At 65.2% G+C, this 57,671-nt stretch carries 29 protein-coding genes (1 of these 29 running past the window's edge); 9 read left to right on the top strand and 20 right to left on the bottom strand.

What is annotated here, in order from left to right:
- The 7 genes from ACIBI6_RS33710 to mftA form a co-directional block, all read right to left on the bottom strand.
- Positions 1 to 10,956: the 5' end (the start) of a non-ribosomal peptide synthase/polyketide synthase gene (locus tag ACIBI6_RS33710; RefSeq protein ID WP_396958901.1), read on the bottom strand. Its footprint begins 14,262 nt before the window's first position; the window shows 10,956 of its 25,218 coding nt (coding positions 1-10,956); the start codon lies at positions 10,954 to 10,956; its stop codon lies beyond the left edge, outside the window.
- Positions 10,956 to 28,649 (bottom strand): non-ribosomal peptide synthase/polyketide synthase, encoded by a 17,694-nt coding sequence (locus tag ACIBI6_RS33705; RefSeq protein ID WP_396958900.1) that lies wholly within the window; start codon positions 28,647 to 28,649, stop codon positions 10,956 to 10,958. The genes ACIBI6_RS33710 and ACIBI6_RS33705 overlap by 1 nt, the downstream gene beginning before the upstream one ends.
- 431 nt (positions 28,650 to 29,080) lie before the next feature.
- The gene (locus ACIBI6_RS33700; RefSeq protein ID WP_364340752.1) at positions 29,081 to 30,436 is read right to left on the bottom strand and encodes a GAF domain-containing protein; all 1,356 of its coding nucleotides are present in this window, start codon (positions 30,434 to 30,436) and stop codon (positions 29,081 to 29,083) included.
- A 126-nt stretch (positions 30,437 to 30,562) separates the two neighbouring features.
- Positions 30,563 to 31,993, bottom strand: a complete 1,431-nt coding sequence (gene mftG / locus ACIBI6_RS33695) for a mycofactocin system GMC family oxidoreductase MftG (protein WP_396958899.1) — start codon at positions 31,991 to 31,993, stop codon at positions 30,563 to 30,565.
- Between the two features lie 42 nt (positions 31,994 to 32,035).
- On the bottom strand, positions 32,036 to 33,436 hold the full coding sequence (mftF, locus tag ACIBI6_RS33690) for a mycofactocin biosynthesis glycosyltransferase MftF (RefSeq protein WP_364340748.1): 1,401 nt from the start codon (positions 33,434 to 33,436) through the stop codon (positions 32,036 to 32,038).
- A 231-nt stretch (positions 33,437 to 33,667) separates the two neighbouring features.
- Positions 33,668 to 35,215: a mycofactocin radical SAM maturase gene (gene mftC, locus ACIBI6_RS33685; protein WP_364341341.1), complete on the bottom strand. Its 1,548-nt coding sequence runs from the start codon at positions 35,213 to 35,215 to the stop codon at positions 33,668 to 33,670.
- A 14-nt stretch (positions 35,216 to 35,229) separates the two neighbouring features.
- On the bottom strand, positions 35,230 to 35,304 hold the full coding sequence (gene mftA / locus ACIBI6_RS33680; protein ID WP_245720762.1) for a mycofactocin precursor MftA: 75 nt from the start codon (positions 35,302 to 35,304) through the stop codon (positions 35,230 to 35,232).
- A 450-nt stretch (positions 35,305 to 35,754) separates the two neighbouring features.
- Between mftA and mftR2 the strand changes: the two genes are divergently transcribed.
- Together mftR2 and ACIBI6_RS33670 are read left to right on the top strand one after the other, a co-directional pair.
- Entirely contained in the window at positions 35,755 to 36,393 is a 639-nt protein-coding gene (mftR2, locus tag ACIBI6_RS33675) for a mycofactocin system transcriptional regulator MftR2 (protein ID WP_364358200.1), read from the top strand.
- Between the two features lie 43 nt (positions 36,394 to 36,436).
- Complete coding sequence (locus tag ACIBI6_RS33670; protein WP_364358197.1) at positions 36,437 to 37,492, top strand: ferredoxin--NADP reductase; 1,056 nt, start codon at positions 36,437 to 36,439, stop codon at positions 37,490 to 37,492.
- Between the two features lie 14 nt (positions 37,493 to 37,506).
- On the opposite strand, the gene ACIBI6_RS33665 is transcribed toward ACIBI6_RS33670, so the two are convergent.
- From ACIBI6_RS33665 to ACIBI6_RS33655, 3 genes are read right to left on the bottom strand one after another with little or no spacing between them, the layout of a single operon-like run.
- On the bottom strand, positions 37,507 to 38,253 hold the full coding sequence (locus ACIBI6_RS33665; RefSeq protein ID WP_364358194.1) for a DNA alkylation repair protein: 747 nt from the start codon (positions 38,251 to 38,253) through the stop codon (positions 37,507 to 37,509).
- Positions 38,243 to 39,001: an aspartate/glutamate racemase family protein gene (locus tag ACIBI6_RS33660; protein ID WP_364358191.1), complete on the bottom strand. Its 759-nt coding sequence runs from the start codon at positions 38,999 to 39,001 to the stop codon at positions 38,243 to 38,245. The genes ACIBI6_RS33665 and ACIBI6_RS33660 overlap by 11 nt, the downstream gene beginning before the upstream one ends.
- 29 nt (positions 39,002 to 39,030) lie before the next feature.
- Positions 39,031 to 40,230, bottom strand: a complete 1,200-nt coding sequence (locus ACIBI6_RS33655; protein ID WP_364358188.1) for an FAD/NAD(P)-binding oxidoreductase — start codon at positions 40,228 to 40,230, stop codon at positions 39,031 to 39,033.
- A 311-nt stretch (positions 40,231 to 40,541) separates the two neighbouring features.
- Between ACIBI6_RS33655 and ACIBI6_RS33650 the strand changes: the two genes are divergently transcribed.
- The 3 genes from ACIBI6_RS33650 to ACIBI6_RS33640 all read left to right on the top strand — a co-directional run bounded on the left by ACIBI6_RS33650 (position 40,542) and on the right by ACIBI6_RS33640 (position 42,831).
- Positions 40,542 to 40,898, top strand: a complete 357-nt coding sequence (locus tag ACIBI6_RS33650; RefSeq protein WP_364358185.1) for an SPW repeat protein — start codon at positions 40,542 to 40,544, stop codon at positions 40,896 to 40,898.
- A 5-nt stretch (positions 40,899 to 40,903) separates the two neighbouring features.
- Positions 40,904 to 41,527 (top strand): helix-turn-helix domain-containing protein, encoded by a 624-nt coding sequence (locus ACIBI6_RS33645; protein ID WP_364358182.1) that lies wholly within the window; start codon positions 40,904 to 40,906, stop codon positions 41,525 to 41,527.
- 119 nt (positions 41,528 to 41,646) lie between these two features.
- Positions 41,647 to 42,831 (top strand): lipase family protein, encoded by a 1,185-nt coding sequence (locus tag ACIBI6_RS33640; RefSeq protein ID WP_396958953.1) that lies wholly within the window; start codon positions 41,647 to 41,649, stop codon positions 42,829 to 42,831.
- Here the strand turns inward: ACIBI6_RS33640 and ACIBI6_RS33635 are convergent.
- The 8 genes from ACIBI6_RS33635 to hppD form a co-directional block, all read right to left on the bottom strand.
- Positions 42,828 to 43,637 (bottom strand): alpha/beta hydrolase, encoded by an 810-nt coding sequence (locus tag ACIBI6_RS33635; protein WP_364358179.1) that lies wholly within the window; start codon positions 43,635 to 43,637, stop codon positions 42,828 to 42,830. The two genes, ACIBI6_RS33640 and ACIBI6_RS33635, sit on opposite strands and share 4 nt — an antisense overlap.
- Before the next feature lie 146 nt (positions 43,638 to 43,783).
- Entirely contained in the window at positions 43,784 to 44,974 is a 1,191-nt protein-coding gene (tuf, locus tag ACIBI6_RS33630; RefSeq protein WP_364358176.1) for an elongation factor Tu, read from the bottom strand.
- A gap of 116 nt (positions 44,975 to 45,090) precedes the next feature.
- Complete coding sequence (gene fusA / locus ACIBI6_RS33625; protein ID WP_327093961.1) at positions 45,091 to 47,193, bottom strand: elongation factor G; 2,103 nt, start codon at positions 47,191 to 47,193, stop codon at positions 45,091 to 45,093.
- Positions 47,194 to 47,333: 140 nt separating this feature from the next.
- Complete coding sequence (rpsG, locus tag ACIBI6_RS33620; RefSeq protein ID WP_040739280.1) at positions 47,334 to 47,804, bottom strand: 30S ribosomal protein S7; 471 nt, start codon at positions 47,802 to 47,804, stop codon at positions 47,334 to 47,336.
- A gap of 1 nt (position 47,805) precedes the next feature.
- The gene (gene rpsL / locus ACIBI6_RS33615) at positions 47,806 to 48,180 is read right to left on the bottom strand and encodes a 30S ribosomal protein S12 (RefSeq protein ID WP_019049359.1); all 375 of its coding nucleotides are present in this window, start codon (positions 48,178 to 48,180) and stop codon (positions 47,806 to 47,808) included.
- Between the two features lie 447 nt (positions 48,181 to 48,627).
- On the bottom strand, positions 48,628 to 49,185 hold the full coding sequence (locus tag ACIBI6_RS33610; RefSeq protein WP_364358171.1) for a DUF3558 domain-containing protein: 558 nt from the start codon (positions 49,183 to 49,185) through the stop codon (positions 48,628 to 48,630).
- Between the two features lie 11 nt (positions 49,186 to 49,196).
- The gene (locus tag ACIBI6_RS33605; RefSeq protein ID WP_364358168.1) at positions 49,197 to 49,724 is read right to left on the bottom strand and encodes a DUF3558 domain-containing protein; all 528 of its coding nucleotides are present in this window, start codon (positions 49,722 to 49,724) and stop codon (positions 49,197 to 49,199) included.
- 610 nt (positions 49,725 to 50,334) lie between these two features.
- Positions 50,335 to 51,543, bottom strand: a complete 1,209-nt coding sequence (gene hppD / locus ACIBI6_RS33600) for a 4-hydroxyphenylpyruvate dioxygenase (protein WP_364358165.1) — start codon at positions 51,541 to 51,543, stop codon at positions 50,335 to 50,337.
- Between the two features lie 159 nt (positions 51,544 to 51,702).
- Here hppD and ACIBI6_RS33595 point away from each other — a divergent pair, with 159 nt between their 5' ends.
- Together ACIBI6_RS33595 and ACIBI6_RS33590 are read left to right on the top strand one after the other, a co-directional pair.
- On the top strand, positions 51,703 to 52,227 hold the full coding sequence (locus ACIBI6_RS33595; protein ID WP_364358162.1) for an Lrp/AsnC ligand binding domain-containing protein: 525 nt from the start codon (positions 51,703 to 51,705) through the stop codon (positions 52,225 to 52,227).
- A gap of 85 nt (positions 52,228 to 52,312) precedes the next feature.
- Entirely contained in the window at positions 52,313 to 53,479 is a 1,167-nt protein-coding gene (locus tag ACIBI6_RS33590; RefSeq protein WP_396958898.1) for a low temperature requirement protein A, read from the top strand.
- A gap of 88 nt (positions 53,480 to 53,567) precedes the next feature.
- On the opposite strand, the gene ACIBI6_RS33585 is transcribed toward ACIBI6_RS33590, so the two are convergent.
- On the bottom strand, positions 53,568 to 54,677 hold the full coding sequence (locus ACIBI6_RS33585) for a winged helix DNA-binding domain-containing protein (RefSeq protein WP_396958897.1): 1,110 nt from the start codon (positions 54,675 to 54,677) through the stop codon (positions 53,568 to 53,570).
- A 149-nt stretch (positions 54,678 to 54,826) separates the two neighbouring features.
- A complete protein-coding gene (locus ACIBI6_RS33580) occupies positions 54,827 to 55,801 on the bottom strand; it encodes an NADPH:quinone oxidoreductase family protein (protein ID WP_364358153.1) in 975 nt (324 codons plus the stop codon).
- Positions 55,802 to 55,946: 145 nt separating this feature from the next.
- Between ACIBI6_RS33580 and ACIBI6_RS33575 the strand changes: the two genes are divergently transcribed.
- Together ACIBI6_RS33575 and ACIBI6_RS33570 are read left to right on the top strand one after the other, a co-directional pair.
- On the top strand, positions 55,947 to 56,270 hold the full coding sequence (locus ACIBI6_RS33575) for an ESX-1 secretion-associated protein (RefSeq protein ID WP_396958896.1): 324 nt from the start codon (positions 55,947 to 55,949) through the stop codon (positions 56,268 to 56,270).
- Positions 56,267 to 57,418, top strand: coding sequence for a transglycosylase SLT domain-containing protein (locus tag ACIBI6_RS33570; protein WP_396958895.1), 1,152 nt, complete (start codon positions 56,267 to 56,269; stop codon positions 57,416 to 57,418). Before ACIBI6_RS33575 ends, ACIBI6_RS33570 begins: the two co-directional genes overlap by 4 nt.
- Positions 57,419 to 57,671: the final 253 nt, after the last annotated feature.

Here is a 57,671-nt window from a genome sequence, read left to right as displayed (position 1 = left end):
ATCACCGCCGTCGGCGTCGGTGAATTCGTGATAGATCGCCGATATCGCCGCCTCGGTCGGGCCGTAAGCGTTGTGCACCGCGCCACCGACATGTGCGCGGATTGCCGCGAGCAGGTCCGGGGTGAGCGCCTCACCACCGCAGTGCAGATGGCGAAAGGAGCGCAGCGCATCACCCATCCCCTCACCGATGAGTGCCGCGAGTACCGACGGCACGTATTCGGCGATGGTGATGCCGTGTTCGCGTAGCAGCCCGGCAAAATACGCGAGGTCGAGATGGCCACTCGGGCGGGCGATTACCAGCGGCGCACCGACGGCGATCGGCAGGAAGCACTCCCACACCGAGACATCGAAGGTCAGCGGGGCACGCTGCAGGATGCGGTCGGCCGCGGTGACGCCGTAGCGGAATTCGAGCCAGCGCAGCTGATTCATGATGGCGCGGTGGGTCACCGCGACGCCCTTCGGCCGCCCGGTCGAGCCGGAGGTGAACAGCACATACGCCGTGTTCTCGCGGTGTAGCGGTGCTCTAGCGATCGGCGGGGCGTCGAAACCGCTGAGGTCGGTGAGATCGACCACGCGGACGTCACCGACGTCGGGCAGTTCCGCGCCGCCTACGGTCAACACCAGAGCCGGTGCGGCACTGTCGATCACCTGCGCGATCCGGTCGGCCGGGTGGGTCGGATCCAATGGCAGGTAGGCTCCGCCCGCGCGCACGATCGCGAATATGGCCACGAGCATGTCGATCGATCGCAGCGCGGCGAGACCGACGATGGCTTCCGCGCCGACGCCCACCGAAATGAGCCAGCGCGCAATGTGGTTCACCCTGGCTTCGAGTTCCGCGTAGGTCACCGAGTTGCCTTCGAAGATCACCGCAACCGCATCGGGTGTCGCAGCCACGCGGGCCGACAGCAGATCGTCGAGGGTCTCGGAAGGCAGTAGCCGGGCGGTGGCATTGCGATCCGACAGCAGCAGTCCGCGTTCGGCCACCGACATCAGCTCGACATTGCCGACGAGAGTGCGCACGTCATGGACCATGGCGCGCAATACCCGCTCGAACCCCGCCAGGAACCCGTCAACGGTTGCCTTGTCGAAAAGGTCCAGCGCGTAGTGCAAATGCACATCAATGCCGTCAGCCGCACCGTCGCCGTCGTAGCGGTCGGTCAGGGTCCAGTCCAGATCCAGCTGGATCGGCGCGGGGCCGATATCGAGCGCGGCAATATTCAAACGGTGCAGTTGGAAATCCGGCTTGGACTGGTTCTGCAAGGTCATCGCCACCTGATACAGCGGCGCATGTGCCTGCGAGCGAACGGGATTCACCACATCGACGAGCTGTTCGAAGGGCACGGCGGCGTGCTCGAAGGCGGCCAGATCCGCTGTGCGGACCGTGGCCAAGAGCTCACCGAGCGTAGCGTCGGCGCGAACCTCGGTCCGCAGCACCAAGGTATTGACGAACATGCCGACGAGTTCGTCCAGGGCTTCGTCGCCGCGACCGGCGACCGGCGTACCGACGACGATATCGTCGCTCGCGCTCAGGCGACTCAGCAGTACCGCGAGCGCGGCGTGCAGCACCATGAACGAGGTCACACGATGCGCGGCCGCCAACTGCTGGATGCCCTGGTGCAATACCCGATCCAGATGCCCGGTAATGGCACCACCTCGGTTGGAGGCGATCGCGGGCCGCGACCGGTCCGCGGGCAGCGTCAACACCTCGGGAACGCCCGCGAGCCGACCGGTCCAGTACCGCAGCTGATGGGCCAGCAGCGAACTCTTGTCGTCGGCGCGGCCCAATGCATTGCGCTGCCAGATCGCGAAGTCCGCGTACTGCACGGTCAGCGGACTCCACGAAGGCGCGACATCCGCGCAGCGGGCGACGTAGGCAGTAGCCAGATCCCTGGTCAGCGGCGCGAACGACCAGCCGTCGGCGGCGATGTGGTGCACCACGAACAGCAGTACGTACACCTGCTGACGGGACCTGATGCCGGAGTCACCGTCGTCGAGCCGCAGAAGTCGGACGCGCAGCGGAACTTCGGTCGTGACATCGAATCCGGTCTGGGCCGCCGTGGCGATGAGTTCGGGCAACTCCGCTGTCGACACCGCACGAGCGACGAGTTCCACCAACCTGGTCCGTGCGGGCAGTACGACCTGTGTTGCGGCCCCGTCGTGTTCGGGATAGATGGTGCGCAGTGTCTCGTGCTTGGCTATTACATCGGCGATCGCACGTTCCAGCGCGGGCACATTCAGCACCCCGGTGAGGCGCAGCGCGAACGGAATATTGTATCCACCGCTCGTGGCGTCGAATCGGTTCAGGAACCACATGCGCTGCTGGGCGATCGACAGCGGAATCGGCTCGGTGCGATCCTGAACCGTCAATGGCGGCAAGGCCGGAGGTGTCGACTCCTGTTCGACCGTGATTCGACGCGCCAACTCGCGCACGGTCGAGGCGTCGAAGATGGTGCGCACGGGTACGTCCGCGCCGGTCGCTTTGGCCAGCCGGGCCGCGAGTTGCGTGGCGATGAGGGAATTGCCGCCGAGGGCGAAGAAGTCGTCATCCGTGCCGACCGGGTCGACGCCGAGCAGCACGGTGAATGTCTCGGCGACAAGGGTTTCCGCGAGATCGCTCGGCGCACGGTATTCGATATCGGTAAAAGCCGGTGCGGGCAAGGCTTTTCGGTCCAGCTTGCCGGAGGCAGTGATCGGGAATTCATCCAACACGACAAATACCGACGGAACCATATAGGCGGGCAGTCGACGCGCGAGCACGGCTCGAACGCCGTCGGTATCGAGTTCACCGTCCGCCATCAGGTAGGCGACCAGTCGGCCACCGTGATCGTCTCGAACCAGGACGACGGCCTGAGCGATTCCGGCAACCGACAGCAATGCCGATTCGATCTCACCGAGTTCGATCCGCAGGCCGCGGACCTTCACCTGGAAGTCGGTGCGGCCGAGGAATTCCAGCACACCCCGCTCCCGCCAGACGACCAGGTCGCCGGTGCGATACATCCGGGTACCAGCCGGACCGAATGGATCGGCCACGAATCGCTCACCGGTCAGATCGGCCCGACCGAGGTAGCCGCGAGCCAACTGCGCTCCGGCCAGATACAGCTCCCCGGGCACACCGACAGGCACCTGACGCAACCGCGCATCCAGCACATACGCACGGGTATTCCAGATCGGCCCGCCCATCGGCAGCGCACCGCTATCGGCATCCGTCACCTCGTATGCGCTGACCTCGACTGCCGTCTCCGTGGGCCCATACATGTTGTGCACACACGCGCCGGTGACAGCCCGCGCTCGCTGCGCGATTGTCACGGGCAGCGCCTCACCCGAGCAGAACACGTGCCGCAGGGTGGGCACGTCGATATCCTCCGCGACGAAGACCGCCAGCATGGACGGCACGAAGTGCGCGATCGTAATCGACTCGCGCCGAATCAGCTCCGCCAGATACACCGGATCCTGATGACCATCCGCACGAGCCAGCACCAGCCGGGCACCGACCTGCAACGGCCAGAAGAATTCCGGCACCGAAACATCGAAGGTCACCGGCGTCTTCTGCAGCAGCGCATCGGTGCCGTCGAGCGCGACATGCGCCGACTGCATCCACAACAACCGGTTCACAATGCCGCGGTGGCTCATCGCGACCCCCTTGGGCCGACCGGTGGAGCCCGAGGTGAAGATGACATAGGCGGTATTGGCTGCCCGCAGCGGCGCGCGCCGATCGGCGTCGGTAATCGGCGCGGCCGAATACTGGGAAAGGTCGAGCCGATCGATACGGACCTGCGTGGCCGCGATATCCAAATCCATGCCTGCGGTCAGCACGCAGAGCACAGCAGCGGTATCGAGGATGTGGCCGGTGCGTTGGGCCGGATGATCCGGATCCAGTGGTACATAGCCACCGCCCGCCACGGTAATCGCATACGTGCCGACCACCAGATCGACGGAACGGCGCATACCCAGTGCGACAAGGGAATCCGGTCCGACGCCCTGTTCGATGAGCCATCGCGCCAGCCGGTTCACCCGTCCGGCGAATTCGGCATAGGACAGCGTTGTGCCCTCGAAGGTAAGCGCCGGTGCTTGTGGGGTACGAGTGACCTGCGCGTCGAATAACGAAGCAAGCGTCGCGGTTTCGTCAATTGCGTGTCCGGTTTCATTCCAGCGGTCCAACAGAGACCGCTCGTCGGCGGCCAATAGCTCGATATCGCCGATCCGGATCTGTGGCGCGCCCGACACGGTGGCGAGTAGGCGCCGGAAGCGGGTGACGAACGCGGCCACGGTCGACGCATCGAATAGATCGGTGGCATAGCGCAGACTCCCGGTGAGCCCGTGATCACCAGCACGTTCGTTCACAACCATGTGCAGATCGAATTTCGCCGTGGGATCAGGTGATTCGAGTGGTTCCACCGCCAGCCACGGCACCTCGAGTGCCCGACTGCCCGCGACGATCCGCGGTGCCGTACCGAAGCTGAACATCACCTGAAACAGCGGGTGCGCGCCGGTGCTCCGGTCCCCCGCCATGGCGTCGACAAGCCGCTCGAACGGCAGATCGGCATTGGCGAAGGCCGCGAGATCGCGAGCACGCACGCCCGCAAGGAGTTCGGCGAAGGTGGCCGCGGCATCGATCGGGGTCCGCAGTACCACGGTGTTCACGAACATGCCGATGAGCGCGTCGAGTTGACGTTCGCCGCGACCGCCGACGGGTGAGCCGATCGCCACGTCACCGGTGCCGCTCAGCCTGGCGATCGTCGCCGCGAAGGCCGCGTGCAGCACCATGAAAAGAGTTGCGTCGCTGCGATGTGCGAGTACCCGAAGGGCGGCGGCCAACTCCGGCTCGATCTCGAAATCCACTGCGGCACCGCGATTGGAGGGCAGCGCTGGACGGGGCCGGTCGGTCGGTAGTGCGAGCTGGGTCGGCATGCCGTCGAGGGCGGCGCGCCAGAATCGCAACTGCTGATATGCCGGATCGCCCGGCTGCTCCTCGGAGCCGAGCAGTTCGCGATGCCAGAGACTGTAATCCGCGTATTGCACCGGCAGCTCGCGCCAATCCGGCCTCCGGCTCGTCAATCTGGCGAGATAGGCGTGCACCAGATCGGTGATCAGCGGCGTCATCGATAGCGCGTCGGCGGCGATATGGTGGACGACGAAGACCAGCACGTATTCGTCACCGGAGATGCCGCGCCGGTCGTCGACCCGATCGACGCTCAATAACGCTATGCGCGACGGGAGTTCGGTTGTCACATCGAATCCGGCGGTCGTGATCGCGGTAATGGCAGCGGTCAGATCGGCACGTTCGACTGGTACCGGATTGAGGGTCAGGCCGATATCTGCTGGGCGAAGAATCGACTGGCATGGACCGGATTCGCTGTCCGGGTAGATGGTGCGCAGAGATTCGTGTCTGGACAGCACATCGAGTACCGCACGCTCGAGCGCGCTGACATCGAGTCGGCCGGTGAGCCGGAGCACGACCGGGAGGTTGTAAACGCTCGCGCCGCCGTCCTGGGTTTCGATCCGGTTGAGAAACCACAGCCGCTGCTGGGCGGGCGAGAGCGGAATGCGCGCAGGACGCTCGCGGCGCACCAGCGGCCGTGCGGGCGCACCCGCCCTGCTGCGTGCGTCGACGGCGGCGGCGAATCCCTCGACCGTGGAGGCATCGAATAGCGCGCGTACCGGGATGCGCGTGCCGATGGCCTCCCCTGTCCGCGCGGTGACCTGGGTGGCGTCCAGCGAACTGCCGCCGAGCGCGAAGAAGTCGTCGTCGAGGCCGATGCGTTCCACCCGCAGTACCTCGGCGAATACCGCGGCGACCAGCCGTTGTGCCGCATTGGTCGGTGCACGGAAACTCTGCTGCCGCAGCACCGGCACCGGCAGCGCCGTGCGGTCCAGCTTGCCGCTGGTGTTGAGCGGGAATTCGGTCAGCTCGACCAGCGTGGTCGGCACCATATATCCGGGCAGACGCCGGGCAAGCCCGGCCTTGACGGCATCCAGATCCAAAGCACTGCCTGGCGTACGAATCACGTATCCCGCGAGATAGTCGCCATCGATCAGCCGCACCGCGGCCTGACTCACCTCCGGCACCGCGAGTAGCGCGGACTCGATCTCGGCGAGCTCGATGCGTTGGCCACGGAACTTCACCTGGAAGTCCATCCGGCCCAGGTAGACGAGTTCCCCATCGGCGCTCCAGCGCACCAGATCCCCGGTGCGATACATCCGCGCACCCGCTCTGCCGAAAGGGTTGGCCACGAAACGATCCGCGGTCAGGTCGACCCGGCCGTGATAGCCGCGAGCCAGCTGGTCACCGGCCAAATACAATTCGCCGGATACCCCGATCGGCACCGGATGCAGTCGCGCATCCAGCACATAGACCTGGGAATTCCACTCCGGCTCGCCGATCGGCACCAGCTCGTCGTCGACCGTGACCTCGCGATAGGTGATGGATACCGCCGCCTCGGTCGGGCCGTACAAGTTGTGCAGCGCGGCATCGCTCACCGCATGGAATGCCGCGACGGTCTCCGGCGGCAACGCCTCCCCGATGACGAAAACATCGCGCAGCGAATCGAGTTCGCTCGCATCGGCATGGGCGGCGAATACCGCGAGCATCGATGGCACGAAGTCGGTCAGTGTGACGCCATGGCTGGCAATGGTTTCCGCGAGGTAGCGCGGATCGCGGTGGCCATCGGGGGCGGCGAGTAGCAGGGTCGCGCCCGCGCGCAGCGGCAGGAAGTAGCCCCACAGCGAAACGTCGAAGGTGGTCGCGGTCTTCTGCAGATAGACATCGCCGACGCGCGGCCGATATTCGGCGTGCATCCAGGCGAGTTGGTTGGCAATGGCGCGGTGCTCGACCGATACGCCCTTCGGTCGGCCCGTCGATCCGGAGGTGAAGATTACATAGGCGGGGTGCTCGGGCCGCAGCAACGCACGGCGCTCGCGATCGGCGATCTTCGCCGCCGAGTACTCGGATAGGTCCAGTTCGTCGATATGGTGCAGGTGCACGCTCGGGGGCACGGTCGCGGGGAGAATGAAACCGGTACCGCGGGTGCTGAGGACCGAATGCGGCCGAGCGGTATCGAGGATGTGCCAGATGCGTTCGGCCGGATGCTCGGGATCCACCGGCACGTAGGCGCCACCGGCGCGCAGCACCGCGTACATCGCGACCACCAACTCGATCGAGCGCGGCATCGCGAGCACCACCAGCGATTCCGGGCCGACGCCGGTGCTGATCAGCAGGCGCGCGAGGCGATTGGCTTGCTCGGACAGTTCGGTGTAGGTGAGTTCGGTGGTCTCGGAAACCAGGGCAACGACATTCGGTGTGCGGCGCACTTGGCTGTCGAGGCCTTCGTGCAGAAACCGATCGGCGACCTTGTGCCCGCTGGCATTCCAGCTGGCCGTGACGTAATCGAGTTCGCCCGCGTCGAGGAGTTCGATATCGCCGACCGCGATATCCGGATCGGCGGTCGCCGCGCGCAGCACCCGGAGAAACTTGACACCGAACTCACGCACGGTCGCGGTGTCGAACAAGTCAGTGGCGTAGGTGAATTCGGCGCGGCAGCCACAGTCGGTATCGGAAAGTGTCAGCTGCAGATCGAATTTGGCGAAGCCGGGATCGAAATCGACCAGCTCCGCGTCCAGGCTGGGCATCGTCAATGCGACCGGCCCGATGTTCTGCATGAACAGCGCGACCTGAAACAGCGGATGCCTGCCCTGGGAACGCGCCGGATTCACCACCTCGACCAGCCGCTCGAAAGGAATATCGCTGTGCGCGAAGGCATTCAGATCGCGCTCACGCGCATAGGCGATGAGGTCGGCGAAACTCAGCTCGCACCGCACCTCGGTACGCAGCACAAGCGTATTGACGAACATGCCGACGAGATCGTCCAGGGCACGATCGCCACGGCCGGCGACCGGTGTGCCGATGGCGATATCGCAGATGCCCGACAGCCGCGCGAGCAGGACCGCGAGTGCGGCATGGAGCACCATGAAGGGCGTGGCGCGGCTGCGGGCGGCAACCCGGTCGATCGCTTCACGTAGCTCGGCGTCGATGGCGAACTCATGAGTCGCCCCGCGGTAGGACGCGACCGCGGGCCGGGGCCGATCGGTGGGCAGATCCAGCTGTGCGGGCAGATCGGCCAATTCAGCGGCCCAGAACCCGAGCTGGCGGGCGGCCACCGATTCCGGATCGGCCTCGTCGCCGAGCACCTGCCGCTGCCACAGCGCGTAGTCCGCGTACTGCACCGGCAGTGGCGGCCAGTCCGGTCGGCGTCCGGCGCGACGGGCCGCATAGGCGGTGACGAGATCACGCATCAGCGGGCCCATCGAGACACCGTCGGCGGCGATATGGTGCACCACCAGGACCAACGTGTGGTCCTCGGGTCCGCTGCGCAGCAACCGCACCCGGACCGGGATCTCCTCGGCGACATCGAATCCCTGTACCGCGCTGGCCAATACAGCGGCGGCGAGTTCGGTCTCGGGCATATCGCTCGGCGACAGGTCGAACACGGCATGCACCGGACGCACCACCTGAGCCGGACCGTCGGCGGTCTGCGGGTACACCGTGCGCAGAATCTCGTGCCTGACAACGAGATCGGTGATCGCCGCGGACAGCGCGGTGACTTCGAGTGCACCGCGTAGCCGAAGTGCGACCGGGATATTGTCCACAGCGGCGGTATCGAAGACGTACGCGGATTCGGTGTGCGTGCCGAACCGGTTGAGAAACCACATGCGCCGCTGCGCCGGAGACAGCGGAATGTGCCGCGGTCGTGCGGCTGCCGTGAGGGCCGGTCGTGCGGCTCCGGTCCGTGCCAGCCCGGCCAGTGCCGCTACCGTCGGGCGGTCGAAAAAATCGCGGACGTCGACGGTAATGCCGAGCGCGGCCCCGATTCGGGCAATGGCGCGGGTGGCAATGAGCGAGTTGCCGCCGAGCGCGAAGAAATCGTCGTCGGCGCCCACCCGATCCGTCTGCAGCAGTTCGCCGAAGATCTCGGCGACGGCCACCTCCGTCTCGGTCGATGGTTCCCGGTATGCGGCCGATCCGAATACCGGTTGCGGCAGTGCGCGCCGATCGAGCTTCCCATTGGCATTGATCGGCATTTCGTCGAGGACGACCACCAGTGACGGCACCATGTAGTCCGGTAGGTGCCGGCGCGTGGATTCCAGCACGCTGGCCGGATCGACGGTGACGCCGCGGTCGGCCACCACGTATCCGACCAGGTGATCGCCGCCCGCATGCCGATGCAGCAGCACCGCGGCCTGCGCGACGTGCTCATTGCGCAGCAGCGCCGCCTCGACCTCGCCGAGTTCGATCCGCAGCCCACGCAGCTTGACCTGGAAGTCGATGCGACCCAGATATTCCAGTTCGTCCGGGCCGCCGTCACCATCGGTGCGCCAGCGGACCAGGTCACCGGTGCGATACATGCGGTCACCAGGTGCGCCCTCGGGATTGGCCACGAAGCGGTCGGCAGTCAGGCCCGGACGGGCCACATAGCCGCGGGCCAACTGCACACCGGCGAGATACAGCTCACCGACGACGCCACTGGCCACCGGCCGCAGATTGTCGTCCAATACCAGCAATTCGGTGTCATCGGCGGGCGCGCCGATGGGCACGGTCGTGCTGTCGGCGGCGGTGACTTCGTGCGCGGTGACATCGACGGCGGCCTCGGTGGGGCCGTACAGGTTGTGCAGTGTCGCGCCACTGATATCGCGGAAGGCGGCCGCGGTAGCCGCGGGTAGCGCCTCGCCGGAGGCGAATACCCGACGTAGCGTCCGTGCCGCACTTTCGATCTCCGGTTCGGCCACGAATACCGCGAGCATCGAGGGCACGAAATGCGCGACGGTGACACCACGTTCGGCGATCGTGCGCGCCAGATATGCCGGATCACGATGACCATCCGGTGCCGCGATCACCAGCCGCGCACCGACCTGCAACGGCCAGAAGAACTCCCACACCGAGACGTCGAAGGTGAACGGCGTCTTCTGCAGCACCACATCATTGCCGCGTAGTCGATACAGCCGCTGTCGCCACCGCAGGTTGGCCATGATCGAACGATGTGATACCGCAACACCTTTCGGGCGGCCGGTCGATCCGGAGGTGAATATGACGTAGGCAGTATTGTCCGCCGACAGCCGCGCCCGGTCATCGATCGACGCTTCTTCCGCTACAGTGTCGAACTCGTCGATTCGCAGTACCGGGATATTCGGTCCGAGTTCCGGCTGATCGTGGGTCGTGGTGAGAACCAGGACCGGTGCGGCGACCTCGAGCACGTAACCGATGCGTTCGGCTGGATGCTCCGGATCGATCGGCACATACGCACCGCCCGCCTTGAGGATCGCGTACATGCCGACCAGCAGGTCGAACGAGCGCCGCACGGCAAGCCCCACCAGGCTGTCCGGGCCGACACCCAGGTCGACCAGCCGCCGGGCAAGGGCGTTCACCCGGCCGTCGAACTCCGCATACGTCAGCGTCGCGTAGCGACTCGATGAGGGGTGGTGGTCGGGCGACGGGTGGGCCGGCGTCGCACCCGCGTATTCGAGGGCAATCGCGTCCGGCGTCCGGCGCACTTGCTCCTCGAATTCGCTGACCAGGGTCTCGATCGGTGCGAATATCGACGGCAGCACATGGGCCGCCGCCGCCAACGCATCATCGAGCAGTTGCTCCAGCACAGTGCCGAGTGCACCGTCTCCGGACTCCAGCAGGGCGGGCAGTTGACTCGAGACGACGACCGATACCAGTGCGTCAGCACCGAGACCGCCACCCATCGCCTCGTCCAGCACCATGATCTCGGTGGCCAGCACACCGTAGGTGATGGTGGTCCGGTCGTACCGCAAGGCGACCCGCTCCGGGTCCAATTCGGCGACCTTATCGATCAGAATGGGTAAATCGTCGAGTCCGTACGCTCGGCGCAGTGCCGAATGATCGTAGGCGGCAATACGATTGCCGAGTTTGCTGGATGCGACCGATTCTGCCTGGGACATCAGCTGATTCCTTCCGAATCGATTTCCGAACCAGAGTTGGCGAGTACGGCCCGCGCCTCGGTGCGCAGGGTCCGCAGGACTGTGGCGAGACCACTGCCGCCGAGGGCGACCAAAAGGCCGGGTACCAGCCCGGCGAGGGCAACATTGATGAGCGCTTCCGGTTTCGCGGTCGCGCCCATGGCCTTGGCGACCGTCGCGAGTTTGGCGGCCAATTCGCCGAAGGTCACCGTATGTACGTCGTGAGTGAAAGCGACGGCACCGGAACTGATTTCGGCGGCGGCGGTGATCAGCGTGGGCAGGGACGCCTGTTCGTCACGTGGCTGTTCACCGCGAATGTCTATGGCGCGGATGATGGTGGCGGGGTCTTGCGCGATTACCTCGAATATGCAAAGTAGCCGCTCGGCGAACAGTCGGACCGTCGCGGCATCGAAAATGTCGGTCGCGTAACCGAATCGCATATCCAATCCGGCCAGGTCGCCGGCGGCATCGAACAACTCGATGCCGGTGAGCTGCAGATCGTATTTGGCCTCGACCAGCGCCAGATCGAGCACCTCGACCCCGAGCCCGGGCAGCGCCACTCGGCCGGACGGCATGTTCTGGAAGGTGAACATCACCTGGAACAGCGGCGTATAGGAACTGGACCTGGTCCGGCCCACAGCATCGACAACCCGCTCGAACGGCACGTCGGCATGTGACAGCGCCGCGATATCGCGATCCCTGGCCTGCCGAAGCAGATCCGCGAAGCGGGCGCGCGCATCGATCTCGGTGCGCAGCACAACGGTATTGACGAACATGCCGATCAGATCGTCGAGCGCGCGTTCGCCGCGTCCCGCGACCGGTGCGCCGATGGCGATATCGGGTGTGCCCGACAGCTTGGCGAGCAGGACCGCGAACGCACTGTGGATCAGGGTGAACAACGTAGTGCCGTGCGCGCGGGCGACCGCTTCCATCCGCCCGGCAAGTACTGCGTCGACCTCGAAACCAACGGTGGCACCACGCATATCCCGGCGCGCCGGACGCGGTCTATCGGTCGGCAATGGAAGTACCTCGGGCAGGCCCGCCAATTCCGTCGTCCAATAGCCGAGTTGCCGTGACAGCAGACTGCTCGGATCGTGGTCGGAGCCGAGCACCGCGCGTTGCCACACGCTGTAATCGGCGTACTGGATCGACAACGGCTCCCAGTCGGGCGCATTGCCCGCGGTCCGGCTGACGTAGGCACGCATGAGATCCCGCGTCATCGGTGCGACCGAATAGCCGTCGGCGCTGATGTGGTGCAGCACCACGACAAGCACGTGCTCATCGTGGTCGGTGCGGAACAATACGGCGCGGACCGGTGGTGCTGCGGTGATATCGAAACCGGCGGCGACGAATTCAGCGATGCGTGCGTCGATTTCATCCTGTGCCAACAGGATCGGTTGCAGGTCGACATCGGCAACGTCCAGCACTTGCTGCACCGGCTCGGGTTCGGCATCCGGGTACCGGGTACGCAGGGTTTCGTGGCGTTCGATCACGTCCTGGATGGCCGCGCGCAGGACAGCGATATCCAGTGCACCGGTCAGACGCAGCGCTGCGGGGATGTTGTAGGCCGAGGAATCGGGAGCCAGCCGATTGACCACCCACATCCGCTGCTGTGCCAGCGATAGCGGGGCGGGTGTGGTACCGCGACGTCGGGTAAGCGCGGGCCTGGCGTCGCCGAGTTCGGCCAGTCGCGCGGCGAGCAACCCGACAGTCGGCGCGTCGAAGACCGCGGCCACCGGGGCCCGCACTCCGAGTGCGGAACCCAGCTGCGCCGCAAGCCGGGTCGCCAGCAGCGAATTGCCCCCGAGCGCGAAGAAATCGGTATCCAGCCCGACCGATTTCTCGGCCGCCCCGATTACCTCGACAAAGGTGGCCGCGACCAATCGCTCCAACTCACTGGTCGGCGCGCGGAAAGCAGCCGTGGCGAATACCGGCTCGGGCAATGCGGCCCGATCGACCTTGCCATTGGCATTGAGCGGCAACGACTCCAGCACCACAATCGCGGCGGGCAGCATGTAGGTGGGCAGCTCGGTAGCCACCGCAGTACGCAACGCACCGGCCAAATCCGCCGTCGAGTCCGGCACCGCGACATAGGCGACGAGCCGAGCTCCGGCGTGATCGTCATCGCGCGCCACCGCGACCGCGGCCCGCACCTCGGGCAGCCGCAGCAGCGCGGCCTCCACCTCGCCGAGCTCGATCCGGAAGCCGCCGATCTTGACCTGGAAGTCCGCCCGCTCCAGGTATTCCAGCACGCCCTCCGAACGCCAGCGGACGATGTCGCCGGTCCGGTACATCGTGGCACCCATGGCGAAGGGATTCGCGACGAAACGGTCGGCGGTCAGCGCGGGCCTGCGTTGATAGCCGCGCGCCAATTGCGCACCGGCCAGATACAACTCGCCGGGCACACCCACCGGCACCGGCTGCAACCGTGCATCGAGCACGTAGACCCGACTGTTCCAGACGGGTGCGCCGATCGGGACGAGATGGATCGGGTCCGCGTCGACTTCGAAGGCCGTGATCGATACGGCCGCCTCGGTCGGGCCGTACAGGTTGAACAGTCGCACGCCGGCCCGACGGCGGAATTCGATCGCGGTGGCCAAAGGCAGCGCCTCACCGATGGCGAGCACCTGCCGCAGTGAATTCGGCAGCGGCGCATCCGATACCGCGAGCAGCATGCCGACCAGTGACGGTACGGCGTGCAGCACCGTCACCCCATATCGTTCGATCAGGTCCAGCAGTCGGTCGGGGTCGCGCTCAGTGCCGGGCTCGGTCACCACCAGGCGACCGCCGGTCGTCAGGACCGACCAGAACTCCCACACCGACAGGTCGAAGGTCGCCGGAGTCTCGAGCAGCGCGCACTCGCTCGGCCCGAGCGCGAATCGGTCACGCAGCCAGGCCAATTGGTTGACGATCGCCGCATGCGAAACGGTGACGCCCTTGGGTAGTCCGGTCGACCCGGATGTGAAGATCACATATGCCGGATGCTCGGGCCGCAACGGTCGGGCACGTTCGTCGTCCGCGATCGGAGTTGCGGCGTAGTTCGTCAGGTCGAGGTGATCCACTTCCATCGCGGAAAGCGGTGTTTCGATTGGCAAGCCATCGCGTGAGGTAGTGAGCACACACACGGGCGCGGCAGTCTCGAAGACATACGCGATCCGGTCAGCCGGATGGTCCGGGGCGATGGGCACATAGGCGCCCCCGGCACGTACCACCGCGTACATGGCGACGACCAACTCGACCGAGCGCCGCATGGCGAGCACGACGGTCGCCTCCGGCCCGACCCCGTCCGCGATCAACTTGCGCGCCAACCTGTTGACCGCAGCGTCGAATTCGGCATAGGTGAGCACTGATTCGGTGGCCGCATCGATCAACGCAACGCCCTCAGGGGACAGCGCCACCTGGGCGTCGATGAGATCCGCCAACGTCGCCGAAGCAACCGAATGCGCGGTCCGATTCCACTCTTCGAGCAACCGCGCACGCTCCGCGCCCAGCAGATCCAACGCACCGACAGCCGTATCCGACTGAGCGACAACAATTTCCAGCAGCCGCAAAAGCTGCTCACTGAACCGCTGGGCACTGGTGCGCTCGAACAGGTCCGTTGCGTAGCCGAGCGCGATATCGATACCCTCAGGCGCGCCATCCGCACCATAGTGATCGACAGCGAACAAGTGCAGATCGAATTGCGCTACCCCACTGTCGAATTCGAGCTCACTCACTTCGAGCCCCGGCAGCTTCAGTTCACCGCGCTCGTGATTCTGGAACGAAAGTCCGACCTGGAACAGCGGATGCCGCGCTGTCGATCGTTCCGGGTTCAGCACCTCGACCAGGCGCTCGAACGGCACATCCGCATGCGAGAATGCGGCAATATCGGCCGCCCTGGCCCGCCCGAGCAGCGCATCGAAACTGTCTGCGCCATCGACCCGAGTCCGCAACACCAGCGTGTTCACGAACATGCCGATCACATGGTCGAGTTCCGCATCGCCGCGACCCGCGATCGGCGTCCCGACCGCGATATCCGAACTGCCGGACAGCCGAGCGAGCAGCGCGGCGAATGCGGCATGCGCAACCATGAACAGCGTTGCGCCACTGCGTCGTCCGAGCGCGACGAGCGCGCTGTGCAATCGCGCGTCGATTGCGAACTCCACCTTCGCGCCACGCAAACTCTGCCGGGCGGGCCGCGGGTAATCGGTCGGCAGGGACAGCTGATCAGGCAGTCCATCAAGCGTCCGGGTCCAGTACGCGATCTGCTGTGCCGACAGCGATTCGGGATCGTCCTCGCTGCCGAGCAGTTCACGCTGCCACAGTGCGTAATCCGCGTACTGCATGGTGGGCGGCGTCCAACCGGGTGCGCTGTCATCCAAGCGTGCGCGGTAAGCCAACATCAGATCACGGACAAACGGCGCGAGCGAGGATCCGTCGGCGGCAATGTGATGCAGCACCGCCGCCAATACGAACTCCGCGCGCCCCCCGATCCGGAACAGCCGCATCCGGACCGGGATATCGACGGTCACGTCGAAGGTAGTGGCGGCCAGCTCCCGAACGCGTTCCGACAGGGTGTCTTCGGCAATATCGATCGGATACAGCGACGGAATCGCCTGCGCGACGGGCACGATCAGCTGAGTCGCCGCACCGTCGATCTCCGGGTATCGAGTCCGCAGCGACTCGTGGCGACCGATCAGATCCGCGACCGCGGCTTGTAGCGCCGCGATATCCAATGCGCCGGTGAGCCGCAGCGCCACCGGAATGTTGTAGGCAATCGAGTGCTGATCGAACCGGTTGAGCAACCACATCCGCTGCTGTGCCGGGGAAAGCGGAATCCGGCCCGGACGTGCCCCCGCCACCAGTGCGGGCCTGGGCGCAGCCGGATCGCTCGTGCCGACCGCTGCGGCGAGGTCGGCGACCCGCGGCGATTCGAACAGCGCACGCACCCCAACGGTGCGCCCGAGCGCCGCGCCGATGCGGGCCGCGGCCTTGGCGGCCAGCAGGGAAGAACCGCCGAGGGCGAAGAAGTCGTCATCCGCACCGACCAGACCGCCCTCGGCCATCCCGAGCACATCCGCGAAGACGCCCGCGACAATCTCCTCGACGACCGTCCCCGGCTTGCGGTAGGTCGACGCCTCGAACTCCGGTGCGGGCAGCGCGGCCCGATCCAGCTTCCCGTTGACGGTCAAGGGAATTCGTTGCACCCCCACGATCGCGGCTGGCACCATATGCTCGGGTAACCGCCGCGCGAGTTGTTGTCGCAGGTCAGCGGCATCGATCCCAGCGAAGCCGACCACATAGGCGACAATGCGCGGCTCATCCACCAGATCGCTGCGCACGACCACCGCCACCTCGCGCACCGTTGCGCTCGCGTCCAGTAGCGCTGCCTCGATCTCTCCCAACTCGATGCGGAACCCGCGCAGGTTCACCTGCTGGTCGGCCCGGCCCAGATACTCCAACTCACCGTCGACGGTCCACCGTGCGAGGTCACCGGTCCGATACGCCAGGGCACCGTCCCCGGCGTACGGATCGGCAACGAACCGGCTCGCGGTGAGCGCGGGCCGTCCGAGATAGCCGCGGGCCAACTGACCACCCGAAACGTAGATCTCGCCGGGCACGCCGACCGGCACCGGCCGCAGCCGCGCATCGAGCACCCGCACGACCAATCCGGGTATGGCCCCACCGATCACACTCGCCGAACCGGTACCGACCTCGATCGGCCGGTAGGACACATGCACGGTGGTCTCGGTGATGCCGTACATATTCACCAGTCGCGGCGAGCGCGGATACCTGGCGAACCAGGCGCCGAGCCGCTGCGGTTCCAGCGCCTCGCCGCCGAAAATCACATAGCGCAAGCTGAGTTCGGCGGGCGGCGGGGCAATCAGTTGATAGAAGGCCGACGGTGTCTGGTTCAACACCGTCACCCGTTCCTCGGCAAGCAGTTCCAGGAACTGCTCCGGTGAGCGCGAGGTGTAGTAGTCGACCACCACGAGCGTGCCACCATGCAGCAGTGCACCCCATAGCTCCCAGACCGAGAAGTCGAAGGCGTAGGAGTGGAACAGCGTCCAGACATCCGAGGGTCCGAACTCGAAGTGGCACTGGGTGTTATCCAGCAGGCGCAACACATTGCGGTGCGGGACGACCACGCCCTTCGGTTGCCCGGTGGATCCGGAGGTATAGATGACGTAAGCCGTATGCGCCGGATTCAGCGGCCTACGTCGCTCCGCCTGGCTGATAGCGGTCGAACGCTGATTCCCGGCCGCGATATCGATTACCGGCCCGCCGAACCAGCCGGGTGCCAATCCGGTTCCGGCGCTGGTTATCGCACAGATCGGGCGGGCATCATCGAGTACGTATTCGATCCGATCGGCCGGATAATTCGGATCGATCGGCAGATATCCGCCACCCGCCTTGATCACCGCGACCAATGCGACGACGAGTTCCACCGACCGCGGCAGCGCCACCGCCACCAGCGCGTCGGGTCCGACCCCGGCCGCGATGAGCCGCCGCGCCAGCCGATTCGACCAGGCGTCGAGTTCGGCATAGGTCAACGATCGGGCGTCTGCGCGGACCGCGACGGCCGTCGGATCGATCGCGACGGCCAGCGCGAACCTCTCGGCGAGCGTGACCGTCGCGGTGACATAAGCCCTTGTCGGAGTGGACCATTCGTGCAGCGCGCGGTGCTGTTCCTCAGCGCTGAGCAGTTGAATATCCCCGACCACCACCGTGGCATCCGCGGCGATGGCGGCCAGCACCTGCGTGAACCGACGACCCAAAATCGCGATTGTGCCCGCATCGAAAAGGTCGGTCGCATAGGTGATCTCGATGTCCATGCCATCGGCACGGCCACCGGCGTCATCGGATTCGACCACCGTGAACTGCAGATCGAATTTGGCTGCCGCCGCATCGAATTCGACCGGGCGCACCACGAGATCGGGTAGTTCGAGCGACGCAAGCTTGAAGTTCTGAAAGGTCAACGCCACCTGGAACAGCGGATTCCGATTCTGCGCCCGCGCCGGCGCAATGACCTCGACCAGCCGCTCGAACGGCACATCCGCATGCGACAGCGCCTCGATATCCTGTGCGCGAACGGTATCCAGCACCGTCTCGAAGCGCGCCCTGGTGTCGATGTGAGTGCGCAGTACCAGGGTGTTGACGAACATCCCGACCAGCCCATCGAGCGCTGCGTCACCGCGACCGGCGACCGGCGTGCCGATTGCGATGTCCGCACTGACCGACAATCGGGACAACAACACCGCGAGCGCCGCATGCACTGTGCTGAACAGCGTCGTTTCCCGCTTGCGGGCCAGTTCGCGCAGTTCACTGTGCAGATCGGAGTCGATGCGGAGCCGGTGGGTGTCGCCGCGATATGACGAGACTGCAGGTCGCGGCCGATCGGTGGGCAGCTCCAACTGTTCGGGCAGACCCGCCAGCGCACACCGCCAGAAGGCGAGCTGCCGGTGCGCCTGCGACTCCGGATCGGCTTCATCGCCCAGCGTCTCGGCCTGCCAGAGTGTGTAGTCGGCGTATTGCACGGGCAATGCCGGCCATGCGGGCGCGGTGCCGGCACGGCGCGCGGCGTAGGCGGTCATGAGATCGCTGGCGAGCGGTCCGAGCGAGAAGCCGTCCGCCGAAATATGGTGCAGCACAAGCGCAAGCACGTGTTCGTTGCCAGCCGTGAACAGTCGGGCCCGCAGTGGCACCGTCGTGGTCAGATCGAAGGTGGTCGCCGCGAATGCGGAAAGGTTCGGTTCGAGTTCCGCCTCGGTGACAAGCTCGGGCCGCAAAGCCGCAATAGCCTGCGCCGCGGGGATGATCACTTGCACCGCGCCATCGAGGCTTTCCGGGTAGATCGTCCGTAGCGTCTCGTGCCGAGCGACCACATCCGCCAGCGCGGCGGACAATGCCGCCACATCGAGATCGCCGGTGAGCCGCAGCGCCACCGGAATGTTGTCCACGGCATCGCCCGAATCGTCGGCAAGGAATCGGTTGAGGAACCACATACGCTGCTGAGCCGGTGAAAGCGGAATCCGCGCTGGGCGCGAGCGCGGGCTCAACGCGACATATCCGCGCCCCTCATGCGCCTCGGTCGCGGTCGCCAATGCCACAACCGTGGCTGCCTCGAACAGCATTCGCACCGGCAGCCGCATATCCAGCGCCGCGCCCAAACGGGCCACGACCTGCGTGGCATTCAGTGAGTTTCCACCGAGGGCGAAGAAGTCGTCGTCCAGCCCGACCAGTTCGACATTCAGCACTTCAGCGAAGGTCCGCGCAACGATTTCCTGGGTCGCCGTGACAGGGGCGCGGAAAACAGCAGCCTCGAATACGGGCGCCGGCAAGGCCTTCCGATCCAACTTTCCGGAGGCATTCAGCGGAAAGTCATCGAGTACGACAAACGCCGCCGGCACCATATACGCGGGCAGTTGCATGCTCAGAGCAGATTTCAGGGCATCGGAATCGACCTGCGTTTCCGCGACGACGTATGCGACCAGTTGCTGCTCATCCCGCAGCACAACCACCGCCTGCGCAATCGAATCCATCGCGGTCAGCGCGCTTTCGATATCACCGAGCTCGATCCGCAGACCACGCAGCTTGACCTGGAAATCCGTGCGACCCGAATACTCGAGCACCCCATCCGCACGCCAGGTCACGAGATCCCCGGTGCGATACATCCGCGCACCATCGCCGAACGGATTCGCAACGAACCGATCACTCGTCAGATCCGGTCGTCCGATATATCCGCGCGCCAATTGCGCACCGGCCAGATACAACTCGCCCGCAACCCCCACCGGCACCGGACGCAACCGCGCATCGAGCACATAGACCTGGGTGTTGAATACCGGCCCACCAATCGGCACGGTATCCACATCCGCATCGGTGACCTCGTGGCCGGTGACATCCACCGCTGCCTCGGTCGGACCGTACAGATTGTGTACTGCCGCACCGGTCAGCTCACGCAATCTATGAGCAGGCTTGGGGGCCAATGCCTCCCCTGACACGAATACCATCCGCAGCGAATCACACTCAGCCACAGCCGGTTCCGCGACGAACACCACCAACATCGACGGCACGAAATGCGCGACGCTGACCCGCTCGCGACGAATAACCCGCGCCAGATACGCCGGATCACGATGCCCATCCGGCCGCGCCACCACCAACCGCGCCCCGACCTGCAATGGCCAGAAGAACTCCCAAACCGACACATCGAAGGTGGCGGGCGTCTTCTGCAGCACCACATCAGCACCGGTCAGCGCGTAGGTTTCGCGCATCCACACCAGACGATTGACGATCGCCGCATGCGAAACCGCGACCCCCTTCGGCCGCCCCGTCGATCCGGAGGTGAAGATCACGTACGCGGTGTTGCCCGGCACCAAGGGGCCGAGCCGATCGTCGTCGGTTAGGGGCGCATCCGAGTAATCGGAGGTGTCGAACAGATCCACGTCGAGCACCGCCCACGCACGGTCGGTGCCTAGATCCAGCCCATCCTCCGAGCGGGTCAGCACACACCCCGGGCGCGCCATCCGCAGCGAATGGCCGACACGCTCGGCCGGATGCTCCGGATCCACCGGAACATACGCACCGCCCGCCGTGAGCACCGCGTAAATCGCCACGACCAGATCCACCGACCGCCGCATACCGATGGCCACCGTGGTCTCCGGACCAACCCCGATGGACACCAGCAGCCGCGCGAGCCGATTCACCCGACCCGCGAATTCCGCATACGTCAGCGTCGCGGAGCGACTCGATGGGGGGTGGTGGTCGGGCGACGGGTGGGCCAGCGTCACGGAGCGACTCGATGGGGGGTGGTGGTCGGGCGACGGGTGGGCCAGCGACTCGCCCTCGAAGGTGACCGCAGGGGCATCCGGAGTCCGCGCGACCTGCGCCTCGAACAGCGATACCAACGTTGCATCGACATCCACCGGATGTGTTGTCGCATTCCAGGCGTCGAGGATCAGCGCGCGCTCATCGTCGGCGAGCAGATCGATATCACCGATCCGCACGTGTGGATCGGCGACCGCATCGAGCACGCGCTGCAGTCGAGTCGCGAACGAAGCGACCGTCCGCGCATCGAACAGGTCGGTGGCGTACTCGAAAGTTGCTGCCATATCGGCTGCGTCCGCCGACAGCGTCAGTTGCAGATCGAATTTCGCTGTTCGCGTATCGATATCGAGCATCGAGGCGGCTAGACCGGCCAACTCCAGGCTGGTCTGCGCGGTGTTCTGGAAGTCGAGCATGACCTGGAACAGCGGATGCCGTGCCGCGGAACGCTCCGGATGCAAAACCTCCACGAGCCGCTCGAACGGCACATCGGCATGTGCGAGGGCGCGCAGATCACCGTCGCGAACCGCCGCGATCAGCTCGGCGAAAGTCAGTTCGGGCCGCACATCGGTCCGCAGCACAAGGGTGTTGACGAACATGCCGACGAGCCCGTCCAGCGCGGCCGCACCGCGCCCGGCGACCGGAGTCCCGATCGCAATATCCTGCTGCCCAGCGAGTTTCGCCAACAGCGTGGCGAATGCCGCATGCAGCACCATGAACAGGGAGGCGTTCGCGCCCTCGGCCACATCACGCAGCCGATGATGGGTCGCGGCATCGATAGTGAAGGCATAGCGCGCACCACGCCCCGACGCGACCGCCGGACGGGGCCGATCCCCCGGCAGTGTCAACACATCCGGCAGATCGGCCAATTCGTTCGACCAATACCGGATCTGTTCGGCGATCAGAGATTCCGGATCCTCCTGCGCACCGAGCGTTTCCCGCTGCCACAGTGTGTAATCGGCGTACTGCACCGGCAGCGGCACCCAGTTCGGCTCCGAACCCACGCGACGTGCGGCATACGCGACCATCAGATCCCGAGTTAGCGGCGCGATGGACCAACCGTCCGCACTGATGTGATGGATGGATACAACCAGCACATGCTCGGTCCCAGTGCGCAGCAGCGTGAGCCGAACCGGCGCCTCACGGTCGATCGCGAAAGGCATCGCCGCCAACGCTCGAATCCGATCAGCCAATTCCGTGGCATCAACCGGTTCCGGCGCCAGCGAAACCGCATCCACCGGCAGCACTTCCTGACGCGGAACACCGTCAACCGCTGGATACCTCGTGCGCAGCGCCTCATGCCTGGCGATGACATCGGCAACCGCATCGGTCAACGCACCGAGATCGAGCGCGCCGATCAGTCGCACCGCAGCAGTCAGATTATTCGCAACCGAGGCGGCATCGAACTGATTGAGGAACCACATCCGCTGCTGCGCATAGGAAAGCGGCACCACATCGGGGCGGGTCTGGGCGACCAACGCCCGTCGCGCAGACCCTGAACCGGGCAGATGCGCGGCCAAGGCGACCACCGTCGAATGCTCGAACAACAGCCGCACCGGAATATCGGCATCGACCACCGTCCCGATCCGCGCCGCAATCTGCGTGGCCACCAGGGAGTTTCCGCCGAGCGCGAAGAAGTCATCGTCCAGCCCGACCCGATCGAGACCGAGCACCGCCGCGAATACCTCGGCAACCGCATGCTCGGTAGGGGTGACAGGCGCACGAAATTTTCCGGCGGTCGGCACCGGATCCGGCAATGCCTTGCGATCCAACTTGCCCGAGCTGGTCAGCGGCATTTCCGCCAGTCCGACATAGGCCGTCGGCACCATGTAGGAGGGCAGCACAGCGCGCAGCCGCTCCCGGAGCACCTCGGCCAGTTCTGTCTCCGGAATTGCAGCGACCACATAGGCGACCAGCAGCTCACCCGCGGCATGCGAAAATACCCGCACAGCCGCGGAACGCACATCGTCGTTAGCGACGAGCACCGCCTCGATCTCACCGAGCTCGATCCGCTGCCCCCGCAGCTTGACTTGAAAGTCACCGCGCCCCAGGTATTCCAGATCCCCGGCCCGATTGCGTCGCACCAGATCACCGGTCCGATACATCCGGGCACCGGCCGGGCCATACGGATCGGCCACGAACCGCTCGGCGGTCAATTCCGTCCGCCCGTGGTACCCGCGCGCCACCTGAACGCCGGAGAGATATAGCTCGCCGACGACCAGGTCCGGCACCGGCCGCAACCGGGCGTCGAGCACCAGCAACTGACTCGAACGAACCGGCCGACCGATCGGCACCGGCCCTGACATGCCGGCATCGACGGCCGCATAAGTGGCGTGCACCGTGAATTCAGTTGGGCCGTATAAGTTGTGCAGTTCGGCTCGGCACACCGCGGCAAAGCTCGCCGCGGCTTCACCGGTCATCGCCTCACCCGCTACGAAAACCGCACGCAACGAGGCGATCTCGGCAATACCGGTGGCATCGGCGAATACCGACAGCATCGATGGCACGAACGAGGTCATCGTCACGCGGTGCGCCGCGATGGTCGCCGCAAGATAAGCACTGTCCCGATGCCCGTCATGCGCGGCGACGACCACGCGCCCACCGCGCGCCAATGGCGCGAACAGCTCCCACACCGACACATCGAAGGTCGACGGAGTCTTGAACAGAACCACATCGTCCGCGCCGATGCCGTATTCGTCGGCAATCCAGTCGATCTGATTGACCACCGAGGCATGCTGCACCGCAACACCTTTCGGCGCGCCGGTGGATCCGGAGGTGAAGATGACGTACGCCGTATTCGTCGCGCGCAAAGGACTCAGCCGGTCCGAATCCAGCACGGGCGCATCCGAATAGCCGGAGCAATCCAGTGCATCCGCCACCCGGACCGAAGGCCCGGTCGACCACCCGTCACCCGCCCGAGTCAGCACACAGACCGGCTGAGCCGAGGAAACGACCTGTGCCCGCCGCGCCGCTGGTTGATCCGGATCCACCGGCACATACCCGCCACCCGCGGTCAATACCGCATAGGCCGCGACAACGAAGTCCGCCGACCGCCGCATACCGAGCACGACCAGCGTCTCGGGCCCGACCCCGGCGGCGATCAGCCGCCGAGCAAGCCGATTCACCCGCCGCGAGAACTCCGCATACGTCAGCGCGCTATCCCCGTCGACCACCGCGACGGCCTCGGGCGTCCGCCGTACCTGCGTCTCGAATGAGGCCAGCAGTGTCGCAACACGACTCGACGACTCCGCGACTCCGCACTCGATCGCACGCTGCCGTCCCGCCATATCCAGCAGCGGCAGATCCCCCACCGCTAGCTCGGCATCGACAACAATCGCCCGTAGCAACCGAACCAACCACTGCGCGTAGTCCGCGATAGTGGATTTGTCGAATAGATCTGTGGCGTAGGTGAACTCCGCCCGAACCCCCGCCGATGCCGGACCTTCCCCGAGTCCGGCACCGGCGAAGCCTTCGGTGACCGTGAGCTGGAGATCGAATTTGGTCACTCCGGTGTCCAGCCTACTGGTGCAGGCCGACAAATCGGGGAGTTCGAACGCGATGTCCGCGGCATTGTCGAAAGCGAGCAATACCTGGAACATCGGATGCCGCGCCTGCGAGCGCGGTGGGTTAATGGCATCGACCAGCTGCTCGAATGGCAATTCGGCATGACCGAAGGCGGCGAGATCGGTCTCGCGCACCCTCGCGAGCAGCGCCGAGAAGGGCGCGGCGGTATCGACTACGGTTCGCAACACCAGGGTGTTGACGAACATGCCGATGAGATCGTCCAGCGCCCGTTCACCACGTCCGGCCACCGGCGTGCCGATCACGATGTCGTCGCTGCCCGACAGCCGCGAAAGCAGCACGGCGAGCGTGGCATGCAACACCATGAAGTTCGAAACACCCTGGGCACGAGCGAGTTGCACGACTCCGGCGTGCACCTCGCTCGGAATTTCGAATCCGAAGACCGCACCGCGTCCGGATGCGACGGCGGGCCGGGACCGATCGGCGGGCAGCTCGATCAGATCGGGCGCACCGGCGAGCGTGGCGGTCCAGAACTCCAGTTGCCGGGCCAGCGCAGCGTTCGGATCGGACGCGGAGCCGAGCAATTCATGCTGCCAGAGACTGTAATCCACGTACTGCACTGACAGCGGTAACCATTCCGGCACAACACCCGAATGCCGGAATCCGTACGCGGACATCACATCTCGTGCCAATACCCGCAGCGAAAAGCCGTCCGCGGCAATGTGATGCAGCACCAGTGCCAGCGCACAGCTCTCGTCATCGACCAGGAAGATCCGTGCCCGAATGGGTATTTCGCGCCCCAGGTCGAATCCGAGCGCCGCGAACCGAGCCAGCTCGTCGTCCAGTTCGGCCACACCGATCGATTCCGGCTCCCCCACGACGACAACCTCGTCCGTGGACAGCACGACCTGCTGGGCCGCCACGCCGTCCGACACCGCGGGAAAGATCGTGCGCAGCACCTCATGCCGATCGACCAGATCGGCCAAGGCCAGCCGCAGCGCCGAAATATCGACCGAACCGCGCAACCGCGCCACGAACGGCATGTTGTAACCGGCACTGGAAGTCTCGAACCGATTGAGGAACCAGATCCGCTGCTGCGCCGGAGATAGCGGAACCAGCGGCGGCCGGTGTCGCGCCCGCAGCTGCGCGAGCACCGGCACGCCACTGGATCCACCCGCCCGCTCGATGAGTTCGGCGAGTGCGGACACCGTGGTAGCGGTGAACAATTCGCGAACCCCGAGCCGACAGCCCAGTTCGGCGCCCAAACGCGCCGCGACCTGGGTGGCCACCAAACTATTGCCGCCGAGGGCGAAGAAATCGTCATCGCGCCCGAGGTGATCGTGTCCGAGTACCGCCCCGAATACCCGCGCGACCACAGCTTCTACCGGCGTGGTGACCGCGGTGTATTCGACCCGCTCAGGCGTGGGCAGCGCGACACGATCCAATTTGCCGGAGGCATTCACCGGCAGCGCGTCCATCACCACGAACGCGGCAGGCACCATATACGCGGGCAACGCGCGCAACGCCGCGGTGCGCAGTTGGCCAGCAGACACGGTGCCGGGCTCGGACTCGACCACATAGCCGACCAACTGTTCGCCCACCCCGGCGTCATCGCGCACCACGACCACCGCGCGCACCACCGAATCGACGGTTCCGAGCACGGCTTCGATCTCACCGAGTTCGATCCGCAGCCCGCGCAACTTCACCTGAAAATCGGTGCGGCCCAGGTACTCCAGCTCACCGTGCGTAGTCCAGCGCACCAGATCACCGGTGCGATACATCCGGGTAGCCGACCCGAATGGATCCGCGACGAACCGATCGGCGGTGAGCCCGGGGCGGCCGATATAGCCACGGGCGAGCTGTACCCCCGACAGATACAGCTCACCCGCAGCCCCGACCGGTACCGGCCGCAGCCGCGAATCGAGCACATAGAGCCGGGTATTGAAGACCGGCGCGCCGATCGGCACCGCGAGGGTATCGGTATCGGTCACTTCATGGAAGGTGACGTCGACCGCCGCCTCCGTGGGACCGTACAGGTTGTGCAGCCGCACACCGGTCAGCACCCGCAGCCGCTGTGCCAGCGCGGCGGGCAGCGCCTCTCCGGACGCGAAGACCCTTCTCAGTGCCGCATGTCCGGTGCACTCCGACTGTGCCAGAAACACTTCCAGCATCGACGGCACGAAATGTGCTGTTGTCACATTATATTCGGTGATCACCGCCCGCAGATAGGCCGGATCGCGATGACCGTCGTGCTCGGCGAGCACCAGCCGCGCCCCGATCTGCAACGGCCAGAAGAACTCCCACACCGACACATCGAAGGTAGCGGGCGTCTTCTGCAGTACAACATCATCGGCCGACAGCCGATACTGCTGTTGCATCCACACCAGCCGGTTCACGATCGCATCGTGGGTGACGACCACCCCCTTCGGCCGCCCGGTCGACCCCGAGGTGAAGATCACGTACGCGGGCTGACTCGGCCGCAGCGCGGCGGTACGTTCCCGATCCCAGACCGGACCATCCGCATAGTCGGCGAGATCCAGCCCATCGAGACGGATCACCGGCACTCCGGCAAGGTCGGTGGCCTCAGTCGTCAGCACGCATGCCGGTCGCGCGGTCGCCAGAATGTGCGCGGTCCGCTCGGCCGGATGATCCGGATCCAGCGGCACATACGCCGCCCCCGCGGCAAGCACGCCATACATCGCGATCACCAGCTCCGGCGACCGACGGATGTTGAGCGCGATCAGCGTCTCGGGTCCGACGCCGAGGTCTATCAAATGCCGTGCCAGCCGATTACTGCGCGCCGCGAGTTCTCGATACGTCAGGTCCGGCACACCCGCGAACTGCACCGCGACCGTATCCGGCGTCCGCGCGACTTGCGCCTCGAACATCGAAACCAGTGTCGGCGCACCGGCGAGCGCCGCGGGCACATCGAAGCCGGTCGCATTCCAGATCCGGGTGCTGACCTCGAGTTCCAGTTCGGTCGCCACGGCCACCGCCGACATCGGCGTATCGACCTCGGTGGCCAGCAACCGCTCCAGATACCGCACGAACCGCGTCTGATGGCGCGCGATGTCATCGGCCGCATAGAGATTCGGATTCGCCTCGAAATCGACGTGCACGCTGTCGCGCTCGCCGTAATAGACATTGAGGCTCATATCCTCCACCGGCCCGGTGGACAGTACGTGGTACCGGCCGACCGCATCGCCCAGCGTCAACTCGCTGCCGAACAGCATGATGTTGGCCAGCGGACCGAACAGCGCACGGCGCGCTGGCCGCCCGTCGTGCTCGGTGTCGCGGCGGATGTCCTCGTGCCGATACCGCTGGTGCCGCAGCGCACCCGCCACCTCCACGCGGGTGGCCCGCAGCAGATCCCCCCAGGTGCCGTCGACCGCGAGCCGCAGCGGCACGATATTCGACAGCATTCCGGCCGACTGCCGCATGAGCGCGGTGGTGCGCGCCGTCACCGGCAGACTCAGTACCGCCTCGTCCCGATCGGTGAACCGCCCGAGATATCCGGCGAAGGCCGCGAGCAGCACCACCGCGATCGTCGAATCTTGGTTCGCAGCAAGCGAATTCATCCGTTCGATCAGCGCGTCCGGCAATACCCGGCGCGCGATCAGATTGGTCGCCGAACGCGGTGCGCTCCGCCCGTCCAGGCTGGTCGCAGCGTCGAGCCCGGCGACCCGTTCAGCCCAGTGCGCACGGTCGGTTTCGAAGCGAGAGCTATCCCGGTAGGCGCGTTCACTGTCGACCAACTCGGTCAGCGCACCCGACTGGACCGCCTGCGGGTCGTTGCCGAGCACGCTGGCGGTATACAGCTGCGCCACCCGCTGGGTATTGGTCAGCGCGCCGAATCCGTCGAGCACGATGTGATGCGCCCGCAGATACCAGAAACACCGCTGGTCAGCGACGTGCAGCACGGCACCGGCGAACAGCGGATCGGTCAGCATATCGACCGGCGCGCTCGCATCCGCGCGCATCCATTCGTGTGCCGCGGCCACCGGATCGGCATATTCGCGCAGGTCGATCACCTGGATATCGACGGAATTCGCGGGATCGACGCACTGGTACGGCATGCCGTCGGATTCACCGAGGCGCACCAGCACCGATTCGTATTCCCGCGCCGCGATGACCGTCATTTCCTGCAGGATCGCGGGATCCAGCACGCCCGGCACATCGACGTATTGGGCCACATTGATCGGCACGTCGGGATCGAGCAACTGCGCATACCAGACCCCCAGCTGCGCCGGTGCGAGCGGAAACGGCTGGTTGTCCGAAGCCTCCGGTAAGCAGTCACTCGCCGGGCGCGGGGCCCCGTCCGGTCGCGCCCCACCCAACTCCGTACCGTGCACCAGAGCCTCCTTGTTCGGCGTAAAACAGCTGGCCGAACGATTTCGGGCAGCACGAATAAGCCGCTGCGGCAACGCTGTTCAGTGTTGTCACATGGCTTCGACGCCACCACAAGACGATTCGGCGAATGCGCGGGGCAGGACGACACCCGCGCGGGATCGAAACAGATTGCGCCCCGCTCGCGCCTAGCTCTTGATCGCTCCTCCAACGTCGCTGCCGCGGTGCGGGCGCCGCGGCGGTGTCAGCTACATCACACGGATGTGATCCGCATTGCGAAGACTAGGCGCTTCGTTAATAAAAAGGAACTTTTTGCACTAAAAAAAGTTGGTCGGCCGTCCAGCGCGCTCAACTGGGCCGACGCAGCTGGGCAAAGCTGTGTTCGCGACCACAATTCGATCGCGAATGTGAGCCACAGCACTTTCGGATCTGCAGACTATGAGCGCGAACGTTGCATCCGCGTTGCATCGGCGCCCAGCCGCCGATCGAGCACCCGAATCTTGGCCTCGATCTGCGCATAAAGCGGCGAATCGCGATCTATGGTCGCCCGATAGGCGACCCAGGACGCGGCATCGTCGCGCCCCTCCGCACATGCGGTCCACCGACGCAGCACCGCGGCCTCACCGGAACCGAGCACCGCGGCACGCAGCCGGACCCGAAGTTCATCGCGGATATCAATAATTCCCGGCGCCGTCGAGCGCGGTAGCACCGGACCCGCGTACAGCCGTAATGCGGTATCGACATCGCCGGAATCGAGCGCCGCACCCAGCGCCTCGATATCGGTTGCGATATGCACCCGCAACCGATAAGGGCGCGAACCGAATACGTCCGGCCCGACCACCGCGCGCAACCGCGACATGGCGGCGCGGATGGTGCCGTTATCCAGGTCCGTGTCATCGAGCAGCAGTGCGAGATGATCCGCGCCCAGTCCCTCCGGATGTTCGGCGAGCAGCAGCAGTATCTCTGCGTGCCGCTGCGACAACGGAACTCGATCACCGGCGACGGTCAGTAGTGGCTGTCCCAACCCGAGTACATCCAGACCCAATCGAGCCGCCGCGACTTCACCGGTCGAACTCCCCGCCCCGCGCTGACCCGCGCGCATCGCGGTGAGCAGCAGATCCATTTCGGCGGCAGTCGAGGTCGCCTTCACCAATGCCAGAATCTCCGGCTTGGCCACCCGCACGCCCCCGGCGATCATCAGCACCCCGACCAACCTGCCGTCGGGATCGTGCACCGGCGCTGCGGCACCGGTGATCTGATGCATCCGGTGCAGAAAGTGTTCGGGCCCATGGATCCACGCGGCCCGGCCGGTGCGAACCACGAGGCCCACGGCATTCGTGCCGATGCGCCGTTCGCTCAGATCATCGCCCGCGCGCAGCCCGATTTCGGCCGCGGCATCGATCTGATCGGGATTGCCGTGCACCCACAGCACGCGGCCGAACTGATCGGCGACCGCGACGATCAAACTCGTTCTGGCCGTGTCCTGTACGAGCAATTTGTCGATCAGCGGCATCAATGTGGCAATCGGGTGCGCGTCGCGGTAGCGCTGCAGATCCGCACCGCGCAGCCCGCGCCCGTCGAGCGGATCCATCGGATCGACGCCGCCGCGCACACTGCGCAACCAGGATTCGAGCACAACGGGTCGCAGCAGACCGGCAAGCTGCGACAGCTGCTCGCCACCCGCGCTAAGATATCCGTGTGCTTGTGCGGCATAGGCTTCCAGTGCGCCGAGCTGAGTGCCGGGTTCGACGCTGTGCCGTGGGGGCCGCCCACCTGCAAGATTGCTGACCATTTGCCTTTCTTTCCGCCCCGAACTGTACCGGCGCTCATAACCCGGGTAAGGGCGGTTGCCTTCGTTTGTCCGCCAGCTCACACCACGTTCAGACCTCGTACAAATGTGACCTACCCATCTTCCAGATCACTGGCTGAGGTATTCGGCGGCGCGTTCGGCAATCAGTACAGTCGTCGCCTGCGGACCGCGACTCAGCGGCACCGGAACAACGGAAAGATCCACCACGGACAAACCGGTCGTGCCGTGCACGCGGCATTGCTCATCGACCACCGCACGCTCATCATCGGCACGGCCCATTCGGCAGGTGCCCGACAGATGTTGCGAAGTAGCCAGATTCGCGTACTGCCACCCGTCGTCCGGTATCGATTCCGGCGTGCGCACCATCGGTATCGCATGCAATATCTCGCGCGCCGTGCCAACCCCTTCCTGTAATCGAACCCGATCCGCGGCCTCCGATAAGTAGCGGTAATCGATGTGCGGCGGCACAGTCGGATCGGCGGAGCGGAGTCGGAGCACGCCTTGGGAACGTGGGCGCATGAGCGCCACACCCAAACGTCGGGTATACGGGGTAAACGTTACGGCGTACGGACGGATTTCGACATCCTCGAGTTCCAGCACATATTCCAGCGGGATGCCCTCGGCAGTCGGGTCCGACGGCTCGAAGCGGTAGTCGATGCCGATCTCCGGATGATCGCTGAACCCTGCGCCGACGGGCGCGGGACGCACCACCGGAATATCCAGCGCCCGAAGCTGTTCTGGATCGCCGATACCCGAGCGCAGCAGCAGCGCGGCGGATTCGATTGCGCCCGCACACAACACGATCCGACCCGCATCGAGCGCGCCCGCCTTGCCGTCGTGCACGTAGTCCACCCCGATGGCGCGCGTGCCGTGGAAACGGATGCGGGTCACCAGCGTCGCAGCGGTCACCGTGAGATTCGGGCGCGCGAGGGCGGGCGCAAGATAGGCCGATCCGGTGTCGACCCGCCTGCCGTGCTCGATATTGCACGGCACCGGCCCGAAACCATCGGCCGAATCCGCGTCGGGCAGTGCGTTCAGATCAGGTATCAGCGCAAGGCCGAGTGCCGTGCAGGCCGAGGCGAATTCGCAGCTCAGGGGTGCAGGCGCAGTGGCACGACGCACCGGTATCGGGCCCGTCGCGCCGTGTCCCGGCTGATCGCCGAAATCATGGTCGCGCTCGAGTCGGCGATAGGCGGGCAGGACCGCATCGAAGGACCAGCCGTCGAGTTCCTTGCTCCACGCGGCGAAATCCGCGGCCGTCGCCCGCACGAAGTAGCCGCCGTTGACCGCACCCGATCCGCCGATCACCTTGCCGCGCACGATATTCCCGGTAACCGCACCAGCCAATGTCACGGGATACCGCCACACCCACGGTGATTCGGGTCCGATCGGCATCCGAGTCGCATCGAGCAGCGTCGCCGAATCGGTCGACACCGGACCCGCTTCCAACAGCCGCACCCGATGGTCCGGATCCGCGCTCAGTCGGGCCGCCAGTACACACCCGGCCGTACCACCACCGATGATCAGTGTGTCGATCATCTACATCAGCTCATCGGGTGGTACAGCCATTACACGTTCGATTCAGCTCCGGGGCGTACTCGGCTTGAGCGATTCCAGGCTGCGCGCGCGGAATGCGCCGAGCCACAGGCCCGTTCCGTAGGCGAGATCGTCCATCCGCTTGTAGGCCACGTAGCGGAACGGGTCGAGCCCGCCCGCGTCACGATGGGTGAACCAGTCGGCCAGACCATCCGCGACCGCCATGGTGACCGCGATGCGCCGGACCCGCCGGGACAGAATCATCGCCAACATGGTGACCGGCCAATAGTGCCGACACATTGCCGAGGCCAGTCGCCAGATACCCGCGAAATAGCCGCGTGCCAGATAGATCGCAGCGATCCGGGTCGGGTTGTCCAGTCCGATGAACACCCGGCGTAGTCGGGCCAGCGCGGTCACCAAGGTGATGAGTCCGCCCAGTAATCCCCACTTCGTCAGCGTGGCGAACAGCATGGTCGCGACGACCGTCCAGAACGGCACCGACAGCGGCGTAACCATGCCCGTGTGCCGCTCGCCGAGTGGAGCGGCACCGGTGCCATAGAACAGCTTGCGACCGAACCAGGCGCGGAACGAGATTCGATGATCGTGCGCGACGTGCGCCGCCGGCTCATAGCGCAGTCGCCAGCCCGCCTGCTCGAGCCGCCAGCACAGATCGACGTCCTCGGCCACCTGCATCGTCTCGTCGAACCCGTCCTGCGCGAGCAGCGCCCTGCGGCGCACCAGCATGGCCGCGCTCGGCACATAGGAGACCAGTCCGCGCGACTGCACGGCCGATTCGCGCCGTCCGAGATCGAGCGAGGAGCGGGTGTGTTCATAGCGCGCGAGCGCGTTCGACTCCGGATCCAGCGCAACGATCCGTGGCGCGACCAGCGCGACCTCCGGATCGCTGAAGTGTCCGAGCATCACCTCGAGCCAGCCGCTGCGTGGGACCACATCGGAGTCCAGGAAGGCGACGAAGTCGGTTGTCGCGGCCCGCAAGCCGGCATTGCGCGCGGCGGCCGGGCCCTGTCTGCGGTCGTGGCGCAGCACGGTCACCCGGCAGCGGGTGCCGCGGTTGCGCGGGATCTCGACCGGCTGATCCGAACCGTCGTCTACGACGATCACATTGTGTCCGCGCAATACCGCGAGCAATCGGGCAAGGCCGTCGGCATTGTTGTGTAGGGGCACGATCACGGTCACATCGTCCAGGGACGGCAGCAACCGGGGACGCGGATTACCGACGCCGGAGTCGAGCAGCCGTCTGGCAACAACGGCGGACTTCGGGCCGGTGACCTCGAGGTACCCGTCGCCGATCATCTCGGCGGCCTCCGGGGCAAGTCGCAGCAATCGGGCGGGTGAACCCCCGATCAGGATGCGTCCCCCGGAGTATGCGCGTACCCGTGGATCGATCCGCACCCCGAATCCGTCGGGCAGGCGATCATGGCGCATTCCTGGCATGCTAGGCGGTGATTCGCGCATTGGCACCATCAGTCCGGAAAAAAGGACGGAATTCCGCACGAATCCGCCCGTGCGGCGCGAGAACTCCCGCCGAATCGGTTCTTCGGCGGGTCGCAAGCGACCCGCCGAAGACAGCTGGCAACACAAGAGCAATCATTGATTTGCCACTCGATAGCCATCGTCGATCAACGAGATAGCGCATGGCTGGCTACCGGCCCGACATCAGTTCAGCGGACTCTCGTCACAGGCCCGCGAAGGGCGTCGATCCGGTGACAGGCGTTCGGACGCGGGCCGAGATACCGACAGCGTCAGCGGAATCGGGCCCGACTTACGCGAGCCGGGTCGGCTCGGCGCAATGCGCCGGGAGTGGTCCACCGACGAACGCGGGATCATCCGCCCGGCATCGGCCAGCGCAGCCTCGCCGTAGCCCTGGACGCATTCCGGATCCGGTCCGTCGGCGGGCAGCCCGGTGAAGAACTTCGCCGCCATGCACCCGCCGCGGCAGGAGTCGTAGTGCGCGCAGCCGGAGCACGCGCCGCCGCCGCTCGGCTCGCGCAGCTCGGTGAAGAGCTCCGATTCCTGCCACACGGTGCGGAAACCACCGTCCACTAACACATTTCCGGCGAGGAACTTGTCGTGAATGGCGAAGGGGCAGGCATACACATCACCGACCGGATCCACCAGGCAGACCACTCGGCCCGCGCCGCACATATTCAGTCCGGGCAGCGCCTGACCGAAGGCGGACAGATGGAAGAACGAATCACCGGTGAGCACGCCTTCGCCGTTGCGCACCAGCCAGTCGTAAAGCACCCGTTGCTGTTCCGGCAGCGGATGCAGTTCGTCCCACACGTCGGCGCCGCGTCCCGAGGGCCGCAGGCGGGTCAAACGCAGTGTGGCGCCGTACTTGTCGGCGATCGCCTTGAACTCGTCGAGCTGGGCGATGTTGTGCCTGGTCGCGACAACGGAGAGTTTCGCATCCGCGAATCCCGCGGCCGCGAGATTCTCCAACGCCTTGATCGCCATCGCGTAGGAACCCGGCCCGCGCACCGCGTCGTTGACCTCGGCGTCCGCACCATCCAACGAAATCTGTACGTCCACGTAGTCACTCGCGGCCAAGCGCGCGGCGACCTCGGGCGTGATGCGAACTCCGTTGGTGGAGAACTTCACTCCGACATGGTGCGCGGTCGCGTAGTCGACCAGCTCCCAGAAGTCCGGGCGCACAGTGGGTTCCCCGCCACCGATATTCACGTAGAAGATCTGCATGCGCTCGAACTCGTCGATAAGCGCCTTGCACTGCTCGGTGCTCAGCTCGCGCGGATCGCGGCGGCCCGAGGAGGACAGGCAGTGCACACATGACAGATTGCAGGCGTAGGTCAACTCCCATGTGAGGCAGATCGGTGCGGCCAAACCGTTTTCGAACTTGTCGATCAGTCGCCCACCCGTGACGGCGGACGGTTGCCCGGCCAGCGGCAGCGGCGCGACCGCGGGTGTCGCAGCGCTGCCCGGCGCGGCCTGCCTGATCATGTCGGAGTCGGCCAGCTGATCCAATGCCCGAACGTACTGTCCGGCCAAGTCATCCGTGACGCCCGCGGCACGCAGTGCCGCACGTGCCGAGACGTGCGCGGGCAGCGACCGCACGATCTCGAGTATCCGCGGACTCTTCAGAAATGAGAGCTTGCGGGTGCCGAAGTGGTAGAGCAGCGCGCCGAAGGACTCCGGCCGCAGCGCCACCCGCGGATGCAGTTCCCAACGGGTATCGAGATCGAGCATGGTCGCCGCGCCCGTCAGTAGACGCCGCACATACCGTCGATGGAGACCTCTTCGATGAGGGTCTCCTCGACCAGCGGCGCTTCCTCGATCGAACGGGACTCGGCCGCCCCGATCCGTCCGGTGTTGTCGGTATCGGTGTGTCCGATGGATCCGTACTCCGGCATGCCTACCTCCGAGATGTGACCGGGTTCCGCGGCCACTGGTGTAGCCGTCATCACACAATAACGTCATGAACTGACAAAATGGAACAGGTGATGCGGAGCTCCCCCTCGGCGGCCGCGCGGACGCACACCGACCGAGTCACAGCCGCGGGCTCTAGACTGCGGGTGGCAAGCAGCTGAACAGGACGTGACGGGCGATTCGACCCGCGGTGGTAGAGGTGGCATGGGAGTCGGACGAATGCAGACGAGCGGCTGCGGCGGCAATACCCCGCGGTGCGAGCTCGAGGCCCGGAGGCGGCAGCATGCGTAACCACGTAGGGCCTGGGAGCACCGCGAATCGAACCCCGCGGTGCGAGCGCGAGGCCCGGAGGCGGCAGCATGCGTAACCACGTAGGGCCTGGGAGCACCGCGAATCGAACACTGTCGGAGTCCGAGATCGTCGAGGCCGCGTTGCGGGTGGTGCGTGCGGACGGTGTGGAGAAGCTGTCGATGCGACGGCTCTCCCGTGAGCTCGGCGTTTCCCCGATGGCGCCGTACTACTACGTCGCGGATAAACGCGAGCTGCTCGATCTCGTCGCGACCGCGGCGTTGACCGGAGTTCGCAAACCACCGGCCGATTTCGGACCGTGGCAGCAGCGGCTGCGCGATCTGATCGACCAGATCGATGAGAAGCTGCGCAAGCATCCTGGACTCGGCGATGTGCTGATCGAGCAGATGCTGGGAAAACAGCTCGACCTGATCGCGGCGATCATGGAGATCCTGTTCGAGGCCGGTTTCCACGATCGCAATGTGCTCGCCGGGTACGCGACGATCCACACCTACCTGTTCGGTCGCCGCCGGGTGAACCCGAGAGAGCCGCAACTGCTGGCCGATGTCGCACTGCCCGAGTCGGTGGCGCGGGCCACGAAATACATGCCCGACCTGCGCGGAAAGTATGCCTACGACTTCGGCATGGAGGTGCTGATCGCGGGTCTGGAGGCCCTGCTTGTCCGTCAGCCCGATCCCGACGTACGATGAAACTGAAACACGTTCTAGTTTTGGTTCGGTTCGAGAGGACGAGATGACCACGCTCGAGGTTCCACACGGTTCGCGTTCGGTCGTGCTGCGGGTAGCCGCGGTCATCGCCGAGACGCCGGACACCTGTTCGCTGGTCTTCGACGTCCCCGACGAACTGCGCGAACGTTTCAGCTATCAGCCGGGCCAGTTCCTCACTCTGCGCATCCCGAGCGATCTGACCGGGTCGGTGGCCCGGTGCTATTCGCTGGCCAGCTCGCCCTACACCGATGACAAGCCCAAGGTGACCGTCAAACGCACTGTCGGCGGCTACGGGTCGAACTGGGTATGCGACAACCTCAAAGTGGGCGACGCAATCGAAGTGCTGCCGCCCTCCGGCGTTTTCACGCCGAAGGATCTCGATGACGATCTGCTGCTGTTCGGCGCAGGCAGCGGCATCACACCCGTGATGTCCATCCTGAAATCGGCGCTGGCACGCGGCGGCGGCCGAATCGTATTGGTGTACGCCAATCGCGATCACGAGTCGGTGATCTTCGCGCGCGAGCTGCGTGAATTGGCCGAGAAACATCCGCAGCGGCTCACCGTGATCCACTGGCTCGAGCACCTGCAGGGACTGCCGACCGCCGATGGTTTGGCCGCCCTGGTCGAGCCGTACGCGAGCTACCACGCCTTCATGTGCGGCCCCAAGCCGTTCATGGACCGGGTGCACGACGCACTCGCCCGGCTCGAGGTGCCGCGCTCACGCACCCATGCGGAGGTGTTCAATTCCCTTGCCGGAGATCCGTTCGCGGATCAGGCGCCGGCCGAGGTGACCGACGAGGAGGCGGCCGATGCGGCCACCGTCGAGGTCGAACTCGACGGTGAGGTGCACGAGCTGAAGTGGCCGCGCAAGCAGACCCTGGTCGACATCATGCTGTCGAAGGGTCTGGATGTGCCGTACTCCTGCCAGGAGGGCGAATGCGGTTCCTGTGCCTGCACGGTACTCGAGGGCAAGGTCGAAATGGACAATTCCGAAATCCTCGATCCGGAGGATATCGAGAACGGCTATATCCTCGGCTGCCAGGCGCATCCGGTCACCGATCACCTACGCATCCAATTCTGATCGGGCGCAACGCTTTACAGCTTGCGGTAGTGGATACGTAGAGCGGGATCGAGGCGTTCGGTCGCGTAACTCAGTGCGGTGCGGCCCATTTGCGCCGCGTGCTTGTCGAGGAAGCCGGTGAGCAGTTGCTCATCGATACGCTTGCCGACCTCTCGCAGCATCCAGCCGAGCGCCTTCTGGATCAGATCGTGGCGGTCGTCGAGGAGTCGCTCGCCGAGTTCGAAGGTGGTCGAGGCATCGCCTGCCTTGATGAACGCGAAGGTCGTCAGCAGTGCGACCCGGCGCTGCCAGAGCGAGTCCGCGCGTGCCAGTTCGAAGACCAAGTCGCGGGGTCGGTCGAGTAGCCAAGGGCCGATGATGTTTTCGGCGGAAACGTCGACCAGATCCCAGTTGTTCACCCGGCCTCGGCGCACCGCGGCGAGATAGAGTTCGACCATTGCCGCCTGCGCATCGATATCGAGCGTGCGCGGTTTGCTCGCCTCGGCGAATTCGGCATTGAGGATGATCAGCGCGGCCAGCCGGTCCTCGTGCACGGCACTGTCCAGCAGTGTGTCGATCTCGTCGAGCGGAAGTGCCGCAAAGCGTTTCGCGATCGATCGCGTAACCGGCACGCGCACACCGAGGAAAACATCACCCTCGCCGTACTCACCGCGCCCGGTCTTGAAGAACCGCTGTAGATGAATGGCATCGGCCGGATCGGCGACTTCGGCCAGTGCCGCATGCACATCGGCGGCGGTCGGCAGCTGGGCGCTACTGGGCACCCAGAATCCGCCCCGACTCGAAAGCCGCCGCGCTGGTGGGCAATTCACCCGGCCGCCCACTGTTGAACACCCGCACCTCACCATTGCCGGTGGTCGGCCGGTCGAGCGCCTCCATGCGCCGAATCGTCTGCGCCGCAACAGCTTGTGCACTGTCGAACAGTCGCACACCATCCGGCAGTGCGGCCACAATGGCATCGATGACCAGCGGATAGTGCGTACAGCCGAGCACCACACCCTCCACATCGTCGGGTGTCTGTTCGGCCGCGCGCGCGATCGAATCACGGGCCGCGACCAGATCACCGCTGTCGATCGAATCCGCCAGACCATGGCAGGCGATACCGACCACCTTCGCATCGCCGCCGAAGCGGGCGATCAGATCGGCTTGGTATCGGCTGGCCGTGGTCGCGGCGGTCGCCCACACCGCGACCGATTTGCATACCGCGGCGGCGGGTTTGATCGCGGGGACGGTGCCGATGACCGGAATCCCCGGCCCGACCTCCGCACGCACCTCATCCAAGGCGGTGACGCTGGCCGTATTGCACGGCAGCACGAGCACTTCCGCGCCGAGCCGAACCGAGCTGCGCGCCGTGTCGACCACCCGGTCGGTCACCCACTGTTCCGGCTTGGGACCCCACGGCGCGCCATCGGGGTCCAACTGGAGTAGCAGGTCGACATCGGGCCGCAGCTTGCGCAGCCAGGCGGCCGTGGGCAGCAACCCCAGCCCGGAATCGATGAGCGCGACGATCACCCGACCACCGTATTACAACGGAATAATCACTACGGCTGGGCGGCCTCGAGCAGGTCCGCGACCGGCGCACCCGCGGCGATCTTCGCGCGGACCTTCATCACCTGAGCGGTCTTTCCCGCGCCCACCACGCCGGTCAGATTGCCGTTCTGCGAGTAGTAGGCGAGGAACTTGCGGCCATCATCGGAGACGATGTGGATTTCGTCATCGGCATTCGGGGTGCCGAGCGCCTGGATCTTCACGTCGTACTGATCGCTCCAGAAGTACGGCACTCGCGCCGCTGTCGGCGGTTCGGCGCCCAACAGCGCACATGCCAGCAGCCGCGCCTGCTCACCGGCGTTGGTCCAGTGCTCGACGCGCTTGCGCTGACCGGTCTCGTGCAGCCATGCCGACACATCGCCGACCGCCCACACACCCTCGACCGAGGTGCGGCCCACCTCGTCCGCGAGTACACCGCCACCGGCCGACGGTTCGGCGAGTGCGATATCGGAATCGGCGAGCCATTCGGTCACCGGCCGGGAACCGACACCGATGACCACCAGATCGGCGGCCACCTCGCTGCCGTCGGAGAGTCGGGCGCCGCGCACTCGGTCGTCATCGGAAAGGAAGCTGTCCAGGCCCGTTCCGCAGCGCAGATCGACGCCTTCGTCACGATGCATGCGCGCGACCAGCGCACCGATTTCGGCACCGAGCACCGAGGCCAGCGGCGTCGGCTGCGGTTCGACGAGTACGACCTCGACACCACTGGCTCGGAAGCTCGCCGCCAGTTCACAGCCGATGAATCCGGCACCGACCACCAGCGCGGTACGCGCGCCGGACAATTCGTCGCGCAGGGCGGCGGCATCGGCATAGCCGCGCAGCACGTGCACGCCGCGCAGATCCGGCAGCCCGGGTAAGCGCCGCGGCCGCAGACCAGTCGCGATGATCAGTTGGCCGTAGTCGAGCGTGCCACCGTCGGCTAGGCGCACCTGGCGGGCGTCGATGTCGACGCCGACCGCCTCGGTATTCAGCCGCAGGACGATCTGCTTCTCGTCGAAGAATTCGGCGGGGCGCAGCGTGGTGTCGTCGGTTTCGCCGCGCACGAACTGCTTGGACAGCGGCGGGCGATCGTAGGGCAGCCGCGACTCGTCGCCGACGAGGATCAACTCACCCTCGTACCCGGCACGGCGCAACTCCTCCGCTGTGCGTAAACCGGCCAGACCAGCTCCGATGATTACGATCGGCCCGTTCATGCCGCCACCTCGCTTGCGCTCGGCTCGGGCATGACCGGGCCCCCGGCTGTGTCTGTGGTTCGCTCGCTGCGCTCACTCACGCACAGCCTCCCTTCGGTAGTGCCTGGCAGGCGCCGGCTCGAGTTGGCATCCGTCACTGATGGTGACGCAGCTAACCCTAACCTTCGCTTGGTCGCGATTCGCCGTGATGGCCGTCACTCCGCCTTACCGACCGATCGGTGCGCAATCGTATCCATCCCTCTATTGATCGGGCGGTCAATCAGAGTTAGATCTGGGTGAGGAGAACAATTCAGAGCCTGAGGAGGCACACCATGTTCACCGAAAGTCGCGCGCAGGACTTCTTGGCCGTTGTGCTGGGCGTCTTCACCGCGCTGTCACCCCTATGGGTGACCCACAACGACAACGCCATGTGGACGCTGATCGTGCTGGGCGTGCTCATCGCCCTCACCGGCCTGGCGCAGATGTACCGCGCGACCCTGACGGCCGCCGACTACGCGATGGGCTTGTTCGGCGCGTTGCTCTTCATCTCCCCCTGGGCGATGGACTACACCGACTACCGCGGCGCATCCTGGACCGCATGGGTAGTGGGCGTGGTGACGGTAGTGGTCGCGGTGGCGGCGCTGCCGATGGTGTCGGACCGGTTGCACGACATGGCTCCGCATCACTGATGCAGATGCCGAAACCCCGGCGAGTCGGGCGTCGTCGTAGCGCCAAAGTCGACGGCGACGCCCGTCAGCTCATTCTCGATGCCGCGGAACGACTTTTCGCGGCACAGGGATTCGACGCGACCGCGACCGCGACCATTGCCGAGAGCGCCGATGTCCCCAAGGGGCTGGTCTTCTACTACTTCCCCACCAAGGATTCGATCCTGACCGCGCTGATGGCCGAGCGGGTGCCGGCCCAGCCGATCGCCGATATCGGCACCGTGGTCACACCGGGCGATCCGGCGGCCAGCCTGATCAATCTCGATGCCGCACTCAATCTGCGCGATCACCATTCGTCGGTGCTGCGGGTGATCATGTGGCGCGAAGCCGATACCCATCCCGACGTCCGCCGCCAATTGCGCCGCCTGCGCGATCAACTGCTCGACGTCACCGCCCGGGTGCTGCAGGCCAGCGCGCCCGCCCCGATCCAGCCCGGGACTCTGCGCGCGTGCGCAGCGGCCTGGGTTTCGGCGATGTTCGCCATTGCCAGCAGCGACCGACTGCATGCGCTCGACGGGCTGCCGCTGCCGACCGCGGATGAAATCTGCAATGTCGCCCAGGTCGTCGCCGCGGGGATGACTCAGCTCGGCTGAGCACCGAAATCTGAAAGACGCGCCTTCTCAATGCGGGTGCACGGTGCGTGATACAAGTTCCAATTGTGGAGATCAATCGAATCCTTCGAGATCTCACCGGTCTCGCGACGCGCGCAGTGATTGTCGGCCTCCTGGTCGGCGCTTCGACAACAGTCATCGGCGCTACCGAGACCCAGGCCGCACCGATTTATCCGGACCCGGACCCGGACACCTTCTATGCGGCGCCACCCGATTTGGCGAATAGGAAACCGGGTGACGTGCTCGCGACGCGGCAGTTGCCGCCAATATTGATCTTTCCCGATACGACCGTCACGCTGATCAAATTCCGTTCGACAAATTCCACCGGCCGGCCGATCGCGGCGACGACCACGGTGCTGACCCCGCGCTCCCATCAACCCGATGGGCCGGTGCTGTCCTATCAGCACATCATCAACGGCCTCGGGGCCAAGTGCGCGGTTTCCCGCGTGCTGTACACCTCGGATCCGAATCTGCAGGTCCGCGAGGCGATATTGCTCAACGCCCTACTGCTGAGCGGGTGGAGTATCGCGCTGCCCGATCACCTCGGACCGACCTTCGCCTACGGCGCGGCCCGGCTCGGCGGCCAGGTCACCCTGGACGGTATTCGCGCCGTGCGCCGGGTCCCCGAACTCACCGCCGCACACAGCCGAATCACGATGGCCGGATATTCCGGCGGCGGTATGGCCACCGCATTCGCCGCCGCGATGGCACCGAAGTACGCGCCGGAACTCGAGATCGCGGGCGCCGCGACCGGTGGCGTGCCGATGAATTTGGTGAAAATGCTGGAAAGCGTCAACTTCAACCCGCATCCGGCATTCGGACTGCTGATGGCGGCCGCTATCGGGCTGGAACGGGAATATCCGGACCGGTTTCCGATCAGCAATTATCTGAATGCCAGCGGGGTGGCGGCACGCAAAGTCATCACCAACGGCTGCACCAATGAAATCCTCACCACCGGCGCGGGACACAGCGTCCGGGATTACGCGAGCAGTATGACGATGGTCGGTGATCGCAACGCCCGAGCCGTGCTCGAGGAGAACAGTCTGGAACTATTCGACGGAATCCCGAAAATACCGATATTCGAATGGCATTCGCCCAGTGATGCGCTCATCCCGACCGAGTCGATCCTCGATGTCAACCGCCGCTACTGTGCGGCCGGCGTGCCGTTGCAGGCCGAACTCATCTACTCCCCCGAACATCTGAGTGCCGCCATCCTCGGCATTCCCTCGGTGCTGTCCTGGCTCGCCGCGCGCTTCCGCGGCGATCCGGCGCCGAGCAACTGCTAGTCGGCGAGAAAGGCGACGACATCGGAGACGAACCGCTTCACGACCCCGATATGAGTGGTTTCCGGGTAAATGATCAAGCGCGAGTTCGGGATTCCGTCGGCGGTACGACGGAAGGTCTGTGTGCTGTAGGCGCCGTCGCGGTCGCCGCCGAGAACGAGGGTCGGCGCGGTGATATCGCCGAGGCGCCCGGATAGATCGAAGGCATCCTCGGCACGGATGAAGGCCAGCGTATCGGCCGGATTCTTCGGGCGCGCAAGGGGATCGGCCAACCACATAGCCGCCGATGCGATGCGTTGCGCGATCGGCGACGTGGAGCCGACGGCGGCCATATGGTGCAGCGCACGCTTACCCGCATAGACCGCCTCGCCATAAGCCAATTGGGCTGCGCGGGTGGCGTTTTCGAGGGTGTAGCCGGATGAGGCGACGATCAGTCGGCGCACCGCGGCAGGTTGATCCGCCGCGAGTTGTAGCGCCAGCGATCCACCCGAGGACACGCCCAGAACATCGACCGGCGCACCGAATTCGGCCTGCAACGCATCCGCGTGGTCGGCGGCGATATCGGCCATCGTCGTCCCCTCGGCCATACCGGGCGCACGATTGACCGCATACACCCGAAAATGCGCCGCGAGCGGTGCCAACGTCTTGATTTCGGACTGCCGCATCAATCCCGTCGGATTGGCATGATCCGGGGTGAACCAGCGCAGGAATACCAGCGGCCGCCCGGCTCCGAGCGCGAGATACGGCATACCGTGCGTCAACGTCCCCTCGGTGACGTCGAGCGCGGTGGCCAGCGCCGAACTCCTCATAGCATCCCTCCGATCAACCGGTCTTTACCCCCTTTTGCCCGACATTAACCACAGCTGGAACAGCCTGCTCGAACGCACCTTTCGCCCGAAATGCCGAACGGCGCCGCCCCTTTCGGAGCGACGCCGTTCGAAAGCGATTCAGGAAATCACTTGATGATCTTCGTGACGCGACCGGCGCCGACGGTGCGGCCACCCTCGCGGATCGCGAAGCGCAGACCCTCGTCCATGGCGACCGGCTGGATCAGCTTGACGGACATCTCGGTGTTGTCACCGGGCATGACCATCTCGGTGCCCTCGGGCAGGGTCACAACGCCCGTCACGTCCGTGGTACGGAAGTAGAACTGCGGACGGTAGTTGTTGAAGAACGGGGTGTGGCGGCCACCCTCGTCCTTGGACAGGATGTAGGCCTGACCCTCGAACTCGGTGTGCGGGGTGGTGGTGCCCGGCTTCACGACGACCTGGCCACGCTCGACATCTTCGCGCTTGATACCACGAACCAGCAGACCGACGTTGTCACCGGCCTGGCCCTGGTCGAGCAGCTTACGGAACATCTCGATACCGGTGACGGTGGTCTTGGTGACCTTCTCGCGGATGCCGACGATCTCGACTTCCTCGTTCACGTTGACGATGCCGCGCTCGACACGACCGGTCACGACGGTGCCACGACCGGTAATCGTGAAGACGTCCTCAACCGGCATCAGGAACGGCTTGTCGGTCTCACGAACCGGGTCCGGGATGGACTCGTCGACCGCGTTCATCAGCTCGACGATCGCCTCGGTCCACTTCGGGTCACCCTCGAGCGCCTTCAGACCGGAAACCCGCACGACCGGCGCTTCCTCGTCGAACTCCTGGGCAGCCAGCAGTTCACGGACCTCCATCTCGACGAGCTCGAGGATTTCCTCGTCGTCGACCATGTCCGACTTGTTCAGCGCGACCAGGATGTAGGGCACGCCGACCTGACGGGCGAGCAGCACGTGCTCACGGGTCTGCGGCATCGGGCCGTCGGTGGCGGCGACCACGAGGATGGCACCGTCCATCTGCGCCGCACCGGTGATCATGTTCTTGATGTAGTCGGCGTGACCCGGCGCGTCGACGTGTGCGTAGTGGCGCTTCTCCGTCTGGTACTCGACGTGGGAGATGTTGATCGTGATACCACGAGCCTTCTCCTCAGGCGCCTTGTCGATCTGATCGAAGGCAAAGCTCTCGTTCAGATCCGGGTACTTGTCAGCCAGCACCTTGGTGATCGCTGCGGTCAGCGTGGTCTTGCCGTGGTCGACGTGACCGATGGTGCCGATGTTGACGTGCGGCTTCGTCCGCTCGAACTTCGCCTTCGCCACTTGGTGTCCTCCTGGACTTGTTGGTGCGTGCAGTTGCAGCAGTGCGGTTTACATATTGGGGGTCGTGCATGACTCCCGGCTGATAAGGGCAAGTCTTGCACCTGCCCCCATCGGAGTTATTCGCCGGTCGCCTTGGCGATGATCTCCTTCGACACGTTGGCCGGAACCTCCGCGTACGAATCGAACACCATGGAGTAGTTCGCCCGGCCCTGGGTCTTCGACCGCAGATCACCGATGTAACCGAACATCTCCGAGAGCGGAACCAGCGCCTTGACGACACGGGCACCACTGCGTTCCTCCATGGCCTGGATCTGGCCACGGCGGGAATTCAGGTCGCCGATCACATCGCCCATGTAATCCTCGGGCGTGATGACCTCGACCGCCATCAGCGGTTCGAGGATCACCGGACCGGCCTTACGGGCCGCTTCCTTCAGGGCCTGCGAGCCGGCGATCTTGAAGGCCATTTCCGACGAGTCGACGTCGTGGTAGGCGCCGTCGAGCAGCGTGACCTTCAGGTTCACCAGCGGGTAGCCCGCGAGCACACCGTACTGCATGGCATCCTGCGCACCGGCGTCCACCGAAGGGATGTACTCACGCGGCACGCGGCCACCGGAGACCTTGTTCTCGAACTCGTAGGTCGCGCCGTCCTCGCCGACAAACGGCTCGAGGGCGATGATGACCTTCGCGAACTGGCCGGAGCCACCGGTCTGCTTCTTGTGGGTGAACTCGAGCTTCTCGACCTTCTTGGTGATCGTCTCGCGGTAGGCCACCTGCGGCTTACCGACGTTCGCCTCGACTTTGAACTCGCGCCGCATGCGGTCGACGAGGATGTCGAGGTGGAGCTCGCCCATGCCGCCGATGACGGTCTGACCGGTCTCCTGGTCCAGCTTGACCGAGAAGGTCGGGTCCTCTTCCGAGAGACGCTGGATCGCGGTACCCAGCTTCTCCTGGTCGGACTTGGTTTTCGGCTCGATGGAGACCTGGATGACCGGGTCCGGGAAGGTCATGGACTCGAGCACGATCTGGTTCTGCGGATCGCACAGGGTGTCACCGGTGGTGGTGTCCTTCAAGCCGATGACCGCGTAGATGTGGCCCGCGACGGCCTCGCCAACCGGGTTCTCCTTGTTGGAGTGCATCTGGAACAGCTTGCCCAGCCGCTCCTTCTTACCCTTGGTCGAGTTGATGACCTGGGCACCGGAGTCGACCTTGCCCGAGTACACGCGCACGTAGGTCAGCTTGCCGAAGAAGGGGTGCACGGCGATCTTGAAGGCGAGACCGGAGAACGGCTCAGCGGTGCTGGCGTCGCGGTGGATGATCTCGTCTTCCTTGCCCGGCACGTGACCGTCGGTGCCACCGTCGTCCAGCGGCGTCGGCAGGTAGTCGATCACGGCGTCGAGCATGGGCTGCACGCCCTTGTTCTTGAACGCCGAACCACACAGGATCGGGTACAGCTCGGAGTTGACCGTCAGCTTGCGGATGGCGCCCTTGATCTCATCGATCGTGAGCTCTTCGCCACCGAAAAACTTCTCCAGCAGCGCCTCGTCGGATTCGGCGACAGTCTCCAGGAGCTCCTGGCGGTACTGCTCGGCCTTGTCCTTGAGGTCGGCCGGGATCTCTTCGATCTCGTACTTCTCGCCGAGCTTGGTCTCGCCCTTCCAGACCTTGGCGTTCATCTCGACCAGGTCGACGATGCCCTCGAAGGTGTCCTCAGCGCCGATCGGCAGCTGGATGACCAACGGCTTGGCACCGAGACGGTCCTTGATGGTCTGCACGGTGAAGTAGAAGTCCGCACCGAGCTTGTCCATCTTGTTGACGAAGCAGATCCGAGGCACGTCGTACTTGTCGGCCTGACGCCACACCTGCTCGGACTGCGGCTCGACGCCCTCCTTGCCGTCGAACACCGCAACGGCGCCGTCGAGCACGCGCAGCGACCGCTCCACCTCGACGGTGAAGTCGACGTGCCCGGGGGTGTCGATGATGTTGATCTGGTTGTCGTTCCAGAAGCATGTGGTAGCCGCGGAGGTGATGGTGATACCACGCTCCTGCTCCTGCTCCATCCAGTCCATGGTGGCGGCGCCATCGTGGACTTCACCGATCTTGTAGGTGATGCCGGTGTAGAAGAGGATGCGTTCGGTTGTGGTCGTCTTGCCCGCATCAATGTGGGCCATGATGCCGATGTTGCGGACCTTGTTCAGGTCGGTGAGCACGTCCTGTGCCACGGAAATCTTCCCCGCTCGTAGCTAGTTGGGATTTTCGGGGACGACCCTGTGGTCGTCTCTATGTCAACGCCGGAAGCGGCAGGTTAGTGCCGCTTTCCGACTGTGCCTACCGACCCAGGAAACGACGGGCCGGGCAGACGTCACCAGCGGTAGTGCGCGAAGGCCCGGTTGGACTCGGCCATCTTGTGGGTGTCCTCACGGCGCTTCACCGAAGCACCCAGACCGTTGCTGGCATCGAGGAGCTCATTGGCCAGACGCTCGACCATGGTCTTCTCGCGGCGAGCGCGGGAGTAGTTGACCAGCCAGCGCAGGGCCAGCGTGTTGGAGCGGCCCGGACGGACCTCGACAGGCACCTGGTAGGTGGCGCCACCAACGCGGCGGGGCTTCACCTCGAGGGCAGGCTTGACGTTGTCCAGCGCGCGCTTGAGGGTGACGACCGGATCGGTGCCGGTCTTCTCGCGCGCCTGCTCCAGCGCGCCGTAGACGATGCGCTCGGCCGTGGACTTCTTGCCGTCCAGCAGGATCTTGTTGACCAGCTGAGTGACCAGCGGCGACCCGTAGACCGGGTCGTTGATCAGCGGACGCTTGGGTGCGGGGCCCTTGCGTGGCATATCAGCTCTTCTCCTTCTTGGCGCCGTAACGGCTGCGGGCCTGCTTGCGGTTCTTCACACCCTGGGTGTCGAGCGAGCCACGGATGATCTTGTAGCGGACACCCGGAAGGTCCTTCACACGACCGCCACGAACGAGCACCATCGAGTGCTCCTGCAGGTTGTGGCCCTCACCCGGGATGTAGGCCGTGACCTCGACCGCGCTGGTCAGGCGAACACGCGCGACCTTACGCAGCGCGGAGTTCGGCTTCTTCGGGGTGGTGGTATACACGCGGGTGCACACGCCACGACGCTGCGGGCTCCCCTTGAGGGCCGCGGTCTTGGTCTTGGAGACCTTGTCGCGACGACCCTTGCGGACCAGCTGGTTGATGGTTGGCATAGACCGGCTTTCCTTAATTAGTTAACGCGGTGTCTGGAACTTCATGTCTGTGTTCAATTCGCGATGCTCGTGGGGCCCTCGTGGTCACGCTCCGCTACCTCCTTCGGGCCCATCACTCCCATCGCCGTGTTCAATTAGCAGCGCTCTCGGGACCCTCCGTGGTCACGCAAGCTACCGCCTCCGGGTCCGTCGTTCACGCTGCGGTCATCGAGCTTTCACTCGCACGTCCGGCCACGTTTCGCGCGTCCCGAGGTCGGGCGTGTCGCACGCAAGACATATCCCGAATTCCGGGCACGCCGGAAAGGTCAGCCGCTCTCGCTGGCCTACGTTTACGCACGAACTTGCCCGCATGCTTCCGGGCACAGCGATCCACGATACTCGTGACCGCGACACGGGGTCAAAGTGGGGTCGGTTCGCACGCCCTACTGCCCGATACCACCTGCCAGGCTACCGCGCCAGATTCAGCGTCAGCTCGACCAATTTCTGCGCACCCGCGCACGGATCGGGATGGCCGCCGGGATGATAGTTGATCCACCAGCCGATGATGCCGGTGTCAGCGGCGCCCGCACTCACCCCGCACGAGTCCGGATCGTTCGGACGCGTCGTCTTCAGACCGCGCCGCCCCTGCACGGTGATGTTCTCGGTGTTGTAGCCGAGCTTGTCGTTATTGGACTTCTCGTTGTTCAGCGAGCCTTCCTCATACCAGTTCAGGGTCACCATGGCCGAGCCGCCGGGCGCGTCCTCGACATCCCACATGCACACCGCGCCGTTGAAGGACGGGGAAACGACCGTCGCATTGCCGACCGCCGCACCGATCTGGTCGAGCCCGACCACCTCGCATTCGCGCAGCAATTTGTCGAAATTGGTATTGATCGTGGTGGTGCCGCTGCCGCCCGCCGGATGCGCCGAACCCTTGACGGTTTTGCCGCAGCCGCCCGCGGACATCGCGACCGCGAGCACCGCGGCGACGGCCGCCGCAACCCGCAGACCAGGACGTGAACTCATCCGCATTCCCCTCACTGCAGCCGCTGCACGGTCAACTCGGCCAGCTTGCGGGTCCGGTCACACGGATTGCCCTGCTCGGAGAACAATCCGTAGGACATCGACCACTCGAAGAAATCGTCATCGAGTTGCACCGCCAGATCGCAGACCGAACCGCTGGGATCGAGTGCCTGGAAGCCCTTGCGGCCACCGACATCGATGGTCTCCGGATCGCGCCCGACATTGGAGACCCAGGCCTTCTCGCGATCGATCGGGCTACCCCGATAGGACGCGAAAGTGACACTCGGCGAAGCGAGTCCGGCGGATTGGAAGTTGCAGCCGACCGAATTCCGGTTGACCCGCGCGAGTTGGCTCAACCCGGCGATATCGCGCACCTCTTGATCGGTGACATGGCCGCACTCACCAACGAACGGGCCGAGCGTCGCGACCTTCGGCGGCGGGCGCAGCGGGGCGTTCGAGGAATCGGAGTCACCGTCCGAGCCGCAGGCCGACAGCGTCAATACCAAGGCCAGACCGGTGATGATCGCCGACGGGATCCGCATGCCGTGAACTCTACTGAAATCTTGGCGGCGCGGGCGCCGCGTGTTCGCGGCCCCCTGATGTCTCGCGTCCGAGCCGTCGAGACTTGCGCCTGCGGCGCATGCGCTTCGACGACTCGGACGCGAGACGGGCCGCGAACGGGTCGCTCGTAAGACTCGCTCCGACGGGGTCGGTGATGACGAAGCGCTTGACACCCGGTGCACGCACGCTCAGAAGGTCGAGACACGCGAATGCGGCACATGCGCTTCGACAACTCGGACACAAGACGGGCCGCGAACTCCTCGCTCGTAAGACTCGCTCCGACAGGGTCGGTGATGACGAAGCGCTTGACACCCGGTGCACGCACGCTCAGAAGGTCGAGACACGCGAATGCGACGCATGCGCTTCGACAACTCGGACACAAGACGGGCCGCGAACTCCTCGCTCGTAAGACTCGCTCCGACAGGGTCGGTGATGACGAAGCGCTTGACACCCGGCGCACGCACGCTCAGAAGGTCGAGACACGCGAATGCGGCACACGCACTTCAACGACTCGGCCGCAAGACGAGCCGCGAACGGGTCGCTCGTAAGACTCGCTTCGTCGGGGCTGGTAGTGCGGTAATCGACGGGCGGTTAAAGGTTTCCGCGCGCTGCTTGTTCGCGTTCGATCGCCTGGAACAGGGCTTTGAAGTTGCCCTTGCCGAAGCCTAGTGAGCCGTGGCGTTCGATGAGTTCGAAGAAGACGGTTGGGCGGTCGGTGAGCGGTTTGGTGAAGATCTGCAGCAGGTAGCCGTCTTCGTCGCGGTCGACCAGGATGCCGCGGCGCTGCAGCTCGCGCACCGGGACGCGGACGTGGCCGATGCGGGCGCGTAGTTCCGGATCGGAGTAGTAGGTGTCGGGCGTTTCGAGGAATTCGACGCCCTCGCGGCGCAATACGTCGACACATTCGAGGATGTCGCTGGTGGCGAGCGCGATGTGCTGCACGCCTGGGCCGCGGTAGAACTCCAGGTATTCGTCGATCTGGGAACGCTTCTTACCGACGGCTGGTTCGTTTAGCGGGAACTTCACCCGGTGATTGCCATTGGCCACCACCTTGCTCATCAGCGCCGAGTATTCGGTGGCGATATCGTCGCCGACGAATTCGGCCATATTCGTGAATCCCATGACGCGGCGGTAGAACTCGACCCACTCGTCCATCATGCCGAGCTCGACATTGCCGACGACATGGTCGATGGCCTGAAACAGCCTGGTAGGGGCGCCTGCGCGCGGCTGATACGCGGAACGGCGGGCGACATATCCGGGCAGATACGGCCCGTAGTACTCGCAGCGATCGATCAGCGTATGCCTGGTCTCGCCATAGGTGGCCAGCGCGGCCGAGCGGACAGTGCCGAATTCGTCTGTGTCGTCATGTGGTTCGACCAGGATCCGCGCGCCGTGTGTGCGCGCCCATTCGATGCACCGGTCCACATCCGGAACTTCGAGCGCGATATCGACAATGCCGTCGCCGTGCCGATCGTGGTGTGCGACCAGCGGACTGTCCGGTGCGACCGCGCCGGTGACGACGAATCTGGCCGAGCCGCTGCGCAGCACATACGCCTTGTGATCACGGTTGCCGGTTTCCGGACCCGAATAGGCCTCCAGCCGCATCCCGAAGGCGGATTCCAGGAAGTGCGCGGTCTGAGTCGCGTTGCCGACCACCCAGACCAGTGCATCCCAGCCGATAACCGGGAACGGATCGACGCTGTCGTCATGATCGACCAGCCCGACCAGGCGGCGCAACTCACCGTCGGCAGGCAGCGGACCACTCTGTCGGTGGGCTTTCGGCAGATGCTCGATGGTCATGATCCAAGGAAATCGCCGCCCCTTCGGATAGGCAACATCACCGATTTCGGTTAGACACTATGGCGAAATCGGCTAGCAAGTCACCCCTGATGCTGGACAATTTGAATAGCATCGTAAGTGACCCGCACTACGCCGGTCATGCCCCGAACGGAGGCCGTCATGTCGCGCACGCCCGCGAAACTCGATGAACTCGATCTCGCCATCCTCACCGCGATGCACGAGTATCAGAAGGCGGGCATTCTCGAGCTGTCCCGGCGCACGCGGGTCGCCAGGGCCACCGTCCAGTCGCGCATCGGACGGATGGAGGAGTCTGGCGTCATCTCGTCCTATGATCCGCAGATCGATGTCACCGCAGCGGGTTTCGATGTGCAGGCCTTCGTCACCTTGGAGATCGCACAGGGTGCGCTGGATGCGGTGGCGGCCGAACTCGACACGATTCCCGGCGTACTGGAGGCATATGCGACCACCGGCTCCGGCGATGTGCTGTGCCGGATCGGCGCGGATTCACATGCCGGACTCCAGGCGGTGTTGTTGAGCATCGACCGGACGAGTTCGGTGGTGCGCTCGCACAGTGTGATCGTGCTGTCGACAGTGGTCGCGCATCGGACGCTGCCGCTATTGCGCACGCTCACACCGACCGGGACCACCAAAGCACCCGCCTACCGGGACGCCCACGAGCGGTAGGCCGGTCGTTTACGCTCGTGCTCGCGGTGCGCGGCGGATTGGTCCCCACACCGTATTTCCCGAACTATCGAGTGCGAGACCAGTTTTGAGCGAGACGACTGCCGAATCCACATCCACCCCACACGCCCGCGCCACCTGGGCTGAGCTGTTCTTCGACCTGGTGCTCGTCTTCGCGGTCACCCAGACCGCTCACGTACTCGGCCACCACACCTCGTTCGCCACGCTGGGCCATGCCCTGGTGCTGCTTGCACCGCTGTGGTGGGGGTGGGTCGGAGTCACGATCCTGGTGAATACCGTCGAGGAGACCAATGCCCAGCGGCTGGTGTTGTTCGCCTGCGGGCTGTGCATTTTCTTGATGGCGGTGGCCGCGCCCGCGGCGCTGGACCAACCACGCGGGGCCGCAATGGTTTTCGCGGGCGCGCACCTGCTGTTGCGAATTATGCTGTTCGTCGCGATCACCAGCACCAATGGATTCGCGACCACGATCAATCCATTCAGTATCGGATTGGTCACCGGCATAGCGATTTTCGCGAGCGCGCCGCTGCCCGAGCATTCGCGGATCTGGTTCTGGGCCGGTGCGCTCATCGTGCAGTTGGGAGCGCCGCTGCTGTACGCCAGGGCCCTGCGCGGCCGGACGATCGGCGCATCGCACCTGGTGGAACGGTTCGGCTTGTTCATCATCATCGCGCTGGGCGAATCGGTGGTGGACGCGGGCGCGCAGGCGTCCTCGACCGACCTCGATCCGGCGGTGGTTGCCACCCTGGTGCTTGCCTTCCTCGTCGGTGCGGGGCTGTGGTGGATCTATTTCCACCGCTCGGCGCGACTGCTCGAGTACGCGCTGGCGACCATGCCCTCGCCCGGGCTGATCGTGCGAGATGTGCTGAGCTATGGGCATTTAGCGCTGGTCACAGGACTCGTCGCGGTGGCCGTCGGCCTGGGGCATGCGGTCGCCGATCCCGGGCACACCGCCCACGGCGTCGCCGCCGCGCTCGCACCGGGCGGCGCGGCTGTGTTCCTCGTCGCCCTGGTGGTGAATCGGTGGCGGATGCTCGGCAATGTCGCCACGACTCGGGTCGTCGCGGCCGTTGGCTTGATCGCCGTCGCGCTGGTGTCGTCGTTGTTACCCGCGATTGCCGTGGTCGGGCTCACCGCGGCCGTGCTCGTCGCGATCGACATCGCCGAGCAACTGGTGGCTGGGCCCGGTCAACCGTTACCCGCGGTGCGGGTCGGACGGCGGCAGCGCTCGACGTAGCACGGGGCGGGGCCGCGCAGGGCGTGCTGAGCCCACAGATTTGCGCCGCGGTCGCCCGCATTCGGTGCGTTGATCCTCATCGTCCTGGTCAGGGACGCAGATCGGCGGCCACGTCCAATATTTCGACGCTCGGCTGCTTATCGGCCTCCAGAAACCCGACCAGCGCATTGGCCTCCGCATCGACCGCCTTGCGCTCCACAGCCGACCACGTCCTGGTCGGGGTGATGCGCAGGCGGGCGACACCCTTCTCCAGGAAGATCTTGTAGAAGCCCGCGAGGAAGCCGTCGACCAGGACCGGGGAGACCGCGGTCGCGAATGCGCGCAAGGGTGGGGCCGTGCCGTCGGGGACGATTCTGGTTCGGTCCTGATGCGAGAGAATCGCATTGTCGTACCAGCCGAGCAGGCGCACCGGGGCGGGCAGATCGGGATCGGCGAGTTCGCCGTCGGCGATGTCGTAGAGGGTGCGACCGCGTTCGTCGGTGTAAGTGCGCAGGCGGTCGCCGAGCTGCTCGACGGCGGCCTTCATACCGGTCAGCTTCGACCAGGTCTGCATATCCATGGTGCTGGCCGGGCCGAAGGCGCACAGATAACGAAAGACCAACTCCGCCAACGGATAGTTGGGTTCCAGCGGCGCGCCGAGCCAGGGTTCGACACGGGACCAGATCGGCCTGCTGTTGTCCTTCCACTTGCCCCGCGGCGGAGTCTGCAGCACGGGCAGTTGGCACAGCCAGGTCTGCAGCACCGCACCGGCATCGCGATCCGGGTAGATCACCGCGGCCTTGGCGCGCAGGTCGGCCGCCGACATCGGCTCGTCACCGAGTGCGGCCTCGCCGTGCTTGCGCACCTCGTCCGGATCCAGACCGACCATGGCGCCGTAGTTGAAACCTTTTCGGAAAGGGATCTTCTCGAGCTCGGGCTGGATATGCGGCGCAATACGCAGCGCATCCGGCGGCGTAACCATATGAATTGTCCCGCGCATCAAGGTGATTCGCACCAGCGAGCGATCCTCCAGAGCGGCCGACACCGTCGCGGGATCGAAATCCGCTATGCGGCTCCACAATCCGACGAACGGCGGCCGCGAATCCTGGGCCTGCAACCCCACCAGATGGTCACACATCTCGAACACACTCAGCGCTGAACGCTCCAGCAGATGCTGGCGTGCGAGCAACGTCCGATTCAATACCCGATTAGACAGCATCTGCGCAGCGATTCCTCAGGGTGGCGGTCGGGCACGGGTGGGCCAGCTTCATGATCAGATCACCGTACCGCTGGGCGCGAATTGTCGCGCCGCGCATCGAATGGTCGCAGAATTCGAGCGCGGCCTACCAATTCCTGCGCGGCTCGAGGTCAGCGCAGGGTGACGACAACCTTTCCGGTGGCGGTGCGGTTGTCGAGGGAGGCGACCGCCTCGGCGGCCCGCTCCAACGGGTAGAGCACCGGCTTCGGTGGGGTGATCTTGCCGGAGGCAAGCAATGGCTCGACCTCTTCCCACTGCTCGGTCAGATAACCCGGATGGGTCATCACCCATTCGCCCCAGGCCGCGCCGATCACCTCGACGTTCTTGAGCAGCAGTCGATTCACCTTGACCGTCGGGATCTCACCGGCGGTGAAGCCGACCACCAGCAGACGGCCCGCCGGAGCGAGGCTGCGGATGCTGTCGGTGAACCGGTCGCCGCCGACCGGATCGAGCACGATATCCACACCGCGGCCACCGGTCAGCTCCTTGACGGCCGCGAGCCAGCCGTCGGTCAGCACCACATCGGTGGCGCCGTTGGCACGCGCGACGGCCGCCTTCTCCTCGGTGCTCACCACCGCGATGACCCGACTCGCACCCAGCGCGACCGCCATCCGCAGGGTCGAGGTGCCGATGCCGCCCGCGGCGCCGTGCACCAGCACGGTCTCCCCCGCAGCCAGCCTGCCGCGGTTGCGCAGGCAGAAGTGCACGGTCAGATCGTTGAACAGGATTCCGGCCCCGGCCTGCAGAGATACATTGTCCGGCAACCGGAACACCATCTGCGTCGGCGTGACCGCCACCTCGGCGAGAGCATTGCCGAGCATGGTCAGCGCGACCACCCGATCCCCCGGCTTTATGTGCGCGCCCTCCGGAGCCTCGCGCACGATCCCAGCCACCTCGCCGCCGACGACGAACGGCAGCTCGGGCTTCATCTGGTACAGACCCCGCGTCATCAGCACATCGGGAAACGCCACCCCGGCCGCATGCACGTCGATGACCACACCCCCGGGATATGCCGCCGGCTCCGGAATCTCGACGACCTCGACCGCTTCCGGCCCCTCCAGCTTGCTGACCTGGGCTGCACGCATATGCCGACCTCTCTGTCCATTCGGCGACACTCACATCACCGACGCCATGACCAAACTAACCACCCACCGTCGACCCCCTGTCCGCACCACCTGTTTTTGCTATGCTGACCGCGACCTGAGGTGGGGACGAAGGGGGAGGTTTTTCGTGGTAGACCAAATGAACCCGGGCACGTTGCGGGTCGATGCGGGCGCACTGCAGACATTCGCCAAGAGTCTGGGCGATGAGGCGAATGGCATCAAGAAACTCAATGTCGGTGACGGCTTCAACATCGCGGTAAACGCACTGCCCGGCACCCAATTCGGAACTGCCGTGCAATCCGCCACCGACACCGTCAACCGCAGCCTGACCCGAATCGGCGAGCGTCTCGACAAGATCGCTTCGCTCACCCACAACGTCGCGGGCGCGTTCGAAGTCGCCGAAACCGACTTCACGAACAACCTGAAGACGATCGGCCTGCAACTGCCATGACCCTCACCATCGACGATGTAGCCAAGTGGGAGCCCAGCCACCTCACCACCGCCGCCGACAACGCGGCCAAAATCTCAACGGATCTGGACACCGCGGTCCGCAAGGGCACCGAAGACACCGCAAAGCTGGGCACCGACAAGATCTGGTCCGGCGCCGCCGCAGCAGCGGCGAATACGCGAATGGAGACCGAAAAGACCCGCGCTTCCGCGGTGAGTCAGCGAATACTCGAACTCCAAACGGCGTTCCAAGCCGAGGTTGGTCGGCTTCAGTACCTCAAAGACGAGATCGTGACGCTGCGCAACACAATCTCGACCGCGTCGCCGGTTCCGGCCGACGGCCGAGGTCTCATCACCGGCTTCCCGGTGAATCCAGACGGAACTATTGACCCCGAAGGCCGGATCGCCGCCCTACTCGGTCCGCTGTCCAGTCAGGACAACCAGAACACGGACACCGAGAACCTGGCGTGGAGAGCCCGTCGGGACGCCGCGGACTGGTCGAACCAGATCACCGTCAAACTCAAGGAAGCGGAGCAGGCCGCCAACGACGCAAAAACAAAGGTGGACACCGCAGTACAGAACCTGGAGAAGGCCTTCAACGACCTCGGCGACCCGAATCTGGGAACGTCACAGTCCCAGAACACCAGCACCACGCCGGCGTCCACCACGTCCTCCAACACGAGCAAGCCCAGTTACGTGTCGAGCAATCACAACGGCAGCGGCTCCGGATCCTCCTCCGGCAGTTCGAATTCGGGCAGCACGACGTCGTACAACGTCCCCACCACCATGCCGACCGGCGACCAGAAGAAGTGGATCGAGGAAGCGATCAAGGCGCTGCGCGAAAAGGGCTACAACATCAGCGATAGCGACGCCGCGATCATCGCCACCATCATCGAGAAGGAATCCGGCGGCAACCCCAACGCCATCAACCTCTGGGACAGCAATGCCGCGGCGGGCATTCCATCGAAGGGCCTGATGCAGACCATCGACCCGACTTTCAACGCCTACAAGCTGCCCGGCCACGACGACATCTGGAATCCGGTGGACAACATCATCGCCGGATCGCGGTACGCGATCGAAAGATACGGTTCATTGAGCAACGTACCGGGCATCGTCGCGATGAGCCAGAAGGAAGGCTACGTCGGTTACTGATCGGCGCGGCCCCGATCGAACGACTTACTGGGTGTTCGCCAGCAACGCGTACTGGGCGACAACCCGTTGCTGTGCGTCGTACAACTGCGCGCTCTGCACATAGATCGCATACGACCGGTACGCGACCACGCATCGAAACCTATCGTCCGAAACGGCCCTGGCCGGCCCCCGATGATGCGACCATCCGGTCTTTGAGTCCGGGGTCGATCGGTTTCAGTTGATCTCGCAGACCACGGGGTGATGGGTGTGGCTG

The organism is Nocardia sp. NPDC050412, from assembly GCF_044458825.1.
Lineage (GTDB): Bacteria > Actinomycetota > Actinomycetes > Mycobacteriales > Mycobacteriaceae > Nocardia.
Note: the sequence above shows the minus strand (reverse complement) of the source record. Positions and strands in the feature narration are given on the sequence as shown.

Coding starts and splice junctions, on each gene's coding strand:
- ACIBI6_RS33595 (WP_364358162.1), top strand. CDS start 51,703: ATGTCGCGCACGCCCGCGAAACTCGATGAACTCGATCTCGCCATCCTC.
- rpsL (WP_019049359.1), bottom strand. CDS start 48,180: ATGCCAACCATCAACCAGCTGGTCCGCAAGGGTCGTCGCGACAAGGTC.
- ACIBI6_RS33570 (WP_396958895.1), top strand. CDS start 56,267: ATGACCCTCACCATCGACGATGTAGCCAAGTGGGAGCCCAGCCACCTC.
- mftR2 (WP_364358200.1), top strand. CDS start 35,755: ATGCGTAACCACGTAGGGCCTGGGAGCACCGCGAATCGAACACTGTCG.
- ACIBI6_RS33635 (WP_364358179.1), bottom strand. CDS start 43,637: ATGAGGAGTTCGGCGCTGGCCACCGCGCTCGACGTCACCGAGGGGACG.
- ACIBI6_RS33645 (WP_364358182.1), top strand. CDS start 40,904: ATGCCGAAACCCCGGCGAGTCGGGCGTCGTCGTAGCGCCAAAGTCGAC.
- ACIBI6_RS33585 (WP_396958897.1), bottom strand. CDS start 54,677: ATGCTGTCTAATCGGGTATTGAATCGGACGTTGCTCGCACGCCAGCAT.
- ACIBI6_RS33700 (WP_364340752.1), bottom strand. CDS start 30,436: ATGGTCAGCAATCTTGCAGGTGGGCGGCCCCCACGGCACAGCGTCGAA.
- ACIBI6_RS33610 (WP_364358171.1), bottom strand. CDS start 49,185: ATGAGTTCACGTCCTGGTCTGCGGGTTGCGGCGGCCGTCGCCGCGGTG.
- rpsG (WP_040739280.1), bottom strand. CDS start 47,804: ATGCCACGCAAGGGCCCCGCACCCAAGCGTCCGCTGATCAACGACCCG.
- mftC (WP_364341341.1), bottom strand. CDS start 35,215: ATGCTCGATCTCGATACCCGTTGGGAACTGCATCCGCGGGTGGCGCTG.
- ACIBI6_RS33605 (WP_364358168.1), bottom strand. CDS start 49,724: ATGCGGATCCCGTCGGCGATCATCACCGGTCTGGCCTTGGTATTGACG.
- ACIBI6_RS33655 (WP_364358188.1), bottom strand. CDS start 40,230: ATGAACGGGCCGATCGTAATCATCGGAGCTGGTCTGGCCGGTTTACGC.
- mftF (WP_364340748.1), bottom strand. CDS start 33,436: ATGCGCCATGATCGCCTGCCCGACGGATTCGGGGTGCGGATCGATCCA.
- ACIBI6_RS33580 (WP_364358153.1), bottom strand. CDS start 55,801: ATGCGTGCAGCCCAGGTCAGCAAGCTGGAGGGGCCGGAAGCGGTCGAG.
- mftG (WP_396958899.1), bottom strand. CDS start 31,993: ATGATCGACACACTGATCATCGGTGGTGGTACGGCCGGGTGTGTACTG.
- ACIBI6_RS33650 (WP_364358185.1), top strand. CDS start 40,542: ATGTTCACCGAAAGTCGCGCGCAGGACTTCTTGGCCGTTGTGCTGGGC.
- hppD (WP_364358165.1), bottom strand. CDS start 51,543: ATGACCATCGAGCATCTGCCGAAAGCCCACCGACAGAGTGGTCCGCTG.
- ACIBI6_RS33670 (WP_364358197.1), top strand. CDS start 36,437: ATGACCACGCTCGAGGTTCCACACGGTTCGCGTTCGGTCGTGCTGCGG.